Raw genomic sequence first — 57,671 nt, forward strand, 5'->3', positions numbered from 1 at the left:
GACAGGGGCAGTCAGTCATACCGAGCCGGGCGACCGAGCCGTCCCCGGCTGGGGACGATCAAAAAGGTAACGGGTGGTACCCGCCACCGAAGGCGGGTTGTACCAGGGCGTCCGCCCTACCGCGCTGTGTGGTTTGGCACAGCCCGATGTACTGGACGGTAACTTAAACTCCGGCCATGGACGAGAAGTCACTCCCGGGCCGGCTGCCGGAGCGCGACCGCCCCTGGGTGATGCGCACCTACGCGGGGCACTCCTCGGCCGCCGAGACCAACGCGCTCTTCCGCCGCAACCTGGCCAAGGGGCAGACGGGACTCTCGGTCGCCTTCGACCTGCCCACCCAGACCGGGTACGACCCCGACCACGACCTCGCCGCCGGTGAGGTCGGCCGGGTCGGTGTCCCGGTGTCGCACCTGGGTGACATGCGCAAGCTCTTCGACGGCATCCCGTTGGCCGACATGAACACCTCGATGACCATCAACGCCCCGGCGATGTGGCTACTCGGTCTCTACGGCACGGTCGCCGCCGAACAGGGTGCCGAACTCGCCCGCTGCGCCGGCACCACGCAGAACGACATCATCAAGGAGTACCTCTCCCGGGGCACGCACATCTTCCCGCCGGCTGCCTCGCTGCGGCTGACCGCCGACGTGATCGCGTACACGCTGCGCGAGATGCCACGGTGGAACCCGGTCAACATCTGCTCGTACCACCTCCAGGAGGCCGGGGCCACCCCGGTGCAGGAGGTGGCCTTCGCGCTGGCCACGGCGGTGGCGGTGCTCGACGCGGTACGCGACGGCGGTCAGGTCCCGGCGCAGCGCATGGGCGACGTCGTGCAGCGGATCTCGTTCTTCGTCAACGCCGGGGTGCGCTTCGTCGAGGAGATCGCCAAGATGCGCGCGTTCGGCGCGCTGTGGGACGAGATCACCCGCGAGCGGTACGGCGTCGAGGATCCGCGACAGCGTCGCTTCCGGTACGGCGTGCAGGTCAACTCCCTCGGCCTGACCGAGGCCCAACCCGAGAACAACGTGCAGCGCATCGTGCTGGAGATGCTGGGCGTCACCCTCTCCCGCACGGCGCGGGCGCGGGCGGTGCAACTGCCGGCCTGGAACGAGGCGCTCGGCCTGCCCCGCCCGTGGGACCAGCAGTGGTCGCTGCGCATGCAGCAGGTGCTCGCGTACGAGTCGGACCTGCTGGAGTATCCGGACCTGTTCGACGGCTCGCACGTGATGACCGCGCTGGTCGACGAGATCGTCACGGGTGCCCGCGCCGAGTTGGCGACGGTGCTGGAGATGGGCGGTGCGGTCGCCGCGGTGGAGAGCGGCTACCTCAAGAGCGCCCTGGTGGCCTCGCTGGCCGACCGGCGGCGACGGATCGAGGCCGGCAGTGACGTCGTGGTCGGCGTCAACCGGTTCACCGAGACCGAACCGTCCCCGCTGACCGCCGCCGGTGCCGAGGCGGTCGTGCAGGTCGATCCCGCCGTGGAGGTCGCCGCCTCGGCGGCCGTACGCGCCTGGCGGGCCGACCGCGACGCGGCGGCCGTGGACGCGGCACTGGCCCGGCTGCGTGCGGACGCCGCGACCACGACGAACCTGATGACCGCCACCCTGGAGTGCGTCCGCGCCGGGGTGACCACCGGCGAGTGGGCGGCGGCCCTGCGCGAGGTCTTCGGCGAGTACCGGGCGCCGACCGGGCTGACCGGCGCCTCCGGCAGCGGCGGCGACGAGGGGTTGGCCGAGGTGCGCGCCCGGGTCGCCGCCACCGCCCGGGAACTGGGCAGTGGACGCCTACGACTGCTGGTCGGCAAGCCGGGCCTGGACGGGCACTCCAACGGTGCCGAGCAGATCGCGGTACGCGCCCGGGACGCCGGCTTCGAAGTGATCTACCAGGGCATCCGGCTCACCGCAGGGCAGATCGTGGCCGCTGCGGTGGAGGAGGACGTGGACCTGGTCGGGCTCTCCGTGCTCTCCGGCTCGCATCTGGCGGCGGTGCCGGCGGTGCTCGACGGGCTGCGGGCGGCGGGTCGCCCGGAGTTGCCCGTGGTGGTCGGCGGGATCATCCCCGCCGGGGACGCTGAGCAGCTGCGTGCGGCCGGAGTTGCGCGGGTGTTCACCCCGAAGGACTTCGCCCTGACCGGCATCATCGACGAACTCGTCACCGTCATCCGACAAACCAACGACCTGTGCCGGTAAGGAAGGGCACCCTGTTAACGCCTCGTGTATAGCAAGGGCCCCCTGCTAACACCGTGCTGCTTACCGAGCCTGACGGTCAACGGTGGCTGTAGGTCATGCAGTCGGCCAGGTCGGCGTCCGGGCCGACCCGGATCGCCGGCGCGTGGCACTCCAACTGCTCGTTGTGCCGGCAGTCGGCGCGCTGGCAGGCCCCGACCTGGGCGGTCTGCCCGTCCAGGCCGGCCCGCACGGCGGGCATCTCGATGAAGGTGTGGCAGTGGGCGTGGTCCTGGCTGCCGATCGTGATGGCGAAGGCGTGGCAGTCGCCGGTGTGGTTGTACGCACAGGCGGCGACCACACACTCCTGCACACGGGGCATTTCCATTGCCGCGGTCATGACCCGACCCCCTCCAGTTGGTTGCCCCAATTGTAGGTCTTAGGGCTGGTTGGGGCGGCGATTCGGCCGAACCGACGGCCGAGGTCAGACGCGGAAGCCCGCCTCGCGTGCCGCCTTCCGTTCCCGGCGCCGTTCCGCCCGACGACGCAGCAACCAGGGCAGGAAGAGCACCAGCCCCACCAGGAAGGCGAGCACCAGCACCGGCAGGACGATCGCGACGAGCGACATGACGACACTGGTGGCGTCCTCGGCGGTGCTCGCCACCGGCGCACCGAAGCCGGCCGTGGCCGCGTTGATCACCGGCCGGGCGGTCGACTTCAGCAGGTGTACGCCGAGCGCGATGAGCACCCCGACCAGCACCGGCAACCACTGGCCGCCACTGGCGAAGAAGCTGTCCGGGTCACTCACGGTCACCGTCTCCGAGGCGGAGCCGGCCCCGAACGCCAACCCGCCGGCCGTCGGCCGGACGACCGTCTGCACCACGTCGTTGATGTGGTCCACCACGGGAACCTTGTCCGCCACCACCTCGACGACCAGCAGCACCGCGAGGATGCCCAGCACCCACTCGTTGCCGAGCCACTGCCACCCGCCAGGCAGGTCGATGACACTGGTGAACCGGGCCAGTAGACCCATCACCAGCAACGGTACGTAGGCGTTCAGCCCCGCCGAGGCGGCGAGGCCGGTACCGGTGAGCACTTCGAGCACCATCACAGCATGGCACCGCCGCGCCAGCGCTGCTCGGTGGCGATCTCCGGTGACTCCGCTACCCTGCTCGGGTGCGGTTGGTGATTGCGAAGTGCTCGGTGGACTATGTCGGACGGCTCTCGGCCCACCTGCCGCCGGCGACCCGGCTGTTGATGGTGAAGGCGGACGGATCGGTGTCCATCCACGCCGACGACCGGGCGTACAAGCCGTTGAACTGGATGAGCCCGCCGTGCCGGCTGGAGGAGGCTCCCGGCGTCTGGCGGGTGGTCAACAAAGCCGGTGAGGAACTGCGGATCACCCTCGAGGAGATCTTCCAGGACACCTCGTACGAGCTGGGTGTCGATCCAGGGCTGCGCAAGGACGGCGTGGAGGCGCACCTTCAGGAACTGCTGGCGGCCAGCCCCGAGGCGCTGGGTGACGGGTACACCCTCATCCGCCGCGAGTACATGACCGCCATCGGGCCGGTCGACCTGCTCTGTCGGGACGCCGACCAGGGCACGGTCGCGGTCGAGGTGAAGCGTCGCGGCGAGATCGACGGCGTGGAACAGCTCACCCGCTACCTGGAGTTGCTCAACCGGGATCCGCTGCTCGCCCCGGTCGCCGGGGTCTTCGCCGCGCAGGAGATCAAGCCGCAGGCGCGGGTGCTCGCCACCGACCGGGGGATCCGTTGCGTGGTGGTCGACTACGACCGGCTGCGCGGCATCGAACGCGACGAACTGACCCTCTTCTAGCTAGACGCCGTCGGTCGTCGGTTGGCTCGGCGCGGCCCGGTGACCGTCTTGCCGGCCGCCCGCGTCACCTGCCGTAGAGCAGCTTGACCGCCTTCACCAGCCGGGCGACGTCGTTCGGGGTGCGGTCGAACGTGGTCGAGGGCAGCAGGGAACGCCCCCGGCGGCGGGTGACGGACTTGGCGCGGGCGAACTCACGCAGCCCGTCCTCGCCGTGGATCCGGCCGAAGCCGGACTCGCCGACGCCGCCGAAGGGCAGGGTGGACATGCCGGCGAAGGTGAGCGTCGAGTTGACCGAGGCCATGCCGGAGCGCAGCCGCCGGGCGATCGCCACCGCGCGCTGGTGTCCGAAGACCGAACCACCCAGCCCGTACGACAGGGCGTTGGCCCTGGTCAGTGCCTCGTCGATGGTACGCACCCGGTTGATGGTCAGAGTGGGACCGAAGGTCTCCTCGCGTACGGCGGCGGCGTCCTCCGGTACCTCGACCAGCACGGTCGGGTGCGCGTACGGCGGTCGGACCGCGTCCGACCCGCCGAGCACCGCACGGCCGCCACGGGCCAACGCGTCCTCGATGTGCCGCCGGATGACGTCCAGTTGACTCGGCATGGTGATCGGACCGATGTCGGCGTCGGGGCCGACGGTGAGGCGTCCGGCGCGTTCGACGACCTTGTCGACGAACGCGTCGAAGACCGGCTCGACCACGTAGGCGCGTTCGATGCCGATGCAGGTCTGTCCGGCGTTGGTCATCGCTCCCCAGACGCACGCCTCGGCGGCGGCGTCCAGGTCGGCGTCCACGTCCACGATCATGGCGTCTTTACCGCCGGCTTCCAGCAGCACCGGGGTCAGCGACTCGGCGCAGGCCGCCATCACCTTCTTCGCGGTGGCCGTCGACCCGGTGAAGGCGACCTTGTCGACACCGGCCCGGCACAGGGCCGCGCCGACGTCGCCGAGGCCGTGCACCGCGGTGAGCACCGGGTGTTCGGGCACCACCTCGGCGAAGCTGTCGACGAGCCACTGACCGACGACCGGGGTGTACTCGCTCGGCTTGAAGACCACCGCGTTGCCGGCCGCCAGCGCGTAGGCGATGGAGCCGACGGGGGTGAAGACCGGATAGTTCCATGGACCGATCACGCCGATGACGCCGTGCGGCTGGTACTCCAGATGGGCCGAGAACTCGGCCAGGACGAGCCGCGAGCGGACCCGACGCGGGCCCAGCACCCGCCGGGCGTTGCGGGCCGCCCAGTCGACGTGCTCAACCGCGGTCACGATCTCGACGAGCGCGTCGGCGACCGGCTTGCCGCCCTCGGCGTGTATCAGGTCGGCCAACTGCTCCATCCGCTGCGCGAGGAGCCGTCGCCAGCGCAGCAGACGCTCCCGCCGCCCGGTGAAGCCGAGACCCGCCCACCACTGACCGGCTGTGCGGGCCCGCTCGACAGCACGTTCGACGTCGACCGGGGTGGTGACCGGCACGCGCCCAGTCTCGTCGCCCGAGGCCGGGCTGGTGGAGATGAGGTGATCGCCCTGGATCGCCGGGGTGCCGGGGGGTCGCACAGCCGTCATGGCGGAAGTCTAGACCTGAGGATTACTCGCTGGTAGGGGTCGGGGAAAGGGGGGTTCCTGCTGCCCGTCAGGGTGGCTGAATCGGACGAACCTCCTGATCGGGTCGGTAGTTCCGGCACCGACCGTCGTGGAAGATGTGAACGCAAAGCACCCGGACGGTTACCGGTAGGCATCCGGCTGGATGGTGGAAGGGAACACGTGGTGGTGACAGGCTGACCCCGGGGATCGTCGCACGGGTGGAGGGGCTGACTGTCCATGGAGGAACATCCGCAACTGATGCCGCTGTTGACCGTGGCCGCCGGGCCGATGCGAGGGCGACGATTCCGGCTGCCACGCCGACCGCAGGTGATCGGCCGCGATCCGGCGGTCGACATCGTCGTGCACGATCCGCACCTGAGCCGTCGACACGTCGAGATCTGGCGGACCGGCGAGGGGTCCTCCCTGGTGGATCTCGGATCCACGAACGGCACCTGGGTGAACGGCCTCCGGGTCACCGAGGTGGTTCGCCTCAGCGACGGCGACGTGATCCGGATCGGCGGCACCGAGTTGCGGTTCTTCGACCCGAGCGTGGCACGGACGGACCCGGTGGGGCTCAGCTTCGAGCTGCCCCGTCAGGAGCGACGCCCGAGCCGACCGCTGCCCGCCACGGTCGCGACGCCCGTGGTGCCGGGGCCGTCCGGCGCGGCGGTGGTCGGCGTACCCCGCTGACGACCGTCCGCCCACCGGTCCGGCCCCTGGCCGCCGCCCACCGGAGGCGTCCTTGCCGGGTGGTTGCCGGCCACATGGACCGACGGTGCCGGTCGTGGCACCATGCCGCGAATGAGGACACAGCGGCAGGCGGTCACCGCGAACGGCATCAGCCAGTCCGTCCTGGTGGCCGGACCCGTGGACGCAGCGCCGGTGCTCCTCGTGCACGGCAACTGCTCCTCGGCCGCCTTCTGGGAGCCGCTTGTGCGCCGTCTGCCGGAGACGTTGCGGGTGGTGGCGCCGGATCTGCGCGGCTACGGCGACACCCAGACCGCCCCGGTCGACGCCGGTCGTGGCCTGACCGACTTCGCCGACGACGTGGCCGCGTTGCTCGACGAGCCGTCGCTGTTCGCCGAGGGTGTCCGGCCCGTGGTCGTCGGTCACTCGCTCGGCGGGGGAGTGGCGATGCGCCTGCTGGCGGACCACCCTGACCGGGTCGCCGGGCTGCTGCTGGCGGCACCCGTGTCCCCGTACGGCTTCGGGGCCACCCGCGACCTGGTCGGCACCCCGACCACGCCCGACCTGGCCGGTGCCGGTGCGGGCACGGCAAGCGGGGACTTCGTGGCACGGCTGGTCGCCGGTGATCGCGGCACCGAGGCGCGGACCAGCCCGCGCAGTGTGCTGCGGGCCGCGTACGTGGCGGACCCCTCCTGCCTCGGCGACGACGAGGAACTGCTGCTCGACAGCGTGCTCTCCACCGCGACCGGCCCGGACAACTACCCCGGCGACGCGGTGGGCTCGCCGAACTGGCCGGGTAGCGCGCCGGGCGGTCGGGGAGTGCTCAACGCGCTCGCGCGCTTCCGGGTCGCGGAGGAGATGGTGGCGGTCACACCCAAGCCACCGGTCACCTGGATCCGTGGCGATGCCGACGTGATCGTCTCGGACACCTCGCTGTTCGACCTGGCCCAGCTCGGGGCGCTGGGGGTGGTGCCCGGCTGGCCGGGGCGACAGGAATGTCCGCCGCAGCCAATGATCGGGCAGACCCGAGCGGTGCTCGACCGGTACGCCGAGGCCGGCGGCACCTACCGGGAGGTGGTGCTGCCGGGCTGCGGACACAGCCCACACCTGGAACGCCCGACGGAGTTCGTCGCCGAACTGCTCGCCCTCGCCGGGGTCGATCCGGCCTGACCATTCCGGCCAGGGTCGGCCGGCGGGGTGGCGGAACCCGGGCACCGGTGACATGTGCCACCGCGCCTCGACAACTGTGCGTGACGTGGCAGACTCGCGCGCATAACCTTAGCGGCCGTTCACGTCCGGCCGTGTCGTCGCGGACAGGGGAGGGCGGGTCGTGGCGCGCGAGTTCACCAGCGTCGGTGTGGTGGGTCTGGGCACCATGGGTGCCGGCATCGTGGAGGTCTTCGCCCGTAACGGCATCGACGTGGTGGCCGTGGAGATCTCCGACGCCGCGCTCGACCGTGGGCGGACGATCCTGACCGGTTCGACGGACCGGGCGGTGGCCAGGGGGAAGCTCGCCGAGGCCGACCGGGACGCCCTGCTGGCCCGGATCAGCTTCGCCGTCGGGTTGGACGCGCTGCACTCGGTGGACCTGGTGATCGAGGCGGTACCCGAACACCTGCAGCTGAAGCAGCGGATCTTCGCCGAGCTGGATCGGGTCTGCAAGCCCGACGCCATCCTCGCCACCAACACCTCGTCGCTGAGCGTGACCGAGATCTCGGTGGCCACCACCCGCCCCAACCAGGTCGTCGGCATCCACTTCTTCAATCCGGCACCGGTGATGAAGCTGGTCGAGGTGGTACGCACAGTGGTCACCTCGGCCGACGTGGTGGCCGACGTGGAGGCGCTCTGCGAGCGACTCGGCAAGGTCGACGTCACCATCAGCGACCGGGCTGGCTTCATCGCCAACGCGCTGCTCTTCGGCTACCTCAACCACGCCGTCGACCTGTTCGAGTCCCGCTACGCCACCCGCGAGGACATCGACGCCGCCATGAAGCTCGGCTGCGGACTGCCCATGGGGCCGCTCGCGCTGATGGACCTGATCGGCTTGGACACCGCGTACGAGATCCTGGACACCATGTACCGGCGGGGTGGCCGGGACCGCCGGCACGCCCCAGCGCCGTTGATCAAGCAGATGGTGACCGCTGGGCTGCTCGGCCGGAAGTCCGGCCGGGGCTTCTACACCTACGAGCGGCCCGGCTCGCCGAAGGTCGTACCGGACGAGCAGACGCCGACCACGACGGACCCGACGCCGACCGACTCAGCCGCGACCAAGGTCGGCATCGGGCGCGCGAGGAGTGAGCTTGCGAGCCCCGCAGCCGCGACCAAGGTCGGCATCGTGGGGTCCGGGACGATGGCCACCGGGATCATCGAGGTCTTCGCCACCGCCGGTTACGAGGTCGTCTCGGTGACCCGGGGCGCGGAGCAGTCGGCGAAGGTGTTCGAGGCGGTGCAGACCTCCCTCAACAAGGGCGTCGTCCGGGGCCGGCTCGCCGAGGCGGACCGGGACGCCGCGCTCGGCCGGATCAACTGGTCGGCGACGCTGGAGCACCTGGCCGACGTGGATCTGGTGGTCGAGGCGGTGGTCGAGGAACTCAGCGTCAAGAAGGCGCTCTTCGCCAGCCTGGACGAGATCTGCAAGCCGGGCGTGCTGCTGGCGACGACCACCTCCTCGCTGTCGGTGATCGAGATGGCGATGGCCACCCAGCGCCCGGCCGACGTGGTGGGCCTGCACTTCTTCAACCCCGCCCCGGTGATGCCGCTGGTGGAGATCGTCCGGACGATCCGTACCTCCGCCGAGACCGTCGCCACCGCTCAGGCCGTCACCGCCGCGTTGGGCAAGACCGGCGTGGTCTGCGGTGACCGGGCCGGTTTCATCGTCAACGCCCTGCTCTTCCCCTACCTCAACGACGCGGTGCGGATGCTGGAGGCCAACTACTCCACTGCCGACGACATCGACCACGCGATGAAGCTGGGCTGCGGCTACCCGATGGGGCCGTTCGAGTTGCTCGACGTGGTGGGTCTGGACGTGGCGCTGGCCATCCAGCGGGAGCTCTACCTGGAGCTGCGGGAACCCGGTTTCGCCCCGGCGCCGCTGCTGGAGCACCTGGTCACCGCCGGCTATCTGGGTCGCAAGACCGGCCGGGGGTTCCGCGACCACACCCGCCGCTGAGCGGTTCGCGGCGCACCGCCCGTACGCTTGATGACGTGAGTCCCCGTCGCAACCGTCCCCGCCGTGACGACACGGTGCGGCTCGACGCCGAGCGCGCCCGGCACGGCGTCGCCGCGGTCCAACAGTGGCGGGACGGCGAGTGGCAGGTACGCGGGATCAGCGGTGGCGCGTCCACCAAGACGTACCGCTGTCCCGGGTGCGATCAGGAGATCCGCCCGGGTGTGGCGCACGTCGTCGCCTGGCCGGCGGACGACCGGGGTGACCTCACCGACCGGCGGCACTGGCATACCGGCTGCTGGCGGGCCCGGGACCGACGGGCCCCGGTGATCCAGCGCGGTCGGCGCAACGGGAGACTGGAGCGATGAGTTCACCGATCCGTGCCTCCTCGATCCTGCCGGGGCGTCGGGAGGACATCGAGCTGCACACCGCGGACGACCTGCGGTTGGTCGGCGAGCTGGCCCGCCCGGTCGACCGGGAACCGGCCGCGACCCTGGTCTGCCTGCACCCGCTGCCCACCCACGGCGGAATGATGGACAGCCACGTGTTCCGTAAGGCGGCCTGGCGACTGCCCGCGCTGGCCGACCTGGCCGTGCTCAGGTTCAACACCCGGGGCACCAGTAGCGTGCGCGGCACCAGCGAGGGCAGCTTCGACTCCGCCGTCGGTGAGCGCTTCGACGTCGCCGCCGCCATCGAGTACGCCGAGTTCCACGAGCTGCCGAACATCTGGCTGCTGGGCTGGTCGTTCGGCACCGACCTGGTGCTGCGCTACGGCTGCGATCCGGCGGTGACCGGGGCGATCCTGCTCTCGCCACCGCTGCGTTTCGCCGGCCGGGCGGACCTGGACACCTGGGCCGAGTCGGGCAAGCCGCTGACCGCGTTGGTGCCGGAGTTCGACGACTATCTGCGCCCGGAGCAGGCTCGGGAACAGTTCGCGGCGGTGCCGCAGGCCGAGGTGGTCGGCGTACCCGGGGCCAAGCACCTCTGGGTCGGCGACGCCGAGACCGTGCTGGACGAGGTGGTCCGGCGGGTCAACCCGGCGGTGTCGGTGCCACTGCCGACCAGCTGGGACGGCCCGATGGAGACCGGCGACGCCAGCGCGTACGCGGACCGGACGGTTGCCGCCTTCGCCGACACGCCGGTGTCGGGTCCACCGCAGCGCCGGTCCGAGTGACATCCGCCGGTGCGGGGTCGGCCGGTCAGCGGGCATCCTGGCGGGGGATCACCACCTCCCGGAGGATGAGCTGGACGGCGGCCACCGTCGGGATGGCGATCAGCGCGCCGATCACCCCCACCAGCGACACTCCGAGCAGCGCGGCCACCAACGCGGCGACCTCGTTGACCTGCACCGAACGCCGCATGATCTTCGGGTAGATGAGGTAGTTCTCGATCTGCTGGTAGATCACGAAGAAGACCACGCAGGCGATGCCGACCGAAGGCTCGGTGGCGAAGCCGACCAGGCTGACGATCACGGCACCGAGGGTGGCACCGATCTGCGGGATCAGGTCGGTCACCGCGACGACCACCGCCAGCGCGAACGGGTACGGCAGACCGACGACCAACGCGAACACGAAGGTGCTCGCGCCGGCCAACACCGCGATGACCAGCGCGCCGACCATGTACGCCCCGACCTTGGTCAGGATCTCGTCACCGATCAGTTGCACCCGCTGGCGACGGGAGCGCGGCACCAACGCGTAGGCGAGGTCGCGCAACCGGTCGAAGTAGACCAGGAAGTAGATGGTCAGCACCAGCACGGTCAGCACCCGGAAGACGGTGCCGAAGACCAGTTGGGCACCACCGAGCACCCCGCCCAACGCCCGGCCGACCACGTCCGCGCTGGCCGCCTCCTGAGCACGGCGCATCAGGTCGAACCGCTCGACCAGGTCGTTGACCGTCTCGTTGCGGCGCAGCGACTCCAGGTAGCTCGGCAACTGCTCGATGAACTGGCCGGACTGGGTCACGATCGGCGGCACCAGCGCCAGCACCCCGGCGGCGAGCAACGCCACCACGACCAGGACGACCGTCGCCACGGCCAGTCCGCGTGGAAAGCCCCAGGACCGTAGCCGGAGCACCGCCGGGTGCAGGCCCACCGCGAGGAAGAGGGCGATCACCACCAGGACCAGGATTCCCGCCGCGTTGCGCACCCCCAGATAGACCGCGTACGCGAGCAGTACGCCGAGCGCGCCGGTGAACCCGACCAGGAAACTGTTACGCCTCAGGGGACGCCCGGGAGTGCCGAAGCGCCCTCCGTCCGGGTGTGCCGCCGCGCCGACCGTCGAGGTCTGCGTACCGTCGCCGGTGGGTGTCGCCCGCGAGCCCGGCGGCGTGTTCTCCGTGCTCTCGCCGGACTGCGAGGCTGGCGGCGGTGTCGCGGGCCGCTGGCGCGGGCGTGGTCCGCCCCCTTGCTGCTCCCGCTCGGTGGGTCCCGGCTCGGCCTCGTCGGGCTCGTGTTGTGCCATCCGGTCTCTCCGTCGAGTGGTCCGGCAGTGCCGTCGGGCCATACTGCCCGGTTCGAGGTCCGTTCGGCACCCGCAATACCACCGTCCCAGCTCTCGCCCGAGCCGGTCGGCCCTACGAACCCTCGTCGCCGACCGTACGGCGATTCGTCCCCGGTCGCACGCTTGCCCTGCATGATCGCCCAGTGCCCGGGTGGGACCGCTGCGCTCGGAGCGTGGTCGACCGGGCCGGACGCTGGACCGCCGGCCCTGGGGCGCCGAGGCCGCTGGGCCGCGCCCCCGGGGTGGATGGTCAGTCGGAGGTGACCTTGCTGGGCTTGGCGCTGCGCTCGTCGGTGGTCGGCTTGGTGGGGCGCTTGCCGTTCTCGCCGGTGCTGGTGATCTTCGTCGGGGTGGCACCCCGGCCGCCTTCGCCGGGCACCGCCGCCACCGTGGGCTCGCCGTCCAGGCCCTCGCTCGCGGTGCCGCCGTCGACGCTGGTCGGCTCGGTCGGCGGCCGGGTCGGCGAGGCGTCCTCGACCGTGGTGACCGGTTCCGCGACCGGCTTCGTCGCCGGACCGGCGTCGTCCGTGCTCGTACGGTCACCGGCCGGGGCGGAGTCGCTGGTCGGGCCCGCGCCGGTGGCCGTGTTGGCGGCGGTCACGCCGTCGTCGGAGGGCTGGGCACCGTTGGTCGAAGGGCTGGTGAGGAGTGCGCCGTTGGGCGACACGCTGGCGGGCGCGGACGCGGCCGAACCGTCGGGCGTCGACGCGGCCTGAAGCCGCAGACCGAGCAGCTTGCGCTCCAACTCGTCGGACTCCTGCCGGGACTTCCACGTCTCCTGGCGCAGGTCGGCGAGCTGCTGCTGGGCCTTGGCGATCTCCAGCATGACCTGGGCGAGTTGCTGTCGGCTGGCGGCGGCCTCCTGCTGCGTGGCGGCGAGGTGCTGCTGGGTGGTGGCCAGGTGCTGCTGGGTGGTGGCCGCGTACTCCTCGAACTGGCGACGGGACGAGGCGACGTACTCGTCGGCCTCCCGTCGTACGGCGGTGACGTGCTCGTCCGCCTCGCGCCGGGTGGTCTCGGCGTACTGGTCGGCGTCGCGGTGGGTGGTGGCCGCGTACTCGTCGGCTTCGCGCCGGACGGTCGTGACGTACTCGTCGGCCTCACGTCGCTTCGCCGCCGACTCGGCCTCGGCCTGGCGCAGCAGCTCGCCGGCCTGCTCCTCGGCCTGCGCGCGGACCGTGGCGGCCTCCTGCTCGGCGGCCTGGCGGATCTGGTCGGCGCCCTGCTCGATCTCGTTCTTCCGCGCGGTGTACTCCGCCTCCAGCTGTGCCCGACGGGTCTCGAAGTCGGACTCCAGCTCGGCGGTACGGGCGCGCATCCGCTCGTCCAGCTCGGCGCTGCGGGTCTTGTACTGCTTCTCCAGCTGATCACGGCGGGCGGTGAACTCGCGTTCGGCGGTCGCCTTGCGCTCGGTCAGCTCCCGGTCGGCCGCCTCGCGTCGGCTGTTGACCTCCTGCTCCACCCCGGCCCGCCAGGCACCCAGCTCCTGCTGTGCCTGCGTTCGGGCATGCTGCACGTACGCCTCGGTCTCGCTGCGCATGCGCTGGGCGTACGCCTCGGTCTCGGCACGGGTGCGCTTCGCCGACTCGGCCGCCTGGGTGGTCAACCGCTCGGCCTCCTGGCGGGCCTTGTCGCGGGTGGCCCGGCCGGCCTCGGTGGCGTCGTCGATGATCTGCTTGGCCTCATGCTGGGCCTTGGCATGGGTGGCCCGCCCCGCCTCGGTGGCCTGGTCGACCAGCCGTCGCGCCTCCTGCTGGGCCTTCGCGTGCACCTCCTTCGCGGCGTCGCGAAGCTGGGTCGCCTCCTGCTGGGCGGTGGCCAGGGCCTCCCGGGCCGCCTCGCGCAGCTTGGTCGCCTCCTGCTGGGCCCGAGTGTGGATCTCCCTGGCGGCGTCCCGTAGCTGGGTGGCCTCCTGCTGGGCGGTGGCCAGGGCCTCCTGAGCGGACTTGCGCAGCCGGGCGGCCTCCTCCTTCGCAGCGGTCAAGGCGGCTTCCGACTCCGCCCGGCGAGCCTCGGCCTGCCGTTCCTCCTCCGCCCGCCGGGCGGCCAGTGCGATCTCGAAGTCCTTGAGCGCGGTCGCGGCCTCGGCGCGCGCCTCCTCGATGATGTGCTCGGCGGCGGCCCGCCGGGCCTCGATCTCCTCGTGGGCGGCGGAGAGGATGTCCTCGGCCTGCTCCTCAGCCAGCGTGAGGATCTGCTCCACCCGTGGCCCGAGGTGTCGGAAGGCGGCCCGGTCGACGACCCCGACCTGCTTGCGCACCTGGGCGAGGTCGCGTTGCAGCACCTCGACCTGACCGGCCAGCTTGTGGATCTGGGTGTACGCCTGTTCCCGTTCGGCCGCGAGCGCGGCGATCTCGTGCTCCGCACGAGCGACGTAGCGGTCGACCTGCCGTTTCTCGTATCCCCGCAGAGCGGACTCGAAGCTGGGCTCCGTGGTCACGTCCCCGCCGAGCGCGAACAGTTCCTCGCCGTGCGACATGCTCCCATCCTCACACGCATCGGGCCCTCCTGGGGCGATACGGACGCCCCTGTTGGGAGCTACTTCACGACCTGGAGAGGGGTACTGCGGACGCAGGGCGGCGCGGGGTGTCACCGGTCACCCGATGTCACCCCGCGCCGTGGATCATGCCCCGGTACGGGAGGCGGCTCAGCTGGCCGACTCGGCGGCGGCGGGCTTCTCGGAGCCCTCCGCCTTGGCGTCCTCCGCCTTCGTGGCCTCGACCTTGGCGACCACCGCGTCGGCCACACCCGGCACCAGACCGGCGAGACCGGCCAGGCTGGAGCGGATCTGGACGAGCTGGGCGGTGACCGCGTCCTTCTGCCGGGTGAGGTCCTCGACCTCGCGGCTGGCCGCCTGGGTGGTCAGCTCGGCCTCGGTGCGGGCCTCGTTGAGCAGGCGCTGCGACTCGGCACGGGCCTCGTTGAGCGTCCGCTCGGCGAGCGCCTTGGCCTTCTCCACCGTCTCGGTGGCGCTGCGCTCCGACTCGACCCGGCGGGCCTCGGCCCGCTGCTCGATCTCCTTGGCCCGGTCCTGCGCGGCCCGAGCCCGCTGCTCGGCCTCGTTGACCAGCTTCTGGGTCTGTGCGACCTGGGCGGCGTGCCGCTCCGACTCCTCGCGCTCGGCCTTCTCCCGCCGCTCCGCGAGCTGCAACTCCAGGGCCTGGAGGTCCTTGTCGCGCTTGTCGCGGGCGTCGGTGAGCAGCTTCGTCGCCTCCGCGCGCTTCTCCTCGGCCTCGCGGGCGGCCTTGGCCCGCTGCTGGGTGATCTCACGCTCGGCGGTGGCCCGCAGGGTGGCCACCTCGCGCTCCACGGTGGACTTCAGTTCGGCGACCTCGTGGGCGGTCACCGTACGCAGCTGCTTGGTCTCCCGCTCCGCGTCGGCGCGCAGGGTGTCGGCCTCCCGCCGGGCCTGGACGCGGACCTCTGCGGCCTCGCGCTCGGCGGCGGTGCGGACGTTGCCCGCCTCCCGCTCGGCGGTCGCCTTCATGGCCGCCGCCTCGGCGCGTGCCTTGTCGGTGATCTCCCGTGCTTCGAGACGGGCGGCGGAGAGGATCCCCTCCGACTCGCGCTTGGCCTCGTTACGGTGGTCGTTGGCCTGCTCCTCGGCGAGCCGGAGGATCTGCTCGACCCGGGTGCCGAGGCCGGACAGCGTGGGCCGGCTGTTCTCCTCCAGCTGCTTGCTGGTGTCGGCGAGCTTCTGCTCCAGGGCCGTGAGCCGCTGCTCGGACTGCCGGAGCCGGCGCTGCGCGTCGTTGAGCGCCTGCTCGGCGTCGGCGCGGTCCTTGTTGGCCTGGCTCAGCGCGGCGTTCAGCCGGCCGATGAAGTCGTCGACCTGACCGGTGTTGTATCCGCGCAGGCCAACCGTGAAATCTGGCTGCGAGTTCGCGTTATCGAAGAACGCGAGAGGGGAGGACTGCTGCTGGGGCATTGGGACATACTGGCAGACCCCCCGGGGTGCTTCGCAAGAGCGTGGCGTCCGCATTACATGGTCAACACCACCGGGTGGCCGACCGCGCGATCTTGCCAGCTCCGGGGCGAGCCGGACGGGCGGAGCGGGTCCCGGAAAAAGGGCCGTGGGAGCTAGTCCCACGGCCCTTTGTTTCCGGCGTCGGCCGGTCGCACGAATGGGGGTCCGACCGGCTGTGTGGAAAGCCAATCGGCGATCACCGAATGGCCATCCGGGCCTCGGCCGTCAGGTCAGCGCCCGCGGAACCGGTTGATCGCCTCGGCGTGCCGGGCCCGCAGCTCGGGGTCACGTACGCCGAGTCCGTCCTCAGGGGCCAGGCAGCGGACGCCGACCTTGCCCTGGTGGGCGTTGCGGTGCACCTCGTACGCGGCCTGGCCGGTCTGTTCCAGGGCGTACGTCTTCGACACCGTGGGATGGACCCTGCCCAGCGACACCAGCCGGTTGGCCTCCCACGCCTCCCGGTAGTTGGCGAAGTGGCTGCCCACGATGCGCTTGAGGTGCATCCAGAGGTAGCGGTTGTCGTACTGGTGCAGGAAGCCGCTGGTGGAGGCGCAGGTGACGATGGTGCCGCCGCGCTTGGCGACGTAGACGCTGGCGCCGAAGGTCTCCCGGCCCGGATGCTCGAAGACGATGTCCGGGTCCTCACCGCCGGTGAGTTCCCGGATCCGTTCACCGAAGCGCCGCCACTCGTCCGGCTCCTGGGTCTGTTCGTCCGACCAGAACCGGAAGCCCTCGGCGGCGCGGTCGATGACCAGCTCGGCACCCATCCGACGGCACAGTTCCGCCTTCTCCGGCGAGGAGACGACGCAGACCGGGATGGCGCCACCGTTGAGGGCAAGCTGGGTGGCGTAGCTGCCCAGGCCGCCCGAGGCGCCCCAGATCAGCACCACGTCACCCTGCTTCATGTTCGCGCCGTGATGCGACACGAGCTGCCGGTACGCCGTCGAGTTGACCAGGCCCGGGCTGGCCGCCTCCTCCCAGCTCAGGTGCGCCGGCTTGGGCATCAGCTGGTTGGCCTTGACCACGGCAAGCTCGGCCAGGCCGCCGAAGTTGGTCTCGAACCCCCAGATTCGTTGCTGTGGGTCGAGCATCGTGTCGTCATGGCCGGCCGCGTCCTCCAACTCGACCGACAGGCAGTGGGCCACCACCTCGTCGCCCGGACGCCAGCGGCTCACCCCGGCACCGACCCGCAGCACCACCCCGGCCGCGTCCGAGCCGACCACGTGGTACGGCAGGTCGTGCCGCCGGGCCAACTCGGAGCTGCGGCCGTAGCGCTGGAGGAACTTGAAGGTGGGTAGCGGTTCGAAGATGCTGGTCCAGACGGTGTTGTAGTTGATGGCGCTGGCCATCACCGCGACCAGGGCCTCACCCGGGCCGAGTTCGGGGGTCGGCACCTCCTGTAGGTGCAGCGCCTTGCGGGGGTCCTTGTCCCGGGTCGCCAGGCCGTCGAACATCCGGGTCTCCTCGGCCCGGACGACCACGCCCCGATAGCTGGCCGGCACCGGTAGTCCCGCGACGCCGGCCAGCTCGCGCGCCGGGTCGGTCGACCCGTCCGCCGCCATGATGGCCTCAACGATGTCCTGCACGGTGACCTCCGGTTCTCGCCGCGACGGCGGCGGGCCTGGGGCTGCCATCGTCGACGCCGGTCGGTGGCGGTCACCATGTCGGCCGCCACCACATCCCGCGCCTTCGGGCTGCTGTGAGGCCGGAGGTTACTGAACGGTAGCTTGGGTGGATAGCCTGCTGTGAAAAAGTGCATCGGCCACTGCGCGGAGGTGCGCGCTCGCCCGAGCGAACATGCACCTCCGCGCCGTGCGCGGGTGGTCAGTGGGGTGCGTCGGCCGGTTGCACCAGCTCGACCAGCACGCCCCCGGCGTCCTTGGGGTGGACGAAGTTGATCCGGGAGCCGGCGGTGCCGCGTCTCGGGGTCTCGTAGAGCAGCCGCAAACCGCGCTCGCGCAGCGCCGCGCAGGCCGTGTCGATGTCCGCCACCGTGTACGCCACCTGCTGGACGCCCGGACCGTTGCGGTCCAGGAACTTCGCGATCGTGGACTCCGGGGACAACGGCGCGAGCAGTTGCACGCAGCCGTCCTCGGTGCGGGGCCCGACCGCCAGCATCGCCTCCCGGACGCCCTGCTCGGTGTTGGTCTCCGTGTGCACGCAGCGCATGCCGAAGGTGCGCTGATAGAAGGCGACGGCGGCGTCGAGGTCGGCCACCGCTATCCCGATATGGTCGATTCGGAGTAGTCCGATGTCTGTGACATAGTCGGCAGCGGGCTCGACGGGGGAGTTCTCAACCATGACGTTAGTCTGGCCGAACAGTCGTTAAGGCGTACAGGTCGGCACCCCCCCTCGGAGGCAGGTATGGCTTCGGTGATCGTCAGCGGCGCGCGGACCCCGATGGGGCGCCTGCTGGGAAACCTCAAGGACCTACCGGCGACGAAACTCGGCGGCATCGCGATCTCCGCCGCGCTCGAACGGGCGGGAGTCGCACCCGACCAGGTGCAGTACGTGATCATGGGCCAGGTGCTCCAGGCCGGCACCGGGCAGATCCCCGCCCGGCAGGCGGCCGTCGAGGCGGGCATCCCGATGTCCGTACCGGCCCTGACCATCAACAAGGTCTGCCTCTCCGGCCTGGACGCGATCGCCCTGGCCGACCAGCTGATCCGGGCCGGTGAGTTCGACATCGTGGTGGCCGGCGGCATGGAGTCGATGACCAACGCCCCGCACCTGCTGCTCGGCCAGCGCGGTGGCTACAAGTACGGCGACGTGGTGGTCAAGGACCACATGGCGCTCGACGGGCTCACCGACGCCTGGGACTGTTGCTCGATGGGTGAGTCCACCGAGCGGCACGGCCACACCCGGGGCATCACCCGCCGCGAGCAGGACGAGTTCGCAGCTGCCAGCCACCAGCGTGCCGCGGCCGCGCAGAAGAACGGCCACTTCGCCGAGGAGATCACCCCGGTGGTCATCCCGCAGCGCAAGGGTGACCCACTGGTGATCAGCGAGGACGAGGGGATCCGGCCGGACACCACCGCCGAGTCCCTGGCCAAGCTCCGCCCGGCGTTCACCGCCGACGGCACCATCACCGCCGGCAGTTCCTCGCCGATCTCCGACGGGGCCGCCGCGGTGGTGGTCATGAGCAAGGCGAAGGCCAAGGAGCTGGGCCTGGCCTGGCTGGCCGAGGTGGGAGCGCACGGCAACGTCGCCGGCCCGGACAACTCCCTGCACTCGCAGCCGTCCAACGCCATCCAGCACGCGCTGCGCAAGGGTGGTCTGAGCATCTCCGACCTCGACCTGATCGAGATCAACGAGGCGTTCGCCCAGGTCGGCATCCAGTCGACCCGTGACCTCGGGATCAGCCCCGACAAGGTGAACGTCAACGGCGGCGCGATCGCGCTCGGTCACCCGATCGGCATGTCCGGTGCCCGGCTGGTGCTCACCCTCGCGCTGGAGCTGAAGCGGCGTGGCGGTGGCACCGGTGCGGCGGCGCTCTGCGGCGGCGGTGGCCAGGGCGACGCGCTGATCATCCACGTTCCCGACCCCACCGAGACCGATCTGTGAGCGAGTCGAACACCCGCGTCCCGGTGGCGGCCGCCGGCTCGGTGCGCCGCAGTCGGGACGTCCCGATGCTGGTCGAACGGGCTCGCGACGGTGACCCCCGTGCGGTCGCCCGGCTGATCACCCTGGTCGAGTCGGGCGACGAGACGGTCCCGGCCATCGCCGCGGCGCTCGCGCCGTACACCGGGCGGGCCCAGGTGGTCGGCCTGACCGGCTCTCCGGGCGTGGGCAAGTCCACCACCACCAACGAACTGGTCCGGGCCCTGCGCAGCCGGGGCCATCGCGTCGGCGTGCTGGCCATCGACCCGTCGAGCCCGTTCACCGGCGGTGCCATCCTCGGCGACCGGGTGCGGATGCAGGACCATGCCACCGACCCCGGCGTCTACATCCGTTCGATGTCCAGCCGGGGGCACCTCGGTGGGCTGTCGGCGGCGACTCCGCAGGCGGTGCGGGTGCTGGAGGGCGCCGGCTGCGACGTGGTGCTGGTCGAGACCGTCGGCGTCGGGCAGGCGGAGGTCGAGGTGGCCTCGCTGGCCGACACCACGCTGGTGTTGCTCGCACCCGGCATGGGCGACGCGATCCAGGCGGTGAAGGCCGGCATCCTGGAGATCGCCGACGTCTTCGTGGTCAACAAGGCCGACCGGGACGGCGCCGACGCCACCGTGCGGGACATCCAGGGCATGATCGCGCTGGGTGAGCGCGGGCCCGGTCAGTGGCGTCCGCAGGTGGTGCGGGCGATCGCCGCCCGGGGTGAGGGCATCGACGACGTCGCCGCCGCCATCGACAAGCATCGCGCCTGGCTGGTCGAGCACGACGAGTTGCGGCGACGGCGGGAGGCGCGGGCCGCCGCCGAGGTCGAGGCGATCGCGCTCGGTGCGCTGCGCGCCCGGATCGGCTCGCTGCGCGACGGTACGCAGTTGCCGGCGCTCGCCGCCGAGGTGGCGGCCGGTTCGACCGATCCGTACGCGGCGGCCGAGGCGTTGCTCGCTCAGCTGTCCGGGTGACCACGTCCACTGCGGACCGCCGAAGACGGTTAGGCTCGCACCGCCGCGTGGGTTGCGCGGGTGCTGCGAAGGCCGCTGGGGGACGCATGGACCACGAGATGACGCAGGAGCTGGCGATGACGCCCGACGCGGTCGCGGGTGGGCGTACGCATGTCTCGGACGAGGTGGTGGAGAAGATCGCGGTGGCCGCGGCGAAGTCCGTGCCCGGCGTGGTCGAGTTGGGTGGCGACATCGCCCGGTTCTTCAACGCGGTGCTGGACCGGGTCGGGCTCGACCAGGTCGGCGACGCCCGGCGGGGATGCTCGGCGCACGTGACCAACGGTGGTGCCGTGATCAACCTGGTCATCGTGACCGACGCCGGGCATCCGGTGCCCGAGGTGACCACGGCGGTGCGGGTCGAGGTGACCCGGGCGGTCGAGGCGTACGGGCTGCGGGTCGACGAGATCAACATCCGGGTGGACGACGTGGCTATCGGCGGTGACCCCGCCTGAGTTCGCGCAGCTCAGTTACTGGTCGGTACGAACTTCCTTATCGATCGTTCAGGTAAGGGCTCTACACTCGACGTGCAGTCGAGGACTCGAGGAGGAGCCCGGGGATGAACGCCGACGAGATCGCGGCCGGGCGGGCCCGCTGGCAGGCCCGCTACGACGCCGCGCGCAAGCGGGACGCCGACTTCACCACGCTCTCCGGGATGCCCGTCGAGCCGGTCTACGGGCCGCCGGAGGGGGCCGCGTACCCGGGCTTCGAGCGGATCGGCTGGCCCGGGGAGTATCCCTACACGCGGGGCCTCTACCCGACCGGCTACCGGGGGCGGACCTGGACCATCCGTCAGTTCGCCGGGTTCGGTAACGCCCGCCAGACCAACGAGCGCTACAAGATGATCCTGGGCGCGGGCGGTGGCGGGCTCTCGGTCGCCTTCGACATGCCCACGCTGATGGGGCGCGACTCCGACGACCCGCAGTCGCTCGGCGAGGTCGGCCACTGTGGGGTGGCGGTGGACAGCGCCGCCGACATGGAGGTGCTCTTCGACGGCATCGACCTCGCCGGGGTCACCACGAGCATGACCATCTCCGGCCCGGCGGTGCCGGTGTTCTGCATGTACCTGGTGGCCGCCGAGCGGCAGGGCGCCGACCTGTCGAGCCTCGACGGCACGTTGCAGACCGACATCTTCAAGGAGTACATCGCGCAGAAGGAGTGGCTGTTCGACCCGGAGCCGCACCTGCGCCTGATCGGCGACCTGATGGAGTACTGCGCGGCGGAGATCCCGCGCTACAAACCGCTGTCGGTCTCCGGGTACCACATCCGCGAGGCCGGCTCCACCGCCGCGCAGGAACTGGCGTTCACCCTGGCCGACGGCTTCGGCTACGTCGAGCTGGGGCTGTCGCGGGGACTCGACGTCAACGTCTTCGCCCCCGGTCTGAGCTTCTTCTTCGACTCGCACGTCGACTTCTTCGAGGAGATCGCCAAGTTCCGTGCCGCCCGCCGGATCTGGGCCCGCTGGCTGCGCGACGTCTACGGCGCGACCAGTGAGAAGGCGCTCTGGCTGCGGTTCCACACGCAGACCGCCGGTGTGTCGCTGACCGCGCAGCAGCCGGTCAACAACGTTGTACGCACCGCCGTCGAGGCGCTCGCCGCGGTGCTCGGCGGCACCAACTCGCTGCACACCAACGCCCTGGACGAGACCCTCGCGCTGCCCACCGACGAGTCCGCCGAGATCGCCCTGCGTACGCAGCAGGTGCTGATGGAGGAGATCGGGGTGACCAACGTGGCCGACCCGCTGGGCGGCTCGTGGTACGTCGAGGCGCTCACCGACCGGATCGAGGCGGAGGCGGAGGAGATCTTCGCCCGGATCCGGGCGCTCGGTGGCGACGGCCCGCACACCATCGGCCCGATGACCTCCGGCATCCTGCGCGGTATCGAGGACGGCTGGTTCACCGGGCAGATCGCCGAGGCCGCGTTCGCCTACCAGCAGGCGCTGGAGAAGGGCGAGAAGAAGATCGTCGGCGTCAACTGCCACACCGGCACGGTCGCCAAGGAACTGGAGATCCTGCGTATCTCGCACGAGGTGGAGTTGGAGCAGCGCCGGATGCTGGCCGAACGCAAGCGCGGCCGGGACGATGCCCGGGTCCGTGCCGCGGTCGAGGCGATGGTCGCGGTGAGCCGTACCGGGGAGAACATGATCCCGGCGATGCTCGACGCCGTCCGGGCGGAGGCGACGCTCGGCGAGATCTGCGACGCGCTGCGCGCCGAATGGGGCGTTTACCGCGAGCCCGCACGGTTCTGACCTTCGCCCCATCAGGCGGCTGGGCAGGGGTGACAGCGGCAACTGCGCGGGCCGAGGCTGATCGGAGTTCGGGGAACTGCGTGCGAGACTAGATAACCATGAGCGACCCACGGATCACCTCGTCGATCTTTACCCGCGGCGCGGTCGACCTCAGCGCGCTGCGCACCCCTGCCCCCAGTTCCGCCCCGGCGCCGGTCCAGGCCGGCCCGCCCGCCGGCGCACCCGGTGGTGCTGTCGGCGGGGTCACCGTCGTCGACGTGACCGAGGCGACCTTCCAGTCGGAGGTCCTGGAGCGCTCGCTGACAACACCCGTCGTGGTCGACTTCTGGGCCGAGTGGTGTCAGCCCTGCAAGCAGCTCTCCCCGGTGCTGGAACGACTGGCGGTCGAGGGTGGCGGTGCCTGGGTGCTCGCCAAGGTCGACGTGGACGCCAACCCGAGGCTCGCGCAGATGTTCCGGGTCCAGGGCATCCCGATGGTGTACGCGGTGGTCGGCGGGCAGCCGGTTGACGCGTTCTCCGGAGTGGTACCCGAGGCGCAGCTGCGTCAGTGGATCCAGGCCGTGCTCAAGGCGGGCGGGGTGAGCGTGGCCGAGACGGAGGACCCCCGGCTCGGCGAGGCGGACGACGCGCTGATGAGTGGCGACCTGGACGCCGCCGAGCAGGCGTACCGGAAGATCCTCGCCGAGACCCCGACGGACGCCGCCGCCGAGGCCGGGCTGGCCCAGGTGGGGCTCGCCCGCCGGGTGGCCGGCACCGATCCGCAGGCCGCGCTCACCGCGGCGGAGGCCAACCCGGACGACGTCGACGCCCAGCTGCTCGCCGCCGACATCGAGGTGCTCAGTGGTCTGGCCGAGCAGGCGTACCAGCGGCTGGTCGGGCTGGTCCGCCGCACCGGTGGAGACGACCGGGAGAAGGTCCGACAGCACCTGGTCGGCCTGTTCACCATCGCCGGTCCCGAGGATCCGGTAGTCGCCTCGGCCCGCCGAGCTCTGGCCAGCGCCCTGTTCTGAGTACCTGCCACGCCAGCGCGGGCCGGCGTGCCGCCGGCCCGCCCCGACAAGCGAAACGGACGGAGCCTAGGTGAGCGCGAGGAGTGAGCTTGCGAGCCCCGCAGTCGTGAACGCATGGGCTTCGGTGAGCGCGAGGAGTGAGCTTGCGAGCTCCACAGTCCTGAACGCATGGGCTTCGGTGAGCGCGAGGAGTGAGCTTGCGAGCTCCACAGTCCTGAACGACAGTGGCCCATGATGCGCCGAATCGCCGTCCTCGACGCGCCGAGCAACCTCGGTCTGCGCCCACCCACCCCCACCTCGGTCCCCGGCTGCGGCAAGGCGCCGGGTGCGCTACGGGACCAGGGCCTGCTGCCGCGCCTGCGCGCCCGGGACGCGGGTCACCTGACTCCGCCGCGTTACGACGCCGGTGACTGGCGACCCGGCGACGGCGTCTGCCACGCGAGGGAGATCGCCGGCTACTCCGTGGCGCTGGCCGACCGGATCGGCGCGATCATCGACCGGGGCGAGTTCCCCCTGGTCCTCGGCGGTGACTGTTCGATCCTGCTCGGCTCGGCGTTGGCCATGCACCGGCTCGGGGAGGCCGTCGGCGGCCGGATCGGGCTGGTCTTCGTCGACGGCCACTCCGACTTCCGGCATCCCGGCAACGCCTCGTACGTGGGTGCGGCGGCGGGCGAGGATCTCGCCCTGGTCACCGGCCGGGGCCAGGCCGACCTCGCGGCCATTGAGGGCCGCCGTCCCTACTTCCGGGACGTGGACGTGGTGGTGCTCGGCATCCGGGCGCAGGACGAGTATCGGCTCGACCTCCAGGCCGCCGGGATCATCACCCGGCCGGTGCCGGCGTTGCGGGCCGAGGGCGCGGCGCGTACCGCCCAGTGGGCGCACGAGCAACTCGCCGACTGCGCCGGCTACTGGGTACACGTCGATCTGGACGTGCTCGATCCCGCCGTGATGCCGGCGGTCGACGCGCCGGACCCGGGTGGCATCGCCTTCGCCGAGCTGGAGATCCTGCTCGCCGGTCTGGTCGACACCCCGCACTGCCTCGGCGTCGAACTGACCGTGTTCGATCCCGACTACGACCCGGACGGGGCGTATGCCGCGGAGATCGTCAACACCGTCGTGTCCGGCCTGCGTCCGGTGACCGCTCCCGGCTCGAAGCCACCGCGACCGCGTTCCGAACGGCCACCGTCGGCCAGGCCGTCGGTTGGATCCGATCCGATGAAACTCGTTTCTCCCGTCCTGGCCGACGAAGCCGTACCCGCCGCCGGTGCGGGCGTCGCGGCCACTGCCGGTGCACAGCCGGACCCGGAACCGGTCGGCGTGGTCGCCCCCGATTCCGGTGGCCGCGCGGAGGTGCCGACGCCCTCCCACGCGATCGAGGACGACGGCGACGTCCTGCTCGGCTGACGTCGCCGGGGACCGGGCCGACGGCCTTGGCCGCACCGAGGCTTCAGCGGGGGAGAGCACGCAGGAATCGTTCCGCGATCGGTACCGCGGTGCCGCTGCCCGAGCCGCCCTTCTCGACGAAGACCGCGAACGCGATGTCGCCCTGCCAGCCGACGAACCAGGCGTGGGTGTTCTTTGGGTTGTTGTCGTACTCGGCGGTGCCGGTCTTGCCGTGTACCGGCTCGCCCGGCACGTCCCGCAAGGCGGTGCCGGTGCCGGTGGTGACCACCTCGCGCATCATCTCCCGCACCGCGGCGACCGCCTCGGCGTTCAGTTGCGGGCCCGGCTCGGCGGCCTGCTCCGGTGCCGGGTCGAGCAGCAGCTTCGGTGGGACGAACTGGCCCTTGGCCACCGCCGCGGTCGCCGCGGCCATGGCCAGCGGGCTGACCACGGTCGTGCCCTGCCCGATCGCCGCGGCGGCCTGTTCGGTGGCGCCGCCACCCGCCGACACCTTCCCGGTGAACGCGTCCAGACCAAGATCACCCCATTCGCCCTCCAGGCCCAGGGCGCGTCCGGCGACGGCCAGCCCGTCCGCGCCCAGTTGGGGAGCGAGCGCGGCGAAGGCGGTGTTGCACGACTTGGCGAAATCGGTGCGGAACGGCACCTCGCCGAGGGCGAAGTCGTTCGAGTTCTTGAAGGAGCGCCCGTCCACGGTGAACGTCTTCGGGCAGGCGACCGTGCTGTCGGGGGTCACCGCGCCCCGCTCGATCAGCCCGAAGGCGCTGACCATCTTGAAGGTCGAACCGGGGGGCACCTGCGCGGTGAAGGCGAGGTTCTCCCCGGCCGCGCCGGGGCCGTTGGCGGCGGCGAGCACGGCACCGTCGGTGATCCGTACGGCCACCAGCGCGGACCGGCGGCGCTCGCCGCGCAACGCCGAGTCGGCGGCGTTCTGGGTAGCCACGTCGAGGGTCGTGTGAACCGGCTGGCCGGGCTGTGGCTCGACGCGGAACACCTCGGTGTCGGTCGACTCCACAGTGCCGTTCGGCCCGGCCTGGTTGATGACGACGGTCAACCCCGGCACGCCGCGTAGTCGATCGTCCCAGCGACCCTGCAACCCGCCGTGACCGACGAGGTCTCCCGGGGAGTACCGGTCGGGATGCTCGGCGAGGTCTTCGGCGAAGGCGGGATCGACGCTGCCGAGCACGGCACGGGCGAACTCGCGGGTGGGGGCGAGCTCCAGCGTGTCGGTCGGGAACTTCGTCCCCGGCAGGGGGTGGATCCGAGATCTGATCTGCCGGTACGCCTCGTCACGCAAGGTGACCACCTCGACGAAAGCGTCCGGTTTCGCCTCGGCCAACCGCTTGGGCAGGTCGGACAGGTCGACTGGCGGGGTGATGGTCGGCCGGATGGCGCGGAAGGCGGCGTCCAGTTCGCGGACCATGGCCTCGACGTCGGTCACCTGATTGGGCTGTAGACCGACCCGGACCACGCCACGCGGTTTCACGATCGGCTCACCGGCGCTGTCGAGCACGCTGGCCCGGGACGCCCGGTCCCGCCGCAGCCCCAGCCGGTCGCCCCGGGTGAGCTGTTCCTGGACGATCTGCGGCTCCCAGATCACCTGCCACTGGTCGTCGCGGCCCTGGGTGAGTCGCACCGGCCGGTCGTACGTCCAGTCCGTGCCGCCCGGCAACGTCCACTGGGCGCGGATGGTGGCGGTGGCGGTCTTCTGGACCACCTCGGGATCGCCCTGACGGCTCAACGTGAGCGGTGCGTCGACCAGCTCACCGGAGAGTTCCCGGATCTCCCGGACCACGTCCACGGCGGGAACCTTCGCGCCGGTCGGGTCGACGAAGCCGACCGCGTTCAGGTCACCCTTGCGCCACCCCTCCAGGAAGGCATCGACGGTGCGCTGCGGGCCGTCCTCGCCGGAGCAGGCGACCAGACTCGCCGCCACGACCAGACAGGCAGCGGCGGCGGCCAGGGTCGACCGGCTGCGGTGGCGTTGGCGCGGTACGTACATCAGGGGCTTCCTCCTGGTCGGCTGCTCCGCACGCTAGTACGCCGAGGCACCTGCCACTGCCCCGGGCGTACCTGGCTGGGAAAAGACGGTCTCGTGACGGTGTGATGAACAACTTCAGGCGGGGTACTCCGAACCCGGCCGAACCTCGTACCGCAACGGGTGAAAGGACGACGTCGAAGATCCGGATGGCCGGCCGGTGGTCCGCCGACGGCGAAACCGGGCGGTCGGCCTAGGCTTGGCGGCAGAGTGACCCACAGCGCTGTGGGTCGAGGGGAGTGGCACCGATGGACCGGCGTCCGGCGATCAACCCGGAACCCGACATCCGGCTGGCTGAGACCGGCCGGGACGACAGTTTCGACACGGCGACCGACGGGGACGGTTTCGGTCGGCTAGACACAGGTGCGACCGGGATGACCGGTTCCAGCATCGACACCCTCTACGATCTCGGGCTGCCGCCGGAGGCGCTCGCCGAATCGGAGGACGGCGAACTCGACGAGCCGGTGCCGAACGCCGAGCGGCTGGTGGCCCAGGCGGTGGCGCTGGCCGGCGACGACCACGACGCGGCGACCCTGGTGAGCCGGTTCTGGCGGTTCGCGCCCGACGAGGAGCTGATCGGGTTCACCGCCGAGGAGATGCTCGACGCCGCCCGCGAGCACCGGGAACTGGCCCGGCAGCGGGTGCCGGGTGAGTTGAAGCTGCGGATCCACTCACCCGACGCGGAGCAGCACCACAGCGTCATCGAGATCGTCACCGACGACATGCCGTTCCTGGTCGATTCGGTGACCGCCCTGCTCAACACCCACCATCTCGACGTCCACCTGCTGGTGCACCCGCTGGTGGTGGTGCGCCGGGAGCCGCTGGGACGGCTGGTCGAGGTCGCCGCCGACGTGGAGCCGGACGACGCGATCTCCGGCGACCTGGTCGAGAGTTGGATGCACATCGAGATCGACCCGGTCCGCGACCCGGAGGAGCGGGAGAAGCTGCGGCGCGAGTTGCAGCGGGTGTTGACCGACGTACGGGAGGCGGTCGAGGACTGGCCGAAGATGCGCCAGCGCGCCCTCAGCCTCGCCGACGAGTTGGCCGCCGCCCGGACCAGTGACAACCGGCCACCGGTGCCGGAGAAGGACATCACCGACTCGGTCGAGTTGTTGCGCTGGCTCGCGCACGACCACTTCACCTTCCTCGGCTACCGGGAGTACCGGCTGGTACCGAACTCCGCCGACGGCGGGTCGGCGCTGGAGGCGGTGCTCGGCACCGGGCTGGGCATCCTGCGTCAGGACTCGCCGGAGGCGCGGGCGCTGTCCTCGATGACGCCCGAGGCGCACGAGAAGGTCACCGAGAAGCGTCTGCTGATCATCACCAAGGCGAACTCGCGGGCCACCGTGCACCGCTCGGCGTACCTCGACTACATCGGCTTCAAGATCTTCGACGAGAACGGTGAGGTGGTGGGCGAGCGGCGTTTCCTGGGCCTGTTCTCCACCGCCGCGTACCGGACCAGCGTGCAGGAGCTGCCGGTGGTCCGGCGCAAGGTCGCCGAGGTGCTGGACCGCTCCGGACTGAGCCTGCGCAGCCACTCCGGCAAGGATCTGATGCAGATCCTGGAGACGTACCCGCGCGACGAGCTGTTCCAGATCAAGACCGACGACCTGTACCACGCGGTCATCGGGGTGCTGCGGATGGCCGGTCGCCGACAGCTGCGGGTCTTCCTGCGGCGCGACGCGTACGGGCGGTTCATCTCCTGCCTGATCTACCTGCCCCGGGACCGCTTCACCACCCAGAACCGGTTGCGCATGCAGGACATCCTGCTGCGGGAGCTGAACGGCGTCGGGGTGGACTACACCACCCGGGTGACCGAGTCGATGCTGGCCCGGGTGCACTTCATCGTGCGTACCGACCCGACGAATCCGCCCGGGGACATCGACGCCGACCTGTTGGCCGAGGAGCTGGCCGACGCCACCCGGTTGTGGGACGACGACTACCGGCTGGTGCTGGAACGCAAGCTCGGCGACGAGCAGGCCAAGCACCTGTTCAGCCGGTACGCCGACGCGTTCCCGGAGGGCTACAAGGACGGGCACACGCCGTACGAGGCGATGAAGGACCTGGCCAAGCTGGAGCTGCTGGAGGAGCCCGGCCAGCTGGAGATGCACCTGTTCCGTAAGCAGGCGGCACCGCGCGCCGGCGGTCGGGGCCCGAACGTCGACGAGTTGCTCGACGTCCGGTTCAAGGTGTACCGCTACGGCGAGCCGATGATGCTCTCGGCGGTGCTGCCGGTGCTGCACTCGCTCGGCGTGAAGGTCGTCGACGAGCACCCGTACGAGGTGGAACGGGTCGACGGCCGGATCTGGTTGTACGACTTCGGGCTGCAACTGCCCGAGGGGCACCAGGAGCTGGCCGAGGTACGCCCGCACGTGGAGAACGCCTTCGCGGCGGCGTGGCGGGGCGAGGCCGAGGTGGACCGCTTCAACGAGCTGGTGCTGCGCGCCGGGCTGACCTGGCGTCAGGTGGTGGTGCTGCGCGCGTACGCGAAGTACCTGCGCCAGACCGGCACGGTGTTCTCGCAGGACTACATGGAGTCGACGTTCATCGCGTATCCGCACCTGGCCACGCTGCTGGTGCAGCTGTTCGAGGCGCGGTTCGAGCCGGGCCCGCGTACCGCCGCGCAGCGCGAGCAGCACGGCGCGGAGTTGGTCGCCGAGATCAACGCCGGGCTCGACGACGTGGCCAGCCTCGACCAGGACCGGATCCTGCGGTCGTACCTCTCGCTGATCCAGGCCACCCTGCGGACCAGCTTCTATCAGAAGCCGGTGGGTGGGCGGCCCAAGCCGTACGTGGCGTTCAAGCTGGATCCGCAGGCGATACCGGAGCTGCCCGCGCCCCGGCCCAAGTACGAGATCTTCGTGTACTCGCCCCGGTTCGAGGGTGTGCACCTGCGGTTCGGGCCGGTGGCCCGGGGTGGCCTGCGCTGGTCGGACCGGCGTGAGGACTTCCGGACCGAGGTGCTCGGCCTGGTCAAGGCGCAGATGGTGAAGAACGCCGTGATCGTGCCGGTGGGCGCCAAGGGCGGCTTCGTGCTCAAGCAGAAGCCGGGCGACCGCGACGAGGCGGTGGCCTGCTACAAGGAGTTCGTCGGCGCGCTGCTCGACGTCACCGACAACATCGTGGCCGGCGAGATCGTGCCACCGGAGGACGTGGTCCGGCACGACGGCGACGACCCGTACATGGTGGTGGCGGCGGACAAGGGCACCGCGACCTTCTCCGACACCGCCAACGAGATCTCAACGGCGCACGATTTCTGGCTGGGTGACGCCTTCGCCTCCGGTGGTTCGGCCGGTTACGACCACAAGAAGATGGGCATCACCGCCCGGGGCGCGTGGGAGTCGGTCAAGCGGCACTTCCGCGAGCTGGGGCATGACACCCAGAGCCAGGACTTCACCGTGGTCGGGGTCGGCGACATGTCCGGTGACGTGTTCGGTAACGGCATGCTGCTCTCGCAGCACATCCGGTTGGTGGCCGCCTTCGACCATCGGCACATCTTCCTCGACCCGGATCCGGACGCGGCAGCCTCGTACGCCGAGCGGAAGCGGCTGTTCGGGTTGGCCCGGTCCACCTGGGAGGACTACAACGCCGAGTTGATCTCCGAAGGTGGTGGGGTCTTCCCGCGTACGGCGAAGTCGGTGCCGATCTCGCCGCAGGTGCGTACCGTGCTCGGGCTCGACGACGACGTCGAGCAGCTGAGCCCGCAGGAGCTGATGAAGGCGATCCTCACCGCGCCGGTCGACCTGTTCTGGAACGGTGGCATCGGCACCTACGTCAAGTCGTCCAGCGAGACCAACGCCCAGGTGGGTGACAAGTCCAACGACGCGATCCGGGTGGATGGCCGCAACCTGCGCTGCCGGGTGGTCGGTGAGGGCGGCAACCTGGGCTTCACCCAGCACGGCCGGATCGAGTACGCCCAGGCGGGCGGCCGGATCTACACCGACTTCATCGACAACGCGGCCGGGGTGAACTGCTCCGACCACGAGGTGAACATCAAGATCCTGCTGAACACCGCGGTCGCCGACGGCGAGCTGACCCTGCCCGAGCGGGACGAGTTGCTCGCCCAGATGACCGACGAGGTCGCCGCCCTGGTGCTGCGGGACAACTACGACCAGGCGCGGGCGATCAACAACTCCCAGGCCCAGGCGACCTCGCTGCTGCCGGTGCACCGCCGCATGATCACCGCGCTGGAGCGCGCGGGTGTGCTGAACCGGTCGCTGGAGGCGTTGCCGACGGACGAGGAACTGGCGGTCCGTACCGAGACCGGGTTGACCGCGCCGGAGTTCGCCGTCGTGCTGGCGTACGTGAAGATCGCCCTGGAGAAGGAGATCCTCGCGGACCGGCTGCCGGACGAGGAGTGGACCGGCGAGGTGCTGGTCAACTACTTCCCGACGCCGATGCGGGAGCGGTTCGCCGACCGGATGGACCGGCACCGGCTGCGCCGCGACATCGTGACCACCGAGCTGGTCAACGAGGCGATCAACCGGGGCGGGATCTCGTTCGTCTTCCGGGTGGTCGAGGAGACGGGCGCGACGGCGGCGGACGTGATCCGGGCGTACGTGGTGGTGCGGGAGGTCTTCGGCCTGCGGCGGTTGTGGGACGAGGTCGAGGCGCTGGACAACCGGATCGATCCGGAGTTGCAGACCAACGTCTACCTCGACACCCGACGGCTGCTCGACCGGGCGGTGCGGTGGCTGGTGACCAACCGCCGCTCGCCGATCGACGTGCCGTCGGAGATCGCCCGGCTGCGCGACGGCATCACCCGGCTGCTGCCCAAGATGGAGACGCTTTTCTACGGCAGCGAGCGTGAGTCGATCGCCGCGCACATCGACTCCCTGACCGAGCGTGGTGTGCCGCGCGAGTTGGCCGAGCTCAGCACGCGCCTGATGTACAGCTTCGGCCTGCTGGACGTGGTGGAGACCGCCGCCGGCACCGGGCGGGACGTCGACGAGGTCGCCTCGGTCTACTTCGTGCTCTCGGACCGGTTCCGGGTGGACTCGCTGCTGTCGAAGATCTCCCTGTTGCCACGGGAGGACCGGTGGCAGACCCTGGCCCGGATGGCGCTGCGGTACGACCTGTATGCCGCGCTCGCCGCCCTCACCGCGGAGGTGCTCGAATCGACGTCGGCTGACCTTTCGCCGCAGGAGCGGGTCCAGCAGTGGGAGCAGTCGAACGCCACCTCGATCCACCGTGCCGAGCGGGCGATGGGTGAGTTCGACGAGTCCCGGGCGGACCTGGCGGCCCTGTCGGTCCTCCTGCGCCAGATCCGCACCCTCGTCCGTACCTCCGCCGCCACCTGATCCCCGCCGCCACCCTGACCCCCGCCACCCAACCGGGTCAGGGGGTCAGGGTGGCGAAGGCGATCACGTTGTCGGGGTAGTTGCCGGTCGCCTCGTCGAACTGGCCGCCGCAGGTGACGACCCGCAGTCCCGGTCGGTCGGTGGGGCCGTAGACCTGCTCGGTGGGAAAGGAGTTCTTCGGGTACGACGCGACCGAGTCCACCCGGAAGGTCGCCGTGCGGCCGTCGGCCCGTTCGACGGTGATGGTGTCGCCGGGCTGCACGGCACCCAGGGAGAAGAAGACGGCAGGTCCGATCGCGGCGGAGTCGACGTGCCCGACGATGACCGCGTTGCCCGACTCGCCCGGGCTCGGTCCGGGCTCGTACCAGCCGGCGAGCATCGCCTGGTCGAGCGGAGGTACCTGGACGGTGCCGTCCGGGTTGGTGCCGAGCGCCATGATGCTGGCCCGCACACCGATCCGGGGGATGTTGATGATCGTGGGGGTCGCGCGGGGTAGGCCCGTCGGTGCCCGCGTCGCCGGGTCGAGGTCGGCCTCGGTGAACGGGCTGTCCGGGGTCGGGTCGGTGGTGCCCGCCAGCGGCTGCGGCGGGCGTGCGGGCTCGGTGGTCTTGAGGGAGGCGCCGATCAGACCGGAGCCCAGCATGGCGAGCAGGACGACGACGGCGGTACCGACGGCGCGCCACGGTCTCCCGTGACGGCCGTCGGCCCGTCTCGTCGTCGCGTCAGGCCGTGAAGTCACTGGTCCGACGACGGCGCATCAGCACGAGGCCACCCAGTGCGGCGGCGCCGACCAGGCTCGCCCCGGCCGTGGCCAGGCCCCGGTCGGCGCCGGTGGCGATGCCACCGTCACCGCCGTCGACCCCACCGCGCGGCAGGACGACCAGTTCGCCCGTGCCGCAGGAGCCCTCCAGCTCGTACGTGCCGGGCTTGGCGTCCCGGGCCACCCGGGCTTCGCCGTAGTAGACGAAGTCCTTCTTGTGCTCCCAGCTGTCGGCTTCGTCGGCGGCCTGGTCGCGCTTGCCCGACCAGCCGTGCTCGCCGGACTCACCCGACCAGTCACGCTCACCCGACTCACCCGACCAGTCGCGTCCGCCGGACTCGCCGGACCAGTCGCGCTCGCCGGACCAGTCGTGTCCGCTGGACTCGCCCGACCAGTCGCGTTCACCGGACCAGTCGCGTTCGGCGGAGTCCGAGCCGTTCTCGTGCCGACCCGACCAGCCGCTTCCGGACTCCTCGCCCTTGCCGTCCTCGCGCTTCCAGTCCTTCTTGTCGCGGCCACCCTCGGCGTCCTGGCCGTGCTCCTCGCCCTTCCAGTCGTCGCGGGCGTCAGCGGCACCGCCACCCCAACCGCTGCCGGACTCGGCTTCGCCCGGCTGTGAACGCTCGTGGCCCGACCAGCCTTCGCTGTCCGCGCCGCGTTCGCCGTTCCCCCAGCCGTGGTCGCCCCGCGAGTCGCGGCCCTGGGCCGGCGTGAGCTTGACCTTCCCGGTGACCTTGGACCAGACGAAGGGCTGTTCCTGCGGCTCGCCGCAGATCTGCACGAGCTTGACCTCTTCGCCGGCCTTGACGGCGTGCGGCTTGGCGAAGACCTTGCCGTCGTCCGTGTCTGACTGGCCGTCGGCGTACGCGACCCCCGGCGCGAACACCAGCAGGGAGGCGCTGCCGAGGGCAGCACCCGCAACAACCTTCCCCAGCATGTTCTTAGCCATGACCTGTGTCACTCCATCCCTGTTGTCCTGCGGCCGGCAACAACCGAGCCAGAACCGACGTTAGACCGTTTCATGACTTATGCAGGGAAAGATTCGTGTTCTGGCATTAGTTCGGTATGCCGGGTTCTGTGGGGCTGCTCGACCGGAAAGGGCGCCCCGTCCGCCTGTCGGGTGGCACGCGCGGCTCGGAGCCGCGAAAGTGGTGGGGGATTTGTCCCGGTAGGGTTTCGAAAATATCGAACCATTGCCATGGAAGCGCTCCCATGCAAGAATCGCTGCACGCGGTGAGCCGAGCCACACCGCGTAGGCAGGTGTCGAGGGCATCCGGTTCGCCGGACGACCACCTAGCCGCCGACCGGTGAGACCGGTCGTCGCACCACCACCAACGCCCGTCCGGGTCGGGCGCTCCGAAGAATCCCGTTGGTACCGGCGGTCGTCCCACGGAGGACGTCCTTCGGGCCACGTGCCGGGCCGTACGCGGATCCGGTCTCGCCCAAGGAGATCAGTGGCATGAATGTGTGGAGAAGGCTGTCCGGCCGACGCCGGGCCGTCGCGCTGGCCGGCGCGAGCGCGCTGGTCGCGGGCGGTTTGGTCACGCTTCCCGTGACCGCGGCGCACGCGGCGACGCAGTGCGACGTGACGTACACGACCAATGACTGGCAGGGCGGCTTCACCGCCAACATCTCGATCAGGAACGTCGGCGACGCGCTCAGTAGCTGGACGCTCGGCTTCACGTTCCCCGACTCCAACCAGCGCCTCGTGCAGGGCTGGTCGGCCCGGTGGAGCCAGTCGGGCAGCAACGTGACCGCGCAGAACGAGTCGTGGAACGGCAACCTGGCCTCCGGCGCCAGCGTGGACATCGGCTTCAACGGGTCGTGGAGCGGCAGCAACCCGAAGCCCACCTCGTTCACGGTCAACGGTGTGGCCTGCAACGGCGGCACCACGCCGACGACCCCGCCGCCGCCCAGCTCCCCGCCGCCGAGCGAACCGCCGCCCAGCTCCCCGCCGCCGAGCGAACCGCCGCCCAGCTCCCCGCCGCCGACGAGCCCGCCGCCCCCCGGCACCAGGGTGGACAACCCGTACCTGAACGCCACGGGCTACGTGAACCCGGAGTGGAAGGCCAAGGCCGAGTCGGTCAGCGGCGGCAACCGGGTGTCGAACATCTCGACCGCGGTGTGGATCGACCGGATCGCGGCGATCGAGGGCACCGAGGACAGCCAGTCCAACGGCCCGATGGGCATCCGGGACCACCTGGACGAGGCGCTGCGGCAGAACGCGGACTACATCCAGTTCGTCATCTACAACCTGCCGGGCCGCGACTGCGCGGCGCTCGCCTCCAACGGTGAGCTGAAGGCCGACGAGCTGCCGAGGTACAAGGCCGAGTACATCGACCCGATCGCGGCGATCCAGGGTGACTCGAAGTACCGCAACCTGCGGATCATCAACGTCATCGAGGTCGACTCGCTGCCGAACCTGGTGACCAACACCACCGGTAACGCCGGCGGCACCGAGATGTGCGACACGGTGAAGGAGAACGGCGCGTACGTGCAGGGTGTCGGCTACGCCCTGGCCAAGCTGGGCGCGTTCTCGAACGTGTACAACTACGTCGACGCCGGGCACCACGGCTGGCTCGGTTGGGACAGCAACTTCACCCCGACCGCCCAGATCCTGAAGGAGGCCGCGACGGCCTCCGGCAGCACCGTGAACCACGTGCACGGCTTCATCACCAACACCGCGAACTACTCGGCCCTGATCGAGCCGTACGTGAAGGTCACCGATTCGGTGAACGGGCAGACGGTGCGGCAGTCCAACTGGATCGACTGGAATCAGTACAACGACGAGCAGAGCTTCGCTCAGGCGTTCCGTCAGGAACTGGTCCGGCAGGGCTTCCCCAGCAGCATCGGCATGCTGATCGACACCTCCCGTAACGGCTGGGGCGGCAGCGACCGGCCCACCAGCGCGGGCCCGACGACCAGCGTGGACGCCTACGTGGAGGGTGGCCGGGTCGACCGCCGCATCCACAAGGGCAACTGGTGCAACCAGGCCGGTGCGGGCATGGGCGAGCGGCCGAAGGCCGCGCCGGCGTCGGGTATCGACGCGTACGTCTGGATCAAGCCCCCGGGTGAGTCGGACGGCTCCAGCCGGGAGATCCCGAACAACGACGGCAAGGGCTTCGACCGGATGTGCGACCCGACCTACGAGGGCAACGAGCGCAACGGCAACAGCATGAGCGGCGCCCTGCCGAACGCCCCGATCTCGGGTGCCTGGTTCCCGGAGCAGTTCGCCGAGCTGATGGCCAACGCCTACCCGCCGCTGTCCTGACGGGTACCGGCATACCCGCCGCCGGCAGTAGGTGAGGCGCTGCGGCGGCAGGTCACCTGGGCCCCTGGTCCGACCGCACCGGTCGGACCAGGGGCCCCTCGCGCCGCCTGCGTCACGGTTGCCGTCACCCGCCTGACGTGCGGTACGCCGCAACCGGCCACCGCCGTCCTGGCGAGGGCGCACCGTGGCGCAGGCGGATCAGGGCACCGTCCTCTCGATGGCGGCACGACCGACCTCCTCCAGGTCACGCCGCGCCCGCTCGATGTTCTCGGCGGTCAGATCCTGCCCCCGGGCCATCACCAGATCCTCCGGCTCCCAGGGCTGCTCCGCGCCGGTACGGATGTTGTCCGGTGCGGCTCCGGTGCCGGTTCCCGTCGCCCCGGTCCCTGCGGCGTACGGGTCGGCGATGATGTTCTCGGTCGGTGCGTTTTCGGTCGGCTCACCCGGTTCGGCGAACACCGGATTGTCCCGGTCGGCTCCGCCTCCGGTGACGAGCTGAGGAACGGTGCTGTCGTCCTCGACCGCCGCGATCGCCTCGGGGCGCTCCTCCAGCGGTCGTTGTCGATCACGATCCGTCATCGTTGCTGCCCTCCTGTCCGTGGCGCTCTGGCGACGCGACCCTGATGCGCGTACCCGCCTCGCCGGTGGCCATGCCTGACGGGACACACCGAAGGCGGGTGCCCCCGGCTTCGGGGTCACCCGCCTTCAGCTGGTGTGGAGGTGCTGAGCCGGCGTGATCAGCGGCCGAGTACGCGGTCGAGGAAGTCCCGGTACTCGCGCACGGCCACCCGCAGCTGCTCGGTGTCGGAGGAATCGGACTCCTGCCAGCTGCCGAGCTTGTTGCGGTGCTCGGCCAGCGCGGCGGAGAGCGCCTGCATAGCCTCCTCGACCAGCGACTGCGCCTCACCGGCCGCCGCCCGGGGGTCGTCCACGAAGCGCAGCTGGACGTCGCGCCAACGATCCCGGAAGCCCTGCGCCGTCGCATCGTCGAACAGGGTCGCCGCCCCGGCCGGAACCGTCGCCCCGGAGGTGGCCGTGCCCGTACCGGCGGTCTGCGTGTCGGGGTCGACCATCGTGGGGGTGGCGCTGCCGAAGCCGGCCCCGCCCGCCGCCGCCGTGTCGTCGGCCGTCGCGGTCGCCCGGATGTCGTCGTCGGCCGTCGTCAGGTCCGTGTCGACGCGGTCATCCGCCGCCTCGCCGTCGACCGAGGCCGCCACGTCGTCGTCGACACCGTCCACGTCGTTGTCGTCGACACCGTCCACATCGGTGTCGTCCACGTCGTCGGTCCGGTCGAACTCGGCCGTCGGGTCCGCCCGCAGTCCCTCCCGCTCGCCGTCGACCGCGCCGTCGCCGGGGCGAGCGGTCTCCTCGTCGCGCGGGTCACGCTCGTCCTCGGGGCGTGGGCTGGCCAGCGCCGAGGCGGCGACCGCGCCACCGACGGTGGTCGCGCCGAAGGCGGTCGGCACCGGACCCGGCTCGTTGAACTCGGCCGCTTCGTCGTCGGCGCCCGGACGGCCGTCCCAGGGGCGGCCCCGGTCCGGCTCCGACAGGTCACGGTCCGTGGGCTCGTCGAAGGCGTCGACGTCCGCGATCGTCTCCCGGTCGTCGTCGGTGGTCGGCACCGCCACCGGGGCGGAGCGTACGGTCTCCGGGTGGTCGTTGTTGAGCTGCTGCTCTTGCTGCCGCATGGTGTTCTCCTCAGCGGTTGGTGGCGTCGTGGGCGGCGTCGGGCTGGCGCTGTTCGGGTGCCCCGGCGGTGACCGGCGGCTCCTCGCCGAGCAGGTCGCCGAAGAGGGCGCGGTAGTGGACGACTGCCTGGCGAAGGTCCTCGGTGCTGGCCTCGCCCCGGGAGTTGCGCAGGTGAATCTCGTGCGCGTCGCGGTAGTGGCCCAGCGTGCGCGCGTGCTCGACGGAGAGATGAGCGATCTGGTCGTCGAACTCACCCGTGGGGTAGCCGCGTTCGGCGATCAGCCGGGTTACCAGTTCGTCGGCCTGGCCGACGGTCTCGGCGGGGGAGTCGACGAAACGCACCTGGAGTTCCTCCCACGCCTCGGCGTACCGGGCCCGGGATTCGGGGGCGAGCGGGACCAGTTCGAGTTCGGCGTGCCGGCGCTCCCGGTCCCGAAGTTCGCGCTCGGCGGCGGTGCGGCTGTCCTGCTCGGCGACGACATGGTCGTACTCGGGGCCGAAGCGCTGCCGGAGCGCCCGGCGGCGGCCGGCCACCACGACGGCGGCGGCGACGGCGGCGACCACCAGGATGACGATGACGGTGACGACTATCTGCGTGGGCGACATGGCTCCTCCTTCGCATGCAGGTATTCCCGCCACGCAGTGATCGCCAATCCCGTTCCGGAGCACTTTCCTGAGCCGACCCGGTCACGGTCGGGGCCGAACCCGACAAGCGGTTCGTCCTCGGAAGGTTCGGTAACGTACCGGTAGTCTCGACGGACGGTAGTGCGACCGGCGCGGATTACGTATCCTGCCCAAGGCGCCCGAGCCGGTGCCCCGGAGGACAAACCGGGGTGCGCCCCGGCGACGGCGCTGCCCGGCTGCGCCGGAGCCCTTCCAGCCACCCTTCCGGGCGAGGTCCGATTGAACACCCGCGACTGGCCGATCCGCTCGAAGCTGACCGCGTTGGTCGTCGTGCCGGTCACCGCCCTGCTGGCACTGTGGATCTTCGCCACCACGCTGACCTTCGGGCCGGCGCTCGATCTGCTCTCCGCCCGCACCCTCCTGTACGACCTCGGTAGGCCCGGCGAGACCGTGGTGGCCGAGCTGCAACGGGAACGCCGGCTCTCGGTGGTGCACCTCGCCTCGCCCCGTACCGAGTGCGGGCAACCGCCGGCCAACTGCGTACTGCCGGCTCTGGTGGAGCAACGGGCCCGCACCGACGCGGCGATCACGGAGCTGCGTCGGCGGGTCGCCGGGGAGCAACTGCGCGACGCCGCCGGTGACCTGCTCGAATCCCGGCTCGATCGGTTCCTCGGCGAACTGGACGCGTTGCCCGCCGGTCGCGCCTTCGTCGACCGTCGGGACATGGACCGCGCCGGTGCCGTCGGTTTCTACAGTGGAATGATCGCTTCGGCCTTCCACACCTTCACCGCCCTGGCCAACCTGCCCGACCACGACCTCAACCGCGAGGCGTTGGCGCTGACCAGCCTCGGTCGCTCGCGGGAACTGCTGGGCCAGACCGACGCGCTACTGGCCGGTGTGCTGACCGCCGGAAGGTTCGCCGAGGGTGAGCACACCCTGCTCGTGCAGGGCATCGGTAACCAGCGGTTCCTGGCCGAGGCCGCAGTGGCCGACCTGCCCGAGGCGGATCGGGCCGCGTACCGGCGACTGACCGAGCAGGAGGCGTTCGGTCGGTTGCGGACGATGCAGGACGAACTCATCGCCGCAGACCCGTCGGCGCGACTCAGGATCGACCCGCAGCAGTGGCAGCGAAGCCACGACGCGGTGCAGCAGTCGCTGCGGGACTTCGAACTGACCCAGGCGGACGGGCTGGCCGACCGGTCCGTGCCGATGGCGGTGAGCATCCTGGTGCGGCTGGCCGCAGCCGGGCTGCTCGGCCTGGTCGCCGTGGTGCTGTCGCTGGTGGTGGCGGTCCGGGTCGGTCGCTCCCTCGCGCGCCGGTTGACGCTGGTACGCGGCGCGCTGGCCGACGCCGAACAACGGCTACCGGAGGTGGTGGACCGCCTGCGTAATGGGGAGCAGGTCGACCTGGCGCAGGAGACGTCGGTGGCGGACCGGGGAGCCGACGAGATCGGTCGGGTCGCGCAGGCGTTCACCGAGGTGCACAAGGCCGCCCTCCGTTCGGCGATGGTCGAGGTCAGCCTGCGACGTGGTCTCAACGACGTGTTCCTGAACATCGCGCGACGCAGCCAGGGGCTGGTACACCGGCAGATCGCCCTGCTCGACCGGCTGGAACGCGACGCGGAGGACCCCGATCACCTGGCCGAGTTGTTCCGCGTCGACCACCTTGCCACCCGGCTGCGTCGGCACGCGGAGGACCTGGTCATCCTCGCCGGTTCCGCACCGGGGCGGGGCTGGCGTAACCCGGTCGCCATGGTGGACCTGATCCGGGGGGCGATCTCCGAGGTCGAGTCGTACGACCGGGTCGACATCACCACCGTGCAGCCCGCCGGCACGGTCGGCCGGGTGGTGGGCGACATCATCCACCTGCTCGCCGAGCTGATCGAGAACGCCACGGCGTACTCACCGCCCGAGTCGCGGGTCGAGATCTCGGGGGAGCACGTGGCCCACGGCTATGCCCTCTCCGTCTCCGACGACGGTCTCGGCATGAGCGAGGCGGCCATCGAGGAGGCCAACCTCAAGCTGGCCCGAGCACCGGAGTTCGACCCCAGCGACACCGCTCGGCTCGGCCTGTTCGTGGTGGCGCGGCTGGCCGCCCGGCACGACATCCGGGTGCGGCTGCGCCGGTCCGAGGGGACCGGGATCACCGCCGTGGTGCTCATCCCGACCGAGCTGATCACGGAGGAACCGTCGCTGCTGCCCGACCCGGAGGGACTGCCGGGTGACGATGGTGGGGCCACGCCGGAGCAGCGGAGGCTGGCCCGAGCCACCCGGCTGACCACGGTGCCCCGTCCCCGGTCCCGACGTGGCGCGGCGGCGTCGCGCGGCGGATCGGCTCCGGGCGGTGCGGTCTCCGAGGCGACGGCGACCGCCCCGGCCGGTTCGACGGTCGAGCCGGCCGAGGGCGACGGCCTGCCGCGCCGGATCCGGCGGCGACCCGCCGCGCAGAACACCGCCGCCGCGTCCGCTCCGTCGCCCGCCGGTGCTGGCGATGACGCCGCGTCCGGTACCGAGGCTGCTCCTGCCGACCCGTCCGCCGCGTCGGATCCGGCTGTCGCCGTCGGGGCGGGACCAGCCTCCGCCGCCGGGCCGCGACCGTCCGGAACCGAGCTGCCCACGCCCGGGTCGTCGGGTGCCGGAAGGCCGGCCGACGTACCCCGGGCTGACCGTGCGTTGGAGGAACCCACCGTCCAACTGCCGGCGATGACCACGGACACGGCCGGAATCGACGCCCCGACCGTGCGGCAGCCGGTGGTGCGGCGGGCCCAGTCCGGGCCGTACCGTGACCCGACGCCGCGAAGCCCGGAGGAGGCCCGTCGGGTCATGTCGGCATTGCAGGCAGGCACCGCGCGGGGTCGGCGAGCCGCCGGTCGCGTCACCGATCCTGGCCAGGATCGGACCACACCGCCGCCCGACTCACCGCCGGGCACCGGACCAGCGTCGGAATCCCCGACCGTGACTGAGAGGGACGCCTGATGCAATCGACGAGGCAGAACGCAGATCTCGACTGGCTGCTGGACGACCTGCTGGAGCGGGTGCCGACCGCGCGGCACGCGGTGGTGTTGTCGGCGGACGGCCTCCTGCTGGGATCCTCCGCCAACCTGGACACCGCCGATGCCGAACACCTGTGCGCCCTCGCCTCCGGCCTGTCCAGCCTCGCCCGTGGCGCCAGCCGACAGCTGGTCGGTGGACCGGTCCGGCAGACCGTGGTGGAGATGGAGTCCGCGTACCTCTTCGTCACCACGGCGGGACAGGGCGCGTGCCTGGCGGTCGCCAGCGACGCCGACGCGGACATCGGCCTGGTCGCTTACGAGATGGCGATGTTGGTGACCCGGGTGGGCGAGAACCTGGGTGTGCCGGCTCGGGCATCGGTGAGTGCCGCCGATGCGGACTGACTTATCCGAGCCGCGACACGAGTGGCTCGACGACGACGCCGGGCCGGTGGTGCGGCCGTACACCCTCACCGGGGGACGCGTCCGCCCGAGCGCGGACGGGGTCGACCTGGTCGCGTACGTGCTGGCACAGCCGGACCCGGATCTCGCCGCCTACCCGGAGCTGCATCCCGAGCACCGCCTGCTGGTGGAACTCGCCGGCAGCGGCACCCCGGTGGTGGAACTCGCCGCGGACCTGGACCTGGCGGTCGGCGTGGTCCGGGTGCTCCTCGGCGACCTGCTGGTCCGGGGACTGGTCGCCGTGCACCAGCCGCCGCGAGCCACCTACCTACCCGACAACGACATCCTCAAGGCGGTGGTCGATGGACTCCGTGCGTTATGACGGCGAGCGGCGGGGCCACCGGGTGCCCATCGCGCTGAAGATCCTCGTCGCCGGTGGTTTCGGCGCCGGCAAGACGACGCTGGTGAGCGCGTTGAGCGAGGTCCGACCGTTGCAGACCGAGGAGATCCTGACCGGTGCCGGCATCGGTACCGACGACATCTCCGGGGTGGAGACCAAGTCGACCACCACGGTCGCGATGGACTTCGGGCGGATCACCATCAACGACGACCTCCAGCTGTACCTCTTCGGCACTCCCGGGCAGGACCGCTTCTGGTTCCTCTGGGACGAGTTGGCCTTCGGAGCGCTCGGCGCGGTGGTGCTCGCCGACACCCGACGGTTGGCCGACTGTTTCCCCTCCATCGACTACTTCGAGCAGCGGGGTATCCCGTTCGTGGTGGGGGTCAACTGCTTCGACGACGCCCGGCGGTTCAGCCTGGAGGCGGTACGCAGGGCCCTGGACCTGGACCCGGACGTGCCGATGGTGCTTTGCGACGCCCGGGACCGGCAGTCCGGCAAGACCGTACTGATCTCCCTGGTCGAGCACGTCGCCCGGCAGCGGGGCGAGCCGGTGTCGACAGCCTGATCCGACCGGAGGGCCGGTCGCGGTTGGTAGGTCTAACCCGTCGGTGTCGGGGGAAGGCAGTTGGTGGGAATCGGGGGATCAGGAGCGGAGGGCGGGAACCTGTGGCAGCGCGAGACGTGATCGTTCACATCGGCGGATACACCGCGCACAGCGGAGGGCGCGGCACCGGCATCGTCGCCGCCCGGCGGGACCCGGGTACGGGCCAGCTGACGGCGCTGGGCACCGTCGCGGTCACCGAGTCGCCGTCCTTCCTCACCCGCCACCCGACGCATCCGGTGCTGTACGCGGTCAACGAACTGCCCGACGGTCGGATCAGCGCGTGGCGGGTCGGCACCGACGGTGACCTGGCGTCGGTCGGCTCGTGGCCCACCGGCGGCGCGGAGCCGTGCCACCTGGCGGTCGCGCCCGACGGCGGGCACCTGTTCGTGGCCAACTACGGCGGCGGCAGTGTCACGGTGTTCCCGCTCGACGCCGAGGGGGTGCCCGGCGAGCGCACCGACGTGGTGGAGCACCAGGGGCACGGGGCGGACCCCCAACGCCAGGAGCATGCGCACGCGCACATGGTCTCGCCGGGCACCGGCGCGTCGCCGTTGCTGGCGGTGGACCTCGGCACCGACTCGATCTACCGGTACGACCTCGACGCCGCTTCCGGGCGGTTGGTGCCCCGGGCACCCCGGGTACGGACCGCGCCCGGGGTGGGGCCCCGCCACCTGACCCGGCACCCCGACGGGCGGCGCTGCTACGTCTCCGGCGAGCTGGACGCCTCCGTGCTGGCCTACGAGCTGACCGACGGGGTGCTGCACCAGCTGGGGCGGGTGGATGCCAGCGAGCGGGGCGGGCACGTCCAACCGTCCGAGATCAGTATCGGTCCGGACGGCCGCTTCCTCTACGTCGCCAACCGAGGTGTCGGCACCGTGACGGTCTTCGCCATCGGCGCGGACCTGCCCGAGTTCGTGGCGGAGGTGGAGACCGGCGGCGAGTGGCCGCGTCACTTCGCGTTCGTCGGGGGGCATCTCTATGTCGCCGACGAACGGGCGGACATGGTGCGTACCTTCCGGGTCGATCCCGCGACGGGGGTGCCCGAGGCGATCGGCGAGCCGCTGACGCTGGGCAGCCCTACCTGCGTCCTGCCCTGATCGTGGGCTTCGAGACATCGACGTACCCACATTACGGCGCTGACCCGTCACTCATAGTTACTAAATGCCGGTAAACTGTTTCTCCTCTGTAACTTTCGTCCGAACGGCCATGGCAGTCCAACGGTCGGGTACGCAAGATGGTCAGCGTGTCAGCAGGCCGCCATCGCATGCGTTCAGGTATTCACGGCGCCGCCGCAGCAGCAGCGGTCGGCGTCCTCCTCGTCACCGCTGGTGGGTGGGTGGGCTATCGCCAACTCGCCGGCCAGGACTGCTCGGGCAAGATCGAGCTGTCCGTCGCGGTGGCGAGTGAGCTCGCTCCGGCGGTCGACGAGGCGGCCACCGAGTGGGAGGAGAAGGGTGCCGCCGTCGATGGCACCTGTATCGACGTGACGGTCGCGGCCTCCGACCCGGTGGAGGTGGCCGCGGTGGTGGCGGCCAAGCACGGCGCGATCCTGGCCGGGGTCGGCCAGGCCAGCGGCACTGCGGTGAGCCCGGATGTCTGGATCCCGGACTCCTCGACCTGGCTGCTTCGACTCAAGACCGGCGGCGCGGCGGCCTTCGAGCCGGGTAACGGCGCCTCCATCGCGAGCAGCCCGGTGGTGGTCGCCATGCCGGAGCCGATCGCCACCCGGCTGGGCTGGCCGCAGCAGGAACTCGGCTGGACCCAACTGCTCTCCCGGCTCAACAGCGATCGGCCGCTGAAGACGGGCATCGTCGAGCCGACCCGGGACGCCGCCGGTCTGTCCGGCCTGCTGTCGTTGATGACGGCCGCGGCGTCCAGCGGAGGCGACAGCGCCGAGCAGGAGCGCGTCGGCGCGCTGCGGGCGTTGGCCGCGGGTGCCTCGGCGTTGCGCCAGGACCTGCTCGCCAAGTTCCCGACGGCCGGCGACGCCACCACCCTGGCCAGCGCCCTCGGAGCCGCGGCGCTGTCCGAGGAAGACGTCATCCAGTACAACGCCCGCAAGCCTCCGGTGCCGTTGGCGGCGCTCTACCTGAAGCCGGCACCGCTGCCGCTGGACTACCCGTACGCGGTGTTGCCGGGGATCGAGCCGGCCAAGGCGTCGGCCGCGGGGGTGCTGTTCGAGGCACTGACCACGGCGTCGTTCAAGGACAAGCTGGCCGCGCAGTCGCTGCGGGCCCCGGACGGCAACTGGGGTGCGGGGTTCGACGCGCCCCAGGGCGCACCGAGCCCCGCCGGTGGCGACCCCTCGGTCGCGCCTCCGCCCCAGGGCGGCATCGCCGCCGGTGGGCTGGCGCCGGACGCGGTCGAGCGGGCGGTGTCCAGTTGGTCCATCGCCACGCTCTCCGGCCGGATGCTCTGCATCGTCGACGTCTCCGGTTCAATGAAGAAGCCGGTGCCGACCGCCAACGGGGCGACCCGGCAGCAGGTCACCACGGAGGCCGCCCGGCGAGGACTGAACCTCTTCGACGACTCCTGGTCGATCGGCCTGTGGGTCTTCTCGACCAACCTGGTGGGCTCGCGGGACTACCAGGAACTGGTGCCGATCGCCCCGCTGTCGCGGCAGCGCAGCGAGTTGGAGCGGGGCCTGGACCGGATCACCTCCTCCAACGGCGACACCGGGTTGTACGACACGCTGCTGGCCGCGTACAAGGACGTCCAGGCGAACTGGGAACCGGGCAAGGTCAACTCGATCGTGCTCTTCACCGACGGCAAGAACGAGGACGCCGACGGCATCTCCCAGAAGGAACTGCTCGCCGAACTGAAGCGGATCAAGGACCCGGACCAGCCGATCCAGGTGATCATCATCGGTATCGGCACCGAGGTCAGCAAGTCGGAGCTGGACACCATCGCGAAGAGCGCCGGTGGCGGTGCCTTCGTGGCCACCGACCCCACCAAGATCGGTGACATCTTCCTCCGGGCGATCGCCCTTCGGAAGGCTCCGGCCTGATCCGAGACGCCTGAGAAGAGGGCCTGTGGTACCGGTTTCCGCCGATTCCACCGGCCCTCTTCCTCGCTGTCCTACGCCTTGGAAACTGACGGCAATACGTCGGAAGCAATTGGTAGTCATGGTTGTCAGGGCAGGATGTCGTCGTGCATTGGCAGACCCGGCCTCAACCCGGCCGGGCCCGTGCCGTCGGCTAGCGAAGTGGGAGGGCTGGTGACCTCGGCGACGCTGTTGACCCCGGTCAGATCGTCATCGCAACCGCACAACCCCCCGCCACCGGTACGCACCGACCAGCGGACGTACATCAGGACCCTGGTCGTGCTGGACACCGTCGTGTTGGCGGTGGCGGTACTGGTCGGCTACGCCGTCCGGTTCGGCGAGGCCGCGCCCCGTGGCCCGGTGCCGTACGTCCTGGTCGCCCCGGCGCTGGTCCTGGCCTGGCTGATCTCGTTGAAGGCCCTGCGCTGCTACGACGACCGGGTGGTCGGGTACGGCGCCGACGAGTACCGGCGGGTGAGCATGGCGAGTCTGCGGCTCGCCGGTGCCACCGCCATCGCGGGCTACGTCGCCGACGTCGGCGTCTCCCGGGGCTTTTTGGCCATCTCCTTCGCAGTGGGCACGATCGGTCTGGAGGTGGCCCGGTTCGCCGCCCGTAAGCGTCTGCACCGCGCCCGCTCGCAGGGGCTGGGCTGGTCGCGGCGGGTGTTGGTGGTCGGTGACACCGCCCACGTGCTGGAGTTGGTGCACACCCTGCGCCGTGAGCCGTACGCCGGCTATCACGTGGTCGGTGCCTGCATCCCGGACGCGCTGCTCGCACCGGTCGCGCAGCGGCTCGGCGACGTGCCCGTGGTCGGTTCGTTCCGGGCCATCCCGGAGGCCGCCGCCGCGATCGGCGCGGACACCGTCGCCGTCACCGCCTGCGGGGAACTCACCGCCACCCGGCTGCGTCGGCTCGGCTGGCAACTGGAGGGCACCGGCGTCGACCTGGTGTTGGCTCCCGCGCTGACCGACGTCGCGGGTCCGCGCATCCACACCCGGCCGGTCGCCGGCCTACCGCTGATCCACGTGGAGGCACCCGAGTTCCGGGGCGTCCGCAAGCTGGTGAAGGGCTTCGTCGACCGGTCGGTGTCACTGGTCGCGTTGGCGCTGCTGCTACCCCTGCTGGTGGTCATCGCGTTGGCCGTGAAGCTGGACAGTCGGGGCCCGGTGCTGTTCCGGCAGACCCGGGTCGGGCAGGGCGGCAAGGAGTTCGGCGTCTTCAAGTTCCGCACGATGGTGGTCAACGCCGACGCGCTGCTGGCGGAGTTGGCCTCCCGCAACGAGACCGACGGCCTGCTGTTCAAGATGAGAGACGACCCCCGGGTGACCCGGATCGGCCGGTTGTTGCGCAAGTGGTCGCTGGACGAACTGCCGCAGCTGGTCAACGTCCTGCTGGGGCAGATGAGCCTGGTCGGTCCCCGGCCGCCGCTGCCCTCCGAGGTGGCCCGCTACGACGGGGACGTCGCCCGTCGGTTGCTGGTCAAACCGGGCATGACCGGGCTCTGGCAGGTCAGCGGGCGATCCGACCTGAGCTGGGAGGACGGCATCCGGCTCGATCTCTACTACGTGGAGAACTGGTCGCTGGCCGCCGATCTGACCATCCTGTGGAAGACCATCGGTGCGGTGGTCAACAGTCGGGGCGCGTACTGATCGTCGGGGACGTACCGCACGGAGGCGGTCGCCGGCTACCGCGTGCTCCGGTTCTGCTGTATCGCAGGCCCAACCCGGGACGGAATCGGAGTACGCTCAGGCGCACCATGGCGGAACTGCATGGTCCACCCGGACCCACGATGAGTATGGCTGCCGAGCTGGACACCGCGGCGGGTGCACTGCTGACAGTCTGGGACGGTGCGCGGGAACGGACCGCCAACCGGATCTCCACCGTCCAGCTCCGCGCCGTCATGCTCGTCGAGCGGCACGACGGGATCAACCTGCGGCGTCTCGCCACCGGCCTGGACATGCTGCTCTCGTCGGCCAGCCGGCTCTGCGACCGGCTGGTGGCCGCCGGGATGCTGGAGCGGGAGCCCGGCCGGGCCGACCGGCGGGAGATCTCACTGCACCTGACCGACGCGGCCCGCCGGTTGCTGGCCGAGCTGCGCGACGACCGCCGTCGGCACCTGGCGGCGGTCCTGGCCGACATGCCGCCCGAGTCGCGGGAGGCGCTGCTGCGCGGTCTGCGCGCCTTCGACGATGCCGCCCGCACGCGGGTGGTGCCGTCGCCGGTGGGGCAGGTTGAGGAGGCCCGCGCGGACCAGGTGGCGCACAGCCGGCACGCCGTCGACGCGACGTCGCGTGACTGGGCGGCGGGGGACGCCTCCGTCTTACAGACGGCCTGACCGGCGCCCACCGACGGCACCGCTCGGCGGGTCAGTCTCCGGACGGGCCGATCGCCAGCATGGCGATGTCGTCGTGGCGGTGGCCGGCGCACCAGGTGTCGACCGCCTGGAGTACGCGCTCCACGAGCGCTGCCGGGGGCTGTCCGGCACCGTCAGCGAGCGTCCGGCGTAGCCGCTGCTCGCCGAAGCTCTCCGTCCCCTGCGGGCCGCCCCGGGCGTCGGTGACCCCGTCGGTACGCGTGAACAGCAGCTCGCCGGGGCCCAGCCGGAGATCAGCGGTGGCGAACCGGGCATCGGCGAGCGCACCGACCGGCATGCCGCCCACCCGGACCGCTGCCACCGTGCCGTCGGCGCGGATCACCAGGGGTGCCGGATGCCCGCCACCGGCGATCCGCACCCGTAGCCCGCCCCCGGCCTCGGGCCGCAGGGTGCCCAGTAGCAGGGTGGTGAACTGGCCGCGTCGGGACGCGTCCGGGATGTCGAGCAGCGCCCGGTCGAGCAGCCGGAGCAGTTCCTGCGGCTGCTGCTCGACCAGCCGCAGGGTCTGCAACGACTGGCGTACCCGGCCGGTGAGCACGGCCGCGCCGACCCCCTTGCCGCAGACGTCTCCGACGGCGAACAGGGCACCGTCACCGGTCAGCAGGACGTCGTAGAAGTCGCCCCCGATGCGCAGGGTGTCCCCGGCCGCGCGGTAACCGCCGGCCAGACTCATGCCGGTTACCGTGGGCAGTTTCGGCGGCAGCAGGCTGTTCTGGAGCACCTGGGCGAGATGGCTCTGTTCGTCGTGCAGATGTGCGGTGGCCAGGGCGGCACCGGCGCGGGCGGCGAACTCCCGAACCAGCTCCACCTCGCGGCGGTCGAACCCGCTCCGCTCCGCTCGACGGAGCAGCACCAGGGCACCGGCCGTCTGACCTGCCCCGGGCATCGGGCTGACCAGCAGGCTGGTGGCCGGGTGCGGACCCGCCGGGAGCAGCGGGTGGAGCCCTTCCCGACCGGTGGTCGGCCAGGCGCGTGGTTCGGCGGGTTCACCGTCGAGGGCCTCGGCGAGACCGGGTACGGCGGTGACCACGTCCCAGTCGGCCACCCCGGTGGCCGGTGCGGTGTCGTCGGCGGTGTACCGCACGAAGTGCGGCCGATGCTCGGTCGGGATCGGTGGCAGGTGCACCACCAGGGCGAGATCGGCCAGGTACGGCACGGGCAGGGTGGCGACGGCACGTAGCACCTGCGCCCGCTCCAACGCCAGACCGAGTCGACGGCCGGTACGGGCCAGGAAACGGGTACGCCACCGCTCGGCCCGCAGTTCCTCGGCCTGACGGTGCTCGTCGGTGACGTCCCGCAGGTACCAGGCGGAGCGGCTGCCGCCCAGCGTACGGCGTACGCCCCGCAGCCGTCGGCCGTGGTGGACGTCCTCGAAGTCGTCCGCGCCGACGGCTACCGCGTCCGCCAGCGCCGGCAGCGCGCAGTCGGCCAGGTCGGTGCCGACGACGACGTCCGGCAGCAGCTCCCCGGCTCTGGCGTTGACCAGCACGACCGTCCCGTCGTCGTCGGTGGTCAGCACCGCCTCGTCGAGCCCGTCGAGCAGCTCACGAGCGAGGTCGGCGTCCACGGACGGCCTGGAGCGGGGTGTCCCGGTGGCGGGACCAGCCGACCGCTCGTCGTCGGCCCACTCACCGGCGGCACCGGCGAAGGTGCCCTGTCGGGTGCTGGTCACCGGCGGGCACCGGGCGCGGGGCGCTGTCGACCAGTACGCATGCCGGCGGTGCACTCCTCGAGGTCAGGGCTGGTTGCCTGGAGGCAAGCGTACCGAGGCGGGTCCGAGACGTGCCTGGCGAGCGGGTCAGAGCCGGGCCAGCCACCCGCCGGGGCGGGCGATGATCCGGCGTACCACCGAACCGGCGGCTCCCACCGACGCGGCGGTGGCGCCGAGGGTGGCCGGCCGTACGGTGACCGGAGACCAGGCCGCGGTGAGCACCCGGCGCTCGATCTCGGCCAGGACGGGAGGCCGGAGCCAACCGGTGAGCGGGGCGTACCCACCGCCGAGCACCACCGTGTCGAGGTCCAGCAGGTTGACCACGCTCGCCACGGTGACCCCGATCGCCGTACCGGCCTCGGCGAGGGCGTGCAGGACGGCGGGGTGTTCGGCCTCGGCGAGCTGGGTCAGCCGGGTGGACGCCCGGTCGGCCGGTAGGTCGGCTCCGGCCAGACCGGCGGCGGACAGGATCGCCTCCTGCCCGGCGTAGAGCTCCAGACAGCCACGCCCGCCGCAGCGGCAGGGCGGGCCGTCCGGGCGGACCGGGATGTGCCCGATCTCGCCGCTCCAACCACGGGTGCCCCGGAACAGCGCCCCGTTCAGCACGATGCCGGCGCCGATGCCGACCTCTCCGGAGATGTGCAGGAAGGTGCCCGGTGCGGCACCGGCGTGCAGTTCGCCCAGCGCGGCGAGGTTGGCCTCGTTGTCGACCACCAGGGGCGGTACGCCGTCGACGGTCTCGGTGAGCGGGGGATGCTCGGCCAGTAGCTGCGGCACCGGCACGTCCCGCCAACCCAGGTTCGGCGCGAGGCGGACCTGCCCGGCGTCGTCGACCAGGCCGGGTACCCCCATGGCCGCGCCGGCCAGGGTCAGGCCCTGGCTCTCGGCGTCGGCGCGTGCCCGGCCGGCCAGTTCGGCGAGCCGGGCGAGCGCGTCGGCCGGGGAGACGGGGCGCAGGTCGACCCGGTGCACGGTGTGGTGTCGGACCTGCCCGGCGAGGTCGACCACGCACGCGGCCAGGTAGTCGACGTTGATCTCCAGCCCCAGCCCGGCCGGACCGTCGCCCGCCAGCATCAGACCGCGCGCCGGACGACCGGCACCGGCCCGGGGTGTCGGGTCTGCCTCGGTGACGAGTCGACCGGCGACGAGGTCCTCCACCACGGCCGAGACGGTGGCCCGGGTGAGGCCGGTGTCGGCAGCCAACGCGGCCCGCGAGGGCGGGCGACGGGCAGCGGCGATGCGGCCCAGCACGAGGGCGAGGTTCAGCTCACGCAGGCTGCCCTGCCGCACCGCGCCAGCCGGGGCAGCGGGTGACTTCACCCCTTGACACTGCCACATCCCAGTCATTTAATTCAACCACTGAACAAATAGCGGATGACACCCCACCGGAGGTCTGCCATGGCACCCCGTCCCACCCCTGCCGACAAGTTCTCCTTCGGGCTATGGACGGTCGGCTGGCAGGGCCGCGACCCGTTCGGCCACGCCACCCGCGATGCCCTCGACCCGGTGGAGTCGGTGCACCGGCTCGCCGAGCTGGGTGCGTACGGTGTCACCTTCCACGACGACGACCTGGTGCCGTTCGGCTCGGACGCCGCCACCCGGGACGCCCAGATCGCCCGGTTCCGCAAGGCGCTCGACGAGACCGGCCTGGTGGTGCCGATGGTCACCACCGACCTGTTCCAGCAGCCGGTCTTCAAGGACGGCGGCTTCACCAGCAACGACCGCGACGTCCGGCGGTACGCGCTGCGTAAGGTGCTGCGCAACATCGACCTCGCCGCCGAGCTGGGCGCCAAGACCTTCGTCATGTGGGGCGGCCGGGAGGGCGGCGAGTACGACGTGGCCAAGGACGTCCAGGCTGCGCTGGCGCGCTACCGCGAGGCGGTCGACCTGCTCTGCCAGTACGTCATCGACCGGGGTTACGACCTGCGCTTCGCGCTGGAGCCGAAGCCGAACGAGCCGCGCGGCGACATCCTGCTGCCCACCGTCGGGCACGCCCTGGCGTTCATCTCCACCCTCGCCCACCCGGAGCGGGTCGGCGTCAACCCGGAGGTCGGCCACGAGCAGATGGCCGGGCTGAACTTCGCCCACGCCATCGCCCAGGCGCTCTGGCAGGGCAAGCTGTTCCACATCGACCTCAACGGTCAGCGTGGCATCAAGTACGACCAGGACCTGGTCTTCGGCCACGGTGACCTGCTCAACGCGTTCGCCCTGGTCGACCTGCTGGAGCACGGTGGCCCGGCGGGCGCGCCCGCCTACGACGGGCCGAGGCACTTCGACTACAAGCCCTCCCGCACCGAGGACGTCGACGGGGTCTGGGCCTCGGCGGAGGCGAACATGCGCACCTACCTGCTGCTCAAGGAGCGCGCCGCGGCGTTCCGGGCCGACCCGGAGGTGGCCGAGGCGCTGGCCGCCAGCAAGGTCACCGAACTGGCCGTGCCGACCCTCGGCGACGGCGAGGGCTACGCCGAACTGCTCGCCGACACCAGCGCGTTCGAGGAGTTCGACGTCCAGGCGACCGCCGCCCGTGGCTTCGGCTTCGTCCGGTTGAACCAGCTCGCCGTCGAGCACGTGCTCGGCGCACGCTGAGACGGGCGTCGACATGCCGCTCGTCGCCGGGGTGGACTCCTCCACCCAGTCGTGCAAGGTGGTCGTCCGGGACGCGGAGACCGGTGCCCTGGTCCGGCAGGGCCGGGCACCGCACCCGGACGGCACCGAGGTCGATCCCTCGGCCTGGTGGTCGGCCCTCCAGACGGCGATCGACGCCGCCGGTGGGTTGGCCGACGTCGCCGCGGTCTCCGTGGGCGGCCAGCAGCACGGCATGGTCTGCCTCGACGAGTCCGGGGAGGTCATCCGGCCGGCGCTGCTGTGGAACGACACCCGTTCCGCCGGAGCGGCGGCGGAGCTGATCCAGGAGGCGGGCGAGGGGCAGGCCGGACGCCGGTTCTGGGCCGACGCGGTGGGCAGCGTGCCGGTGGCCAGCTTCACCGTCACCAAGCTGCGCTGGCTGGCCCGCAACGAGCCGGAGAACGCCGCCCGGGTGGCGGCGGTGTGCCTGCCGCACGACTGGTTGACCTGGCGGTTGGCCGGTGCTCCGGGGCTGGACGCGTTGCGTACCGATCGAAGTGACGCCAGCGGCACCGGCTACTGGTCCCCGGCCACCGAGAAGTACCGGCTGGACCTGTTGGAGCAGGCGCTCGGCCGGGTGGTGCGGGTGCCGACGGTGCTCGGCCCCACCGAGGCCGCCGGGCACCTCGCTCCGGCGGCCCTGGGGGGCTCCGGCGTGGGCTCCGAGGCGACGCTGCTCGGGCCGGGCGCCGGGGACAACGCCGCCGCCGGCTTCGGCGTCGGCGCGGGTCCCGGTGACGTGGTCGTGTCGATCGGCACCTCCGGCACGGTGTTCAGCGTCGCGGACGCCCCCGCCGCCGATCCGAGCGGTATCGTCGCCGGCTTCGCCGACGTGACCGGCCGGTTCCTCCCGCTGGTCTGCACGCTGAACGCGGCCCGGGTGCTGGACGCCGCCGCAGGGATGCTGCGGGTGAGTCTGGACGAGCTGGCCGACCTGGCACTGTCCGCGCCACCCGGCGCGGACGGGCTGGTCATGGTGCCGTACCTGGAGGGTGAGCGCACTCCGAACCGGCCGGACGCCACCGGGGCGGTGCACGGGCTGACCCTGCGCACCTCGACTCCGGCGCACCTGGCCCGAGCCGCCGTGGAGGGGATGCTCTGCGCCCTCGCCGACGGCCTCGACGCACTGGCCGCCCAGGGGGCGACCGTACGCCGGGTGATCCTGGTCGGCGGCGGTGCCCGGTCGGCGGCGGTGCGCCGGATCGCGGCGCAGGTCTTCGGCTGCCCGGTGGTCGTCCCGCCACCCGGCGAGTACGTCGCCGACGGTGCCGCCCGGCAGGCGGCGTGGTTGGCCCTGGGCACGGGGGAGCCGCCGTCCTGGACACCGTCCGGCACGGAGGAGTACGCCGCCGAGCCGGTGCCCGGCATCCGGGAGCGCTACGCGCTGGCCCGGGAACATCACCTGGACCGGTTGTCCCAGGGCTGACCGGTTCCCGGATCGGGTGGCATCCGCGTCACGGCGCGCGCCACCCGATCCGGGATCGGGGCCGTCTCGGACGGCAGCCGTCGGACCGGGGGTGACCCGGTGATCAGCTCGTTATCCCGCCCTGGTTGGCTGCCCGCATGAGCTCGACCACCGGCCGACCCGCGCGGGTGTGGGGCGGAAGCGCGCCGCACCGGTTCTACAGCGTCGTGGTCTTCGTGCTGCTCGCCTCGCTGGACAACGTGGCGATCGGTCTGGTGCCGCCGTTGTACGGCGCGATCGCCACCTCCTTCGACGTGCCGCAACGGCTGCTCGGCCTGGTCACCGCGATCAGCTTCCTGGTCAGCGCGGTGGCGGCGGTGGGCTGGGCGTACGTCGGGGACCGCACCAACCGCAAGCCCCTGCTCATGATCGGCACGCTGCTCTGGGCGGCCGGCACCGGCGGCAGCGCTCTGGCCGGGAACTATCCCACCTTCCTCGCCGCGCAACTGCTCGCCGCGGTGGGTCTCGGCGCGGTCGGATCGGTCGGCTTCTCGGTCGTCACCGACCTCATCACGCCTCGCCGCCGGGGCCTGGTGATGAGCTTCTGGGGGCTCTCCCAGGGAGCCGGCACCCTGGCCGGCACCCTCGTCGGGGGTCTGCTCGGCGCGGCCGACTGGCGTCGGCCGTTCCTGGTGCTCACGGTCGTGGGCCTGGTCGCCACGGCGGCCTACCTGTTCACGTACGACATCCGGCGCGGCCAGAGCGAGCCGGCCCTGGCCGACGCGCTCGCCGTCGGCGCCGACTACGACTACCGGATCAGCCGGACCGACCTGCCCGTCATCCTGGGGCGGCGGACCAACCGGTGGCTCATCCTCCAGGGCCTCACCGCGCAGGCCGCCTTCGGTTCACTGGTCTGGCTGCCGTACCTGTTCAACCAGCGGGCTCAGGACCAGGGCTACTCGGAGGCCACCGCCATCGTGGTGGGCAGCGTCTTCGCCACGCTGTTCCAGCTGGGCGGGGTGCTCTCCATCGTCGGCGGGTTGATCGGCGACGCGCTGCAACGGCGTACGCCCTCGGGGCGGGCCATGGTCGCCGCCGTCGGCATCTTCGCCGCGCTTCCGTTCTACCTGGTGTTGTTCTTCGTGCCGATCCGCGTCGACGTGCCCGACGGTGCCGCCACCGGCGCGGTCGTGCAGGCGGTGCTGGCCAGTGTGGTCACCGAACCGACCGTCGGGCTGAGCCTGGTCGCCGCGCTGCTGGCTCTGGCGCTGACCTCGGCGAACTCGCCGAACTGGTTCGCGCTGATCGCCGACGTGAACCCGCCGGAGCACCGGGGCACCGTCTACAGCCTGGGCAACCTGGTGAACGGGGTGGGGCGGGCGGCCGGCAACGGCCTGGTCGGGGTGGCGTTCCACGGGCTGCGGGTGGCCTTCCCGCCGCCGTTGAACTACGCCGTCGGGCTGGCCGCCTTTCAACTCTTCTTCATCCCCACCGGCATCATGTACTGGCTCGCCGCGCGTACCTCGCCGAAGGACATCACCGACGTACGGCACCTGCTGCAAACCCGAGCCCACCAGCTTGAGTGAAAGGAAGGGCACCTTTTTAACGCCTCCGGTAGAGGAAGGGCCCCCTATTAACAAAAGCGTCGCTCGTGCCGGCCGCGTGTTAACAAGGGGCCCTTCCTCTACACCAGACGTTAAGAAGGTGCCCTTCCTTACACTGCCCGTAGCCAGATGGTGGTGTCGGGGGGGACGGAGGCATCCTCGGGTAGGGGGGTGCTGGTGTGGAGCAGTTCGCCGGCGGGCGGGGGGACGGCGGTGGGGCCGAAGTTGGTGAACACGACCAGGTCGCCGTTGCGGAAGGTCAGCACCTCGTCGGCGGAGGAGAGCCATTGCAGGGTGCCCCGGCCGAGTCCGTACGCGCGGCGTAGCCGCAGCGCCTCCCGGTACATCTCGTACGTCGAGCCGGGCACCCCACGCTGACGGTCCAGCGCGTACTCGGCCCAGGTCGGCGGCTGAGGCAGCCAGCTCGCATCGGTCGGCCCGAAGCCGTACGAGGGCGAGTCGGCCTCCCACGGGATCGGCACCCGACACCCGTCACGACCCCGCTGGGTGTGCCCGCTGCGTTCCCAGGTCGGGTCCTGCCGGGCCTCGTCGGGCAGGGTGGTGTGCTCCGGCAACCCGAGTTCCTCGCCCTGGTAGAGGTAGGCGGAACCGGGCAGGGCCAGCATCAGCAGGGTGGCCGCCCGGGCTCGGCGCAGGCCGGTGGCGGCGTCGGGCTGCTCGTCGCCGACGCCGATGCCGTTGGGTCGGGGCGTACCGACCGGCAGCCCGAGCCGGCTGGCGTGCCGCACCACGTCATGGTTGGAGAGCACCCAGGTGGTGGGTGCGCCGACCGCGTCGGTGGCCTCCAGCGAGCGCGTGATCACCGCGTACTGGGCGGGTGCCGTCCAGGAGGCGAGCAGGTATTCGAAGTTGAACGCCTGGTGCATCTCGTCGGGGCGTACGTAGCGGGCCAGCCGCTCCGCCGGCTCCACCCACGCCTCGGCGACCAGGATCCGTTCACCGGGGTAGCCGTCGAGCAACCGCCGCCATTCGCGGTAGATCTCGTGCACCCCGTCCTGGTCCCACATCGGCGGGCGGGGCTTGTCCGCCTCCTGCCCGGAGAGGATCTCCTGCGGTTCCTGCCAGTCGGCCAGGTCGGCCTGCTTGACCAGACCGTGCGCCACGTCGACCCGGAAGCCGTCCACGCCACGGTCCAGCCAGAATCGCAGCACGTCCAGGAACTCGGCGCGGACCTCGGGATTGTCCCAGTTCAGATCGGGCTGGGCGTTGTCGAACAGGTGCAGATACCACTGGCCGTCGTCGATCCGGGTCCAGGCCGGGCCACCGAAGACGCTCTGCCAGTCGTTGGGCGGCTCGGTCCCGTCCGGCCCGCGGCCCGGGCGGAAGATGTAACGATCCCGCTCGGCGCTGCCCGGGGCGGCGGCCAGGGCGGCCTGGAACCAGGCGTGGGCCGACGAGGTGTGGTTCGGCACCAGGTCGACGATCACCCGCAGCCCGTTGGCGTGGGCCTTCGCGATCAGTTCGTCGGCGTCGGCGAGGGTGCCGAACAGCGGTTCGACGTCCCGGTAGTCGGCCACGTCGTAGCCGGCGTCGGCCTGCGGTGACGGATAGAACGGCGACAGCCAGACCGCGTCGACACCCAACTGGGCCAGGTGACCGAGGCGGGCGGTGATCCCGGGCAGGTCGCCGATGCCGTCACCATCCGAGTCGGCGAACG

43 protein-coding genes (1 of these 43 running past the window's edge) are annotated in these 57,671 nt (G+C 71.3%); 26 read left to right on the plus strand and 17 right to left on the minus strand.

The annotated features are described in order from the left end of the window. Positions 1-176: 176 nt before the first annotated feature. The gene (locus tag ACLQ2S_RS19570; protein ID WP_425702264.1) at positions 177-2,186 is read left to right on the plus strand and encodes a protein meaA; all 2,010 of its coding nucleotides are present in this window, start codon (positions 177-179) and stop codon (positions 2,184-2,186) included. 76 nt (positions 2,187-2,262) lie between these two features. Here ACLQ2S_RS19570 and ACLQ2S_RS19575 read toward each other — a convergent pair whose 3' ends face one another. After that, a complete protein-coding gene (locus ACLQ2S_RS19575) occupies positions 2,263-2,562 on the minus strand; it encodes a DUF1540 domain-containing protein (protein WP_155221219.1) in 300 nt (99 codons plus the stop codon). 84 nt (positions 2,563-2,646) lie between these two features. Further along, on the minus strand, positions 2,647-3,267 hold the full coding sequence (locus ACLQ2S_RS19580) for a DUF4126 domain-containing protein (RefSeq protein ID WP_425702313.1): 621 nt from the start codon (positions 3,265-3,267) through the stop codon (positions 2,647-2,649). A 71-nt stretch (positions 3,268-3,338) separates the two neighbouring features. Here ACLQ2S_RS19580 and nucS point away from each other — a divergent pair, with 71 nt between their 5' ends. Continuing rightward, entirely contained in the window at positions 3,339-3,998 is a 660-nt protein-coding gene (gene nucS, locus ACLQ2S_RS19585; protein WP_309223706.1) for an endonuclease NucS, read from the plus strand. 64 nt (positions 3,999-4,062) lie between these two features. On the opposite strand, the gene ACLQ2S_RS19590 is transcribed toward nucS, so the two are convergent. Beyond that, on the minus strand, positions 4,063-5,556 hold the full coding sequence (locus tag ACLQ2S_RS19590) for an aldehyde dehydrogenase family protein (RefSeq protein ID WP_155221215.1): 1,494 nt from the start codon (positions 5,554-5,556) through the stop codon (positions 4,063-4,065). Between the two features lie 255 nt (positions 5,557-5,811). Between ACLQ2S_RS19590 and ACLQ2S_RS19595 the strand changes: the two genes are divergently transcribed. From ACLQ2S_RS19595 to ACLQ2S_RS19615, 5 genes are all read left to right on the plus strand, one after another. Next, on the plus strand, positions 5,812-6,264 hold the full coding sequence (locus ACLQ2S_RS19595; RefSeq protein ID WP_155221213.1) for an FHA domain-containing protein: 453 nt from the start codon (positions 5,812-5,814) through the stop codon (positions 6,262-6,264). 102 nt (positions 6,265-6,366) lie between these two features. After that, positions 6,367-7,431 carry an alpha/beta fold hydrolase gene (locus ACLQ2S_RS19600; protein ID WP_425702265.1) on the plus strand — a complete coding sequence of 355 codons (1,065 nt, stop codon included), beginning with the start codon at positions 6,367-6,369 and terminating at the stop codon, positions 7,429-7,431. 160 nt (positions 7,432-7,591) lie between these two features. Then, the gene (locus ACLQ2S_RS19605) at positions 7,592-9,430 is read left to right on the plus strand and encodes a 3-hydroxyacyl-CoA dehydrogenase family protein (RefSeq protein ID WP_425702266.1); all 1,839 of its coding nucleotides are present in this window, start codon (positions 7,592-7,594) and stop codon (positions 9,428-9,430) included. A 74-nt stretch (positions 9,431-9,504) separates the two neighbouring features. Further along, positions 9,505-9,795, plus strand: coding sequence for a hypothetical protein (locus ACLQ2S_RS19610; protein WP_425702314.1), 291 nt, complete (start codon positions 9,505-9,507; stop codon positions 9,793-9,795). After that, positions 9,792-10,601: an alpha/beta hydrolase gene (locus ACLQ2S_RS19615; RefSeq protein WP_155221207.1), complete on the plus strand. Its 810-nt coding sequence runs from the start codon at positions 9,792-9,794 to the stop codon at positions 10,599-10,601. The genes ACLQ2S_RS19610 and ACLQ2S_RS19615 overlap by 4 nt, the downstream gene beginning before the upstream one ends. 25 nt (positions 10,602-10,626) lie before the next feature. On the opposite strand, the gene ACLQ2S_RS19620 is transcribed toward ACLQ2S_RS19615, so the two are convergent. From ACLQ2S_RS19620 to mce, 5 genes are all read right to left on the minus strand, one after another. Next, a complete protein-coding gene (locus tag ACLQ2S_RS19620) occupies positions 10,627-11,886 on the minus strand; it encodes an AI-2E family transporter (protein WP_425702267.1) in 1,260 nt (419 codons plus the stop codon). Between the two features lie 289 nt (positions 11,887-12,175). After that, entirely contained in the window at positions 12,176-14,404 is a 2,229-nt protein-coding gene (locus ACLQ2S_RS19625; protein WP_425702268.1) for a hypothetical protein, read from the minus strand. A 168-nt stretch (positions 14,405-14,572) separates the two neighbouring features. Then, positions 14,573-15,853, minus strand: coding sequence for a DivIVA domain-containing protein (locus ACLQ2S_RS19630; RefSeq protein ID WP_425702269.1), 1,281 nt, complete (start codon positions 15,851-15,853; stop codon positions 14,573-14,575). 269 nt (positions 15,854-16,122) lie between these two features. Continuing rightward, positions 16,123-17,478, minus strand: a complete 1,356-nt coding sequence (ccrA, locus tag ACLQ2S_RS19635; protein ID WP_309223704.1) for a crotonyl-CoA carboxylase/reductase — start codon at positions 17,476-17,478, stop codon at positions 16,123-16,125. 238 nt (positions 17,479-17,716) lie between these two features. Beyond that, on the minus strand, positions 17,717-18,193 hold the full coding sequence (gene mce / locus ACLQ2S_RS19640) for a methylmalonyl-CoA epimerase (protein WP_155221196.1): 477 nt from the start codon (positions 18,191-18,193) through the stop codon (positions 17,717-17,719). Positions 18,194-18,256: 63 nt separating this feature from the next. Here mce and ACLQ2S_RS19645 point away from each other — a divergent pair, with 63 nt between their 5' ends. The 6 genes from ACLQ2S_RS19645 (at position 18,257) to ACLQ2S_RS19670 (ending at position 25,155) form a co-directional block, all read left to right on the plus strand. Further along, the gene (locus ACLQ2S_RS19645; RefSeq protein ID WP_155221194.1) at positions 18,257-19,456 is read left to right on the plus strand and encodes an acetyl-CoA C-acetyltransferase; all 1,200 of its coding nucleotides are present in this window, start codon (positions 18,257-18,259) and stop codon (positions 19,454-19,456) included. A 65-nt stretch (positions 19,457-19,521) separates the two neighbouring features. Continuing rightward, entirely contained in the window at positions 19,522-20,457 is a 936-nt protein-coding gene (gene meaB / locus ACLQ2S_RS19650) for a methylmalonyl Co-A mutase-associated GTPase MeaB (RefSeq protein ID WP_155221258.1), read from the plus strand. Between the two features lie 98 nt (positions 20,458-20,555). Then, positions 20,556-20,948: an Asp23/Gls24 family envelope stress response protein gene (locus ACLQ2S_RS19655; protein WP_230462819.1), complete on the plus strand. Its 393-nt coding sequence runs from the start codon at positions 20,556-20,558 to the stop codon at positions 20,946-20,948. Positions 20,949-21,052: 104 nt separating this feature from the next. Continuing rightward, on the plus strand, positions 21,053-22,741 hold the full coding sequence (locus ACLQ2S_RS19660; protein WP_155221190.1) for an acyl-CoA mutase large subunit family protein: 1,689 nt from the start codon (positions 21,053-21,055) through the stop codon (positions 22,739-22,741). 98 nt (positions 22,742-22,839) lie between these two features. Continuing rightward, positions 22,840-23,751 carry a tetratricopeptide repeat protein gene (locus tag ACLQ2S_RS19665; RefSeq protein ID WP_425702270.1) on the plus strand — a complete coding sequence of 304 codons (912 nt, stop codon included), beginning with the start codon at positions 22,840-22,842 and terminating at the stop codon, positions 23,749-23,751. A 231-nt stretch (positions 23,752-23,982) separates the two neighbouring features. Further along, positions 23,983-25,155 carry an arginase family protein gene (locus tag ACLQ2S_RS19670; RefSeq protein WP_425702271.1) on the plus strand — a complete coding sequence of 391 codons (1,173 nt, stop codon included), beginning with the start codon at positions 23,983-23,985 and terminating at the stop codon, positions 25,153-25,155. A 43-nt stretch (positions 25,156-25,198) separates the two neighbouring features. Here ACLQ2S_RS19670 and ACLQ2S_RS19675 read toward each other — a convergent pair whose 3' ends face one another. Further along, a complete protein-coding gene (locus ACLQ2S_RS19675) occupies positions 25,199-27,154 on the minus strand; it encodes a penicillin-binding transpeptidase domain-containing protein (RefSeq protein WP_425702272.1) in 1,956 nt (651 codons plus the stop codon). A 284-nt stretch (positions 27,155-27,438) separates the two neighbouring features. On the opposite strand from ACLQ2S_RS19675, the gene ACLQ2S_RS19680 reads away from it, so the two are divergent. Then, positions 27,439-32,490: an NAD-glutamate dehydrogenase gene (locus ACLQ2S_RS19680; protein ID WP_425702273.1), complete on the plus strand. Its 5,052-nt coding sequence runs from the start codon at positions 27,439-27,441 to the stop codon at positions 32,488-32,490. Positions 32,491-32,527: 37 nt separating this feature from the next. Here ACLQ2S_RS19680 and ACLQ2S_RS19685 read toward each other — a convergent pair whose 3' ends face one another. Both ACLQ2S_RS19685 and ACLQ2S_RS19690 read right to left on the minus strand, forming a co-directional pair. Beyond that, a complete protein-coding gene (locus tag ACLQ2S_RS19685; RefSeq protein ID WP_155221175.1) occupies positions 32,528-33,133 on the minus strand; it encodes a class F sortase in 606 nt (201 codons plus the stop codon). Positions 33,134-33,212: 79 nt separating this feature from the next. After that, complete coding sequence (locus ACLQ2S_RS19690) at positions 33,213-34,199, minus strand: hypothetical protein (RefSeq protein ID WP_155221173.1); 987 nt, start codon at positions 34,197-34,199, stop codon at positions 33,213-33,215. A 510-nt stretch (positions 34,200-34,709) separates the two neighbouring features. Here ACLQ2S_RS19690 and ACLQ2S_RS19695 point away from each other — a divergent pair. Continuing rightward, the gene (locus ACLQ2S_RS19695) at positions 34,710-36,521 is read left to right on the plus strand and encodes a glycoside hydrolase family 6 protein (protein WP_155221171.1); all 1,812 of its coding nucleotides are present in this window, start codon (positions 34,710-34,712) and stop codon (positions 36,519-36,521) included. Between the two features lie 198 nt (positions 36,522-36,719). Here the strand turns inward: ACLQ2S_RS19695 and ACLQ2S_RS19700 are convergent, their stop codons facing one another. The 3 genes from ACLQ2S_RS19700 to ACLQ2S_RS19710 form a co-directional block, all read right to left on the minus strand. Beyond that, positions 36,720-37,100: a hypothetical protein gene (locus ACLQ2S_RS19700; protein ID WP_155221169.1), complete on the minus strand. Its 381-nt coding sequence runs from the start codon at positions 37,098-37,100 to the stop codon at positions 36,720-36,722. A gap of 158 nt (positions 37,101-37,258) precedes the next feature. After that, on the minus strand, positions 37,259-38,209 hold the full coding sequence (locus ACLQ2S_RS19705) for a hypothetical protein (RefSeq protein WP_425702274.1): 951 nt from the start codon (positions 38,207-38,209) through the stop codon (positions 37,259-37,261). Positions 38,210-38,219: 10 nt separating this feature from the next. Continuing rightward, positions 38,220-38,816 carry a hypothetical protein gene (locus ACLQ2S_RS19710; RefSeq protein ID WP_425702275.1) on the minus strand — a complete coding sequence of 199 codons (597 nt, stop codon included), beginning with the start codon at positions 38,814-38,816 and terminating at the stop codon, positions 38,220-38,222. Between the two features lie 297 nt (positions 38,817-39,113). On the opposite strand from ACLQ2S_RS19710, the gene ACLQ2S_RS19715 reads away from it, so the two are divergent. The 8 genes from ACLQ2S_RS19715 (at position 39,114) to ACLQ2S_RS19750 (ending at position 48,609) form a co-directional block, all read left to right on the plus strand. After that, the gene (locus ACLQ2S_RS19715; protein ID WP_425702276.1) at positions 39,114-41,810 is read left to right on the plus strand and encodes a nitrate- and nitrite sensing domain-containing protein; all 2,697 of its coding nucleotides are present in this window, start codon (positions 39,114-39,116) and stop codon (positions 41,808-41,810) included. Beyond that, positions 41,810-42,229: a roadblock/LC7 domain-containing protein gene (locus tag ACLQ2S_RS19720; RefSeq protein ID WP_196222599.1), complete on the plus strand. Its 420-nt coding sequence runs from the start codon at positions 41,810-41,812 to the stop codon at positions 42,227-42,229. The genes ACLQ2S_RS19715 and ACLQ2S_RS19720 overlap by 1 nt, the downstream gene beginning before the upstream one ends. Beyond that, entirely contained in the window at positions 42,219-42,608 is a 390-nt protein-coding gene (locus ACLQ2S_RS19725; protein ID WP_155221159.1) for a DUF742 domain-containing protein, read from the plus strand. Before ACLQ2S_RS19720 ends, ACLQ2S_RS19725 begins: the two co-directional genes overlap by 11 nt. Further along, positions 42,589-43,191, plus strand: coding sequence for a GTP-binding protein (locus ACLQ2S_RS19730; RefSeq protein ID WP_155221155.1), 603 nt, complete (start codon positions 42,589-42,591; stop codon positions 43,189-43,191). The genes ACLQ2S_RS19725 and ACLQ2S_RS19730 overlap by 20 nt, the downstream gene beginning before the upstream one ends. A 116-nt stretch (positions 43,192-43,307) precedes the next feature. Next, a complete protein-coding gene (locus tag ACLQ2S_RS19735) occupies positions 43,308-44,327 on the plus strand; it encodes a lactonase family protein (protein WP_425702277.1) in 1,020 nt (339 codons plus the stop codon). Positions 44,328-44,473: 146 nt separating this feature from the next. After that, positions 44,474-46,237, plus strand: a complete 1,764-nt coding sequence (locus tag ACLQ2S_RS19740) for a substrate-binding domain-containing protein (protein ID WP_309223701.1) — start codon at positions 44,474-44,476, stop codon at positions 46,235-46,237. Positions 46,238-46,447: 210 nt separating this feature from the next. Next, entirely contained in the window at positions 46,448-47,923 is a 1,476-nt protein-coding gene (locus ACLQ2S_RS19745) for a sugar transferase (RefSeq protein ID WP_309223700.1), read from the plus strand. A 140-nt stretch (positions 47,924-48,063) separates the two neighbouring features. Then, a complete protein-coding gene (locus tag ACLQ2S_RS19750) occupies positions 48,064-48,609 on the plus strand; it encodes a MarR family winged helix-turn-helix transcriptional regulator (protein ID WP_230462817.1) in 546 nt (181 codons plus the stop codon). 31 nt (positions 48,610-48,640) lie between these two features. On the opposite strand, the gene ACLQ2S_RS19755 is transcribed toward ACLQ2S_RS19750, so the two are convergent. Further along, a complete protein-coding gene (locus ACLQ2S_RS19755; protein WP_309223699.1) occupies positions 48,641-50,320 on the minus strand; it encodes a SpoIIE family protein phosphatase in 1,680 nt (559 codons plus the stop codon). Between the two features lie 126 nt (positions 50,321-50,446). Beyond that, entirely contained in the window at positions 50,447-51,706 is a 1,260-nt protein-coding gene (locus tag ACLQ2S_RS19760; RefSeq protein WP_155221149.1) for an ROK family protein, read from the minus strand. Between the two features lie 51 nt (positions 51,707-51,757). Here ACLQ2S_RS19760 and xylA point away from each other — a divergent pair, with 51 nt between their 5' ends. From xylA to ACLQ2S_RS19775, 3 genes are all read left to right on the plus strand, one after another. Then, positions 51,758-52,945 carry a xylose isomerase gene (gene xylA / locus ACLQ2S_RS19765; protein ID WP_155221147.1) on the plus strand — a complete coding sequence of 396 codons (1,188 nt, stop codon included), beginning with the start codon at positions 51,758-51,760 and terminating at the stop codon, positions 52,943-52,945. 13 nt (positions 52,946-52,958) lie between these two features. After that, a complete protein-coding gene (gene xylB / locus ACLQ2S_RS19770) occupies positions 52,959-54,410 on the plus strand; it encodes a xylulokinase (protein WP_155221145.1) in 1,452 nt (483 codons plus the stop codon). Positions 54,411-54,547: 137 nt separating this feature from the next. Further along, positions 54,548-55,975, plus strand: coding sequence for an MFS transporter (locus ACLQ2S_RS19775; RefSeq protein ID WP_155221143.1), 1,428 nt, complete (start codon positions 54,548-54,550; stop codon positions 55,973-55,975). A 128-nt stretch (positions 55,976-56,103) separates the two neighbouring features. Here the strand turns inward: ACLQ2S_RS19775 and ACLQ2S_RS19780 are convergent, their stop codons facing one another. Then, positions 56,104-57,671 carry the 3' portion of an alpha-amylase family glycosyl hydrolase gene (locus ACLQ2S_RS19780; protein WP_425702315.1) on the minus strand. It continues 79 nt past the right edge of the window, so 1,568 of the gene's 1,647 nt are visible here — the last part of the coding sequence; its start codon lies beyond the right edge, outside the window; its stop codon occupies positions 56,104-56,106.

Origin of the sequence: Micromonospora sp. DT48, assembly GCF_049844495.1 — a bacterium.
In the GTDB taxonomy this organism is placed as follows: Bacteria; Actinomycetota; Actinomycetes; order Mycobacteriales; family Micromonosporaceae; genus Micromonospora.

What these genes read in the sequence shown, in the direction of transcription:
- ACLQ2S_RS19760 (WP_155221149.1), bottom strand. Translation starts at nt 51,706, where the DNA reads ATGACTGGGATGTGGCAGTGTCAAGGGGTGAAGTCACCCGCTGCCCCG.
- ACLQ2S_RS19720 (WP_196222599.1), top strand. Translation starts at nt 41,810, where the DNA reads ATGCAATCGACGAGGCAGAACGCAGATCTCGACTGGCTGCTGGACGAC.
- ACLQ2S_RS19710 (WP_425702275.1), bottom strand. Translation starts at nt 38,816, where the DNA reads ATGTCGCCCACGCAGATAGTCGTCACCGTCATCGTCATCCTGGTGGTC.
- meaB (WP_155221258.1), top strand. Translation starts at nt 19,522, where the DNA reads ATGCTGGTCGAACGGGCTCGCGACGGTGACCCCCGTGCGGTCGCCCGG.
- ACLQ2S_RS19615 (WP_155221207.1), top strand. Translation starts at nt 9,792, where the DNA reads ATGAGTTCACCGATCCGTGCCTCCTCGATCCTGCCGGGGCGTCGGGAG.
- ACLQ2S_RS19775 (WP_155221143.1), top strand. Translation starts at nt 54,548, where the DNA reads ATGAGCTCGACCACCGGCCGACCCGCGCGGGTGTGGGGCGGAAGCGCG.
- ACLQ2S_RS19620 (WP_425702267.1), bottom strand. Translation starts at nt 11,886, where the DNA reads ATGGCACAACACGAGCCCGACGAGGCCGAGCCGGGACCCACCGAGCGG.
- ACLQ2S_RS19670 (WP_425702271.1), top strand. Translation starts at nt 23,983, where the DNA reads ATGATGCGCCGAATCGCCGTCCTCGACGCGCCGAGCAACCTCGGTCTG.
- ACLQ2S_RS19675 (WP_425702272.1), bottom strand. Translation starts at nt 27,154, where the DNA reads ATGTACGTACCGCGCCAACGCCACCGCAGCCGGTCGACCCTGGCCGCC.
- ACLQ2S_RS19690 (WP_155221173.1), bottom strand. Translation starts at nt 34,199, where the DNA reads ATGGCTAAGAACATGCTGGGGAAGGTTGTTGCGGGTGCTGCCCTCGGC.
- ACLQ2S_RS19630 (WP_425702269.1), bottom strand. Translation starts at nt 15,853, where the DNA reads ATGCCCCAGCAGCAGTCCTCCCCTCTCGCGTTCTTCGATAACGCGAAC.
- mce (WP_155221196.1), bottom strand. Translation starts at nt 18,193, where the DNA reads ATGGTTGAGAACTCCCCCGTCGAGCCCGCTGCCGACTATGTCACAGAC.
- ACLQ2S_RS19700 (WP_155221169.1), bottom strand. Translation starts at nt 37,100, where the DNA reads ATGACGGATCGTGATCGACAACGACCGCTGGAGGAGCGCCCCGAGGCG.
- ACLQ2S_RS19625 (WP_425702268.1), bottom strand. Translation starts at nt 14,404, where the DNA reads ATGTCGCACGGCGAGGAACTGTTCGCGCTCGGCGGGGACGTGACCACG.
- ACLQ2S_RS19595 (WP_155221213.1), top strand. Translation starts at nt 5,812, where the DNA reads ATGGAGGAACATCCGCAACTGATGCCGCTGTTGACCGTGGCCGCCGGG.
- xylA (WP_155221147.1), top strand. Translation starts at nt 51,758, where the DNA reads ATGGCACCCCGTCCCACCCCTGCCGACAAGTTCTCCTTCGGGCTATGG.
- ACLQ2S_RS19750 (WP_230462817.1), top strand. Translation starts at nt 48,064, where the DNA reads ATGAGTATGGCTGCCGAGCTGGACACCGCGGCGGGTGCACTGCTGACA.
- xylB (WP_155221145.1), top strand. Translation starts at nt 52,959, where the DNA reads ATGCCGCTCGTCGCCGGGGTGGACTCCTCCACCCAGTCGTGCAAGGTG.
- ACLQ2S_RS19575 (WP_155221219.1), bottom strand. Translation starts at nt 2,562, where the DNA reads ATGACCGCGGCAATGGAAATGCCCCGTGTGCAGGAGTGTGTGGTCGCC.
- ACLQ2S_RS19725 (WP_155221159.1), top strand. Translation starts at nt 42,219, where the DNA reads ATGCGGACTGACTTATCCGAGCCGCGACACGAGTGGCTCGACGACGAC.
- ACLQ2S_RS19705 (WP_425702274.1), bottom strand. Translation starts at nt 38,209, where the DNA reads ATGCGGCAGCAAGAGCAGCAGCTCAACAACGACCACCCGGAGACCGTA.
- ACLQ2S_RS19665 (WP_425702270.1), top strand. Translation starts at nt 22,840, where the DNA reads ATGAGCGACCCACGGATCACCTCGTCGATCTTTACCCGCGGCGCGGTC.
- ACLQ2S_RS19680 (WP_425702273.1), top strand. Translation starts at nt 27,439, where the DNA reads ATGGACCGGCGTCCGGCGATCAACCCGGAACCCGACATCCGGCTGGCT.
- ACLQ2S_RS19570 (WP_425702264.1), top strand. Translation starts at nt 177, where the DNA reads ATGGACGAGAAGTCACTCCCGGGCCGGCTGCCGGAGCGCGACCGCCCC.
- ACLQ2S_RS19685 (WP_155221175.1), bottom strand. Translation starts at nt 33,133, where the DNA reads ATGCTGGGCTCCGGTCTGATCGGCGCCTCCCTCAAGACCACCGAGCCC.
- ACLQ2S_RS19660 (WP_155221190.1), top strand. Translation starts at nt 21,053, where the DNA reads ATGAACGCCGACGAGATCGCGGCCGGGCGGGCCCGCTGGCAGGCCCGC.
- ACLQ2S_RS19730 (WP_155221155.1), top strand. Translation starts at nt 42,589, where the DNA reads ATGGACTCCGTGCGTTATGACGGCGAGCGGCGGGGCCACCGGGTGCCC.
- ACLQ2S_RS19600 (WP_425702265.1), top strand. Translation starts at nt 6,367, where the DNA reads ATGCCGCGAATGAGGACACAGCGGCAGGCGGTCACCGCGAACGGCATC.
- ACLQ2S_RS19655 (WP_230462819.1), top strand. Translation starts at nt 20,556, where the DNA reads ATGACGCAGGAGCTGGCGATGACGCCCGACGCGGTCGCGGGTGGGCGT.
- ACLQ2S_RS19645 (WP_155221194.1), top strand. Translation starts at nt 18,257, where the DNA reads ATGGCTTCGGTGATCGTCAGCGGCGCGCGGACCCCGATGGGGCGCCTG.
- ACLQ2S_RS19695 (WP_155221171.1), top strand. Translation starts at nt 34,710, where the DNA reads ATGAATGTGTGGAGAAGGCTGTCCGGCCGACGCCGGGCCGTCGCGCTG.
- ACLQ2S_RS19590 (WP_155221215.1), bottom strand. Translation starts at nt 5,556, where the DNA reads ATGACGGCTGTGCGACCCCCCGGCACCCCGGCGATCCAGGGCGATCAC.